At 71.4% G+C, this 52,140-nt stretch carries 47 protein-coding genes and 1 riboswitch (1 of these 48 only partly in view); of the genes, 17 read left to right on the top strand and 30 right to left on the bottom strand.

From position 1 onward, the window contains the following. The 3 genes from ACFYW9_RS23895 to ACFYW9_RS23905 form a co-directional block, all read right to left on the bottom strand. A protein-coding gene (locus ACFYW9_RS23895) for an RluA family pseudouridine synthase (protein ID WP_351867424.1) crosses the window boundary here: on the bottom strand, positions 1-129 show its start. 816 nt of this gene lie to the left of the window's left edge; the window shows 129 of its 945 coding nt (coding positions 1-129); its start codon is at positions 127-129; its stop codon lies beyond the left edge, outside the window. Between the two features lie 151 nt (positions 130-280). Next, the gene (gene lspA, locus ACFYW9_RS23900) at positions 281-904 is read right to left on the bottom strand and encodes a signal peptidase II (RefSeq protein ID WP_351867427.1); all 624 of its coding nucleotides are present in this window, start codon (positions 902-904) and stop codon (positions 281-283) included. 124 nt (positions 905-1,028) lie between these two features. Beyond that, positions 1,029-1,877 (bottom strand): TraR/DksA C4-type zinc finger protein, encoded by an 849-nt coding sequence (locus ACFYW9_RS23905; RefSeq protein ID WP_351867430.1) that lies wholly within the window; start codon positions 1,875-1,877, stop codon positions 1,029-1,031. 582 nt (positions 1,878-2,459) lie between these two features. On the opposite strand from ACFYW9_RS23905, the gene ileS reads away from it, so the two are divergent. Then, positions 2,460-5,603 carry an isoleucine--tRNA ligase gene (gene ileS / locus ACFYW9_RS23910; RefSeq protein WP_389153809.1) on the top strand — a complete coding sequence of 1,048 codons (3,144 nt, stop codon included), beginning with the start codon at positions 2,460-2,462 and terminating at the stop codon, positions 5,601-5,603. Positions 5,604-6,036: 433 nt separating this feature from the next. Here ileS and ACFYW9_RS23915 read toward each other — a convergent pair whose 3' ends face one another. The 16 genes from ACFYW9_RS23915 to rsmH all read right to left on the bottom strand — a co-directional run bounded on the left by ACFYW9_RS23915 (position 6,037) and on the right by rsmH (position 24,049). Further along, on the bottom strand, positions 6,037-7,341 hold the full coding sequence (locus tag ACFYW9_RS23915) for a DivIVA domain-containing protein (protein ID WP_389153812.1): 1,305 nt from the start codon (positions 7,339-7,341) through the stop codon (positions 6,037-6,039). Positions 7,342-7,396: 55 nt separating this feature from the next. Continuing rightward, a complete protein-coding gene (locus ACFYW9_RS23920; protein WP_351867439.1) occupies positions 7,397-7,684 on the bottom strand; it encodes a YggT family protein in 288 nt (95 codons plus the stop codon). Positions 7,685-7,737: 53 nt separating this feature from the next. After that, positions 7,738-8,379 (bottom strand): cell division protein SepF, encoded by a 642-nt coding sequence (gene sepF / locus ACFYW9_RS23925; RefSeq protein ID WP_328668586.1) that lies wholly within the window; start codon positions 8,377-8,379, stop codon positions 7,738-7,740. A gap of 129 nt (positions 8,380-8,508) precedes the next feature. Beyond that, positions 8,509-9,228, bottom strand: coding sequence for a YggS family pyridoxal phosphate-dependent enzyme (locus ACFYW9_RS23930; RefSeq protein WP_389153817.1), 720 nt, complete (start codon positions 9,226-9,228; stop codon positions 8,509-8,511). A gap of 6 nt (positions 9,229-9,234) precedes the next feature. Continuing rightward, positions 9,235-9,972, bottom strand: a complete 738-nt coding sequence (pgeF, locus tag ACFYW9_RS23935; protein WP_351867447.1) for a peptidoglycan editing factor PgeF — start codon at positions 9,970-9,972, stop codon at positions 9,235-9,237. Continuing rightward, positions 9,969-11,162, bottom strand: a complete 1,194-nt coding sequence (ftsZ, locus tag ACFYW9_RS23940) for a cell division protein FtsZ (RefSeq protein WP_389153821.1) — start codon at positions 11,160-11,162, stop codon at positions 9,969-9,971. The genes pgeF and ftsZ overlap by 4 nt, the downstream gene beginning before the upstream one ends. 275 nt (positions 11,163-11,437) lie before the next feature. Next, positions 11,438-12,223 carry a cell division protein FtsQ/DivIB gene (locus ACFYW9_RS23945; RefSeq protein ID WP_389153823.1) on the bottom strand — a complete coding sequence of 262 codons (786 nt, stop codon included), beginning with the start codon at positions 12,221-12,223 and terminating at the stop codon, positions 11,438-11,440. A 25-nt stretch (positions 12,224-12,248) separates the two neighbouring features. After that, positions 12,249-13,340: an undecaprenyldiphospho-muramoylpentapeptide beta-N-acetylglucosaminyltransferase gene (gene murG, locus ACFYW9_RS23950; protein ID WP_389153826.1), complete on the bottom strand. Its 1,092-nt coding sequence runs from the start codon at positions 13,338-13,340 to the stop codon at positions 12,249-12,251. 6 nt (positions 13,341-13,346) lie between these two features. Continuing rightward, on the bottom strand, positions 13,347-14,705 hold the full coding sequence (ftsW, locus tag ACFYW9_RS23955) for a putative lipid II flippase FtsW (protein ID WP_389153829.1): 1,359 nt from the start codon (positions 14,703-14,705) through the stop codon (positions 13,347-13,349). A 68-nt stretch (positions 14,706-14,773) separates the two neighbouring features. Further along, entirely contained in the window at positions 14,774-16,201 is a 1,428-nt protein-coding gene (gene murD, locus ACFYW9_RS23960) for a UDP-N-acetylmuramoyl-L-alanine--D-glutamate ligase (protein WP_389153832.1), read from the bottom strand. After that, the gene (mraY, locus tag ACFYW9_RS23965; RefSeq protein ID WP_389153914.1) at positions 16,183-17,253 is read right to left on the bottom strand and encodes a phospho-N-acetylmuramoyl-pentapeptide-transferase; all 1,071 of its coding nucleotides are present in this window, start codon (positions 17,251-17,253) and stop codon (positions 16,183-16,185) included. The genes murD and mraY overlap by 19 nt, the downstream gene beginning before the upstream one ends. Then, positions 17,253-18,659 (bottom strand): UDP-N-acetylmuramoyl-tripeptide--D-alanyl-D-alanine ligase, encoded by a 1,407-nt coding sequence (gene murF / locus ACFYW9_RS23970; RefSeq protein WP_351867465.1) that lies wholly within the window; start codon positions 18,657-18,659, stop codon positions 17,253-17,255. Before murF ends, mraY begins: the two co-directional genes overlap by 1 nt. A gap of 4 nt (positions 18,660-18,663) precedes the next feature. Further along, a complete protein-coding gene (locus tag ACFYW9_RS23975; RefSeq protein WP_389153836.1) occupies positions 18,664-20,184 on the bottom strand; it encodes a UDP-N-acetylmuramoyl-L-alanyl-D-glutamate--2,6-diaminopimelate ligase in 1,521 nt (506 codons plus the stop codon). Between the two features lie 204 nt (positions 20,185-20,388). Further along, positions 20,389-22,341: a peptidoglycan D,D-transpeptidase FtsI family protein gene (locus ACFYW9_RS23980; protein ID WP_389153839.1), complete on the bottom strand. Its 1,953-nt coding sequence runs from the start codon at positions 22,339-22,341 to the stop codon at positions 20,389-20,391. 5 nt (positions 22,342-22,346) lie between these two features. Continuing rightward, complete coding sequence (locus tag ACFYW9_RS23985) at positions 22,347-22,826, bottom strand: septum formation initiator family protein (protein ID WP_389153842.1); 480 nt, start codon at positions 22,824-22,826, stop codon at positions 22,347-22,349. Positions 22,827-23,041: 215 nt separating this feature from the next. Beyond that, the gene (rsmH, locus tag ACFYW9_RS23990; protein ID WP_326788296.1) at positions 23,042-24,049 is read right to left on the bottom strand and encodes a 16S rRNA (cytosine(1402)-N(4))-methyltransferase RsmH; all 1,008 of its coding nucleotides are present in this window, start codon (positions 24,047-24,049) and stop codon (positions 23,042-23,044) included. Between the two features lie 426 nt (positions 24,050-24,475). Between rsmH and ACFYW9_RS23995 the strand changes: the two genes are divergently transcribed. The 4 genes from ACFYW9_RS23995 (at position 24,476) to ACFYW9_RS24010 (ending at position 30,066) form a co-directional block, all read left to right on the top strand. Then, on the top strand, positions 24,476-25,024 hold the full coding sequence (locus ACFYW9_RS23995; protein WP_351867481.1) for a carbonic anhydrase: 549 nt from the start codon (positions 24,476-24,478) through the stop codon (positions 25,022-25,024). Positions 25,025-25,286: 262 nt separating this feature from the next. Further along, the gene (locus tag ACFYW9_RS24000; protein WP_351867483.1) at positions 25,287-26,321 is read left to right on the top strand and encodes a MoxR family ATPase; all 1,035 of its coding nucleotides are present in this window, start codon (positions 25,287-25,289) and stop codon (positions 26,319-26,321) included. Beyond that, positions 26,321-27,682: a DUF58 domain-containing protein gene (locus ACFYW9_RS24005; RefSeq protein WP_389153847.1), complete on the top strand. Its 1,362-nt coding sequence runs from the start codon at positions 26,321-26,323 to the stop codon at positions 27,680-27,682. Before ACFYW9_RS24000 ends, ACFYW9_RS24005 begins: the two co-directional genes overlap by 1 nt. After that, on the top strand, positions 27,679-30,066 hold the full coding sequence (locus ACFYW9_RS24010; RefSeq protein WP_389153850.1) for a transglutaminaseTgpA domain-containing protein: 2,388 nt from the start codon (positions 27,679-27,681) through the stop codon (positions 30,064-30,066). The genes ACFYW9_RS24005 and ACFYW9_RS24010 overlap by 4 nt, the downstream gene beginning before the upstream one ends. 320 nt (positions 30,067-30,386) lie before the next feature. Here ACFYW9_RS24010 and ACFYW9_RS24015 read toward each other — a convergent pair whose 3' ends face one another. The 3 genes from ACFYW9_RS24015 to ACFYW9_RS24025 form a co-directional block, all read right to left on the bottom strand. Continuing rightward, positions 30,387-30,785 (bottom strand): DUF3040 domain-containing protein, encoded by a 399-nt coding sequence (locus ACFYW9_RS24015; RefSeq protein ID WP_326788291.1) that lies wholly within the window; start codon positions 30,783-30,785, stop codon positions 30,387-30,389. A gap of 272 nt (positions 30,786-31,057) precedes the next feature. Continuing rightward, positions 31,058-31,828: a methyltransferase gene (locus ACFYW9_RS24020; protein WP_326788290.1), complete on the bottom strand. Its 771-nt coding sequence runs from the start codon at positions 31,826-31,828 to the stop codon at positions 31,058-31,060. Between the two features lie 187 nt (positions 31,829-32,015). Next, entirely contained in the window at positions 32,016-32,594 is a 579-nt protein-coding gene (locus ACFYW9_RS24025) for an SAV_6107 family HEPN domain-containing protein (RefSeq protein WP_389153855.1), read from the bottom strand. 175 nt (positions 32,595-32,769) lie between these two features. On the opposite strand from ACFYW9_RS24025, the gene ACFYW9_RS24030 reads away from it, so the two are divergent. The 5 genes from ACFYW9_RS24030 to ACFYW9_RS24050 all read left to right on the top strand — a co-directional run bounded on the left by ACFYW9_RS24030 (position 32,770) and on the right by ACFYW9_RS24050 (position 39,086). Next, positions 32,770-33,723: an ATP-binding cassette domain-containing protein gene (locus tag ACFYW9_RS24030; RefSeq protein ID WP_389153858.1), complete on the top strand. Its 954-nt coding sequence runs from the start codon at positions 32,770-32,772 to the stop codon at positions 33,721-33,723. Continuing rightward, on the top strand, positions 33,710-35,794 hold the full coding sequence (locus ACFYW9_RS24035) for a YhgE/Pip family protein (RefSeq protein WP_389153861.1): 2,085 nt from the start codon (positions 33,710-33,712) through the stop codon (positions 35,792-35,794). The genes ACFYW9_RS24030 and ACFYW9_RS24035 overlap by 14 nt, the downstream gene beginning before the upstream one ends. A gap of 35 nt (positions 35,795-35,829) precedes the next feature. Further along, on the top strand, positions 35,830-36,459 hold the full coding sequence (locus tag ACFYW9_RS24040) for a TetR/AcrR family transcriptional regulator (RefSeq protein WP_326788286.1): 630 nt from the start codon (positions 35,830-35,832) through the stop codon (positions 36,457-36,459). Between the two features lie 402 nt (positions 36,460-36,861). After that, positions 36,862-37,500 carry a DUF4126 domain-containing protein gene (locus tag ACFYW9_RS24045; RefSeq protein WP_389153865.1) on the top strand — a complete coding sequence of 213 codons (639 nt, stop codon included), beginning with the start codon at positions 36,862-36,864 and terminating at the stop codon, positions 37,498-37,500. A 35-nt stretch (positions 37,501-37,535) separates the two neighbouring features. Next, positions 37,536-39,086: a phytoene desaturase family protein gene (locus ACFYW9_RS24050; RefSeq protein WP_389153868.1), complete on the top strand. Its 1,551-nt coding sequence runs from the start codon at positions 37,536-37,538 to the stop codon at positions 39,084-39,086. Between the two features lie 48 nt (positions 39,087-39,134). Here the strand turns inward: ACFYW9_RS24050 and ACFYW9_RS24055 are convergent, their stop codons facing one another. From ACFYW9_RS24055 to ACFYW9_RS24080, 6 genes are all read right to left on the bottom strand, one after another. Then, positions 39,135-40,148 (bottom strand): hypothetical protein, encoded by a 1,014-nt coding sequence (locus ACFYW9_RS24055; protein WP_389153871.1) that lies wholly within the window; start codon positions 40,146-40,148, stop codon positions 39,135-39,137. Positions 40,149-40,204: 56 nt separating this feature from the next. Then, positions 40,205-41,128, bottom strand: a complete 924-nt coding sequence (gene metF / locus ACFYW9_RS24060; RefSeq protein WP_351867509.1) for a methylenetetrahydrofolate reductase [NAD(P)H] — start codon at positions 41,126-41,128, stop codon at positions 40,205-40,207. Positions 41,129-41,255: 127 nt separating this feature from the next. Then, positions 41,256-41,915: a thiamine phosphate synthase gene (gene thiE / locus ACFYW9_RS24065; protein WP_389153875.1), complete on the bottom strand. Its 660-nt coding sequence runs from the start codon at positions 41,913-41,915 to the stop codon at positions 41,256-41,258. 91 nt (positions 41,916-42,006) lie between these two features. Continuing rightward, entirely contained in the window at positions 42,007-42,378 is a 372-nt protein-coding gene (locus ACFYW9_RS24070) for an Rv2175c family DNA-binding protein (protein WP_261706908.1), read from the bottom strand. 64 nt (positions 42,379-42,442) lie between these two features. Next, a complete protein-coding gene (locus tag ACFYW9_RS24075) occupies positions 42,443-43,681 on the bottom strand; it encodes an NAD(P)/FAD-dependent oxidoreductase (protein WP_389153879.1) in 1,239 nt (412 codons plus the stop codon). Positions 43,682-43,713: 32 nt separating this feature from the next. Next, positions 43,714-44,091 (bottom strand): hypothetical protein, encoded by a 378-nt coding sequence (locus ACFYW9_RS24080; RefSeq protein ID WP_351867518.1) that lies wholly within the window; start codon positions 44,089-44,091, stop codon positions 43,714-43,716. 50 nt (positions 44,092-44,141) lie between these two features. Further along, positions 44,142-44,254, top strand: a riboswitch (TPP riboswitch). Between ACFYW9_RS24080 and thiO the strand changes: the two genes are divergently transcribed. From thiO to ACFYW9_RS24110, 6 genes are all read left to right on the top strand, one after another. Continuing rightward, entirely contained in the window at positions 44,252-45,418 is a 1,167-nt protein-coding gene (gene thiO / locus ACFYW9_RS24085; protein WP_389153884.1) for a glycine oxidase ThiO, read from the top strand. Its footprint overlaps the riboswitch before it by 3 nt. Continuing rightward, the gene (thiS, locus tag ACFYW9_RS24090) at positions 45,415-45,615 is read left to right on the top strand and encodes a sulfur carrier protein ThiS (RefSeq protein WP_328668614.1); all 201 of its coding nucleotides are present in this window, start codon (positions 45,415-45,417) and stop codon (positions 45,613-45,615) included. The genes thiO and thiS overlap by 4 nt, the downstream gene beginning before the upstream one ends. A 3-nt stretch (positions 45,616-45,618) precedes the next feature. Then, the gene (locus tag ACFYW9_RS24095; RefSeq protein WP_326788276.1) at positions 45,619-46,413 is read left to right on the top strand and encodes a thiazole synthase; all 795 of its coding nucleotides are present in this window, start codon (positions 45,619-45,621) and stop codon (positions 46,411-46,413) included. A gap of 254 nt (positions 46,414-46,667) precedes the next feature. Continuing rightward, entirely contained in the window at positions 46,668-48,614 is a 1,947-nt protein-coding gene (gene pknB, locus ACFYW9_RS24100; RefSeq protein WP_389153889.1) for a Stk1 family PASTA domain-containing Ser/Thr kinase, read from the top strand. Positions 48,615-48,779: 165 nt separating this feature from the next. Further along, positions 48,780-49,649 carry a deoxyribonuclease IV gene (locus tag ACFYW9_RS24105; RefSeq protein WP_328668616.1) on the top strand — a complete coding sequence of 290 codons (870 nt, stop codon included), beginning with the start codon at positions 48,780-48,782 and terminating at the stop codon, positions 49,647-49,649. A 116-nt stretch (positions 49,650-49,765) separates the two neighbouring features. Further along, positions 49,766-50,299: a DUF4396 domain-containing protein gene (locus ACFYW9_RS24110; protein WP_389153893.1), complete on the top strand. Its 534-nt coding sequence runs from the start codon at positions 49,766-49,768 to the stop codon at positions 50,297-50,299. A gap of 51 nt (positions 50,300-50,350) precedes the next feature. On the opposite strand, the gene ACFYW9_RS24115 is transcribed toward ACFYW9_RS24110, so the two are convergent. Beyond that, positions 50,351-50,983 (bottom strand): sulfite oxidase-like oxidoreductase, encoded by a 633-nt coding sequence (locus ACFYW9_RS24115; protein WP_326788273.1) that lies wholly within the window; start codon positions 50,981-50,983, stop codon positions 50,351-50,353. Positions 50,984-51,138: 155 nt separating this feature from the next. Here ACFYW9_RS24115 and bfr point away from each other — a divergent pair, with 155 nt between their 5' ends. Further along, a complete protein-coding gene (gene bfr / locus ACFYW9_RS24120) occupies positions 51,139-51,618 on the top strand; it encodes a bacterioferritin (protein WP_351867538.1) in 480 nt (159 codons plus the stop codon). A 44-nt stretch (positions 51,619-51,662) separates the two neighbouring features. Here bfr and ACFYW9_RS24125 read toward each other — a convergent pair whose 3' ends face one another. Next, a complete protein-coding gene (locus ACFYW9_RS24125) occupies positions 51,663-51,950 on the bottom strand; it encodes a (2Fe-2S)-binding protein (protein ID WP_351867681.1) in 288 nt (95 codons plus the stop codon). Positions 51,951-52,140 lie beyond the last annotated feature (190 nt).

Below are 52,140 nucleotides of genomic sequence, written 5' to 3' on the forward strand. Positions count from 1 at the left end.
CCCCGCCGCGGCGAGTTCTGCGGCCTTGGTACGGGAGAAGCCCAGCATGCGGGAGATGGCGGCGTCGACGCGCTCGCCCTCAAGGCCGTCGGGCACGGGCAGGGTGCGGATCTCGGGAACGGTGCTCACCCGTCGAGTATGCCGGACGGCTCGGACACCGCCGGACCACCGCCCGAACGCCAGTGCCCGGCCGGGACCGTCCTAGGGGCGTCGTACGGGCCGTGAGACGGTCCGTACGACGGGCCGTGAGACGGTCCGTACGACGGGCCCGGGACGGGTCTCAGTCCTTGTGGACCGTGCCGTCCGGGTCCAGGCCCCGGAAGGACAGCAGCACGATCAGGATGCCGCCGCAGACGATCGCCGAGTCGGCGAGGTTGAAGACGGCGAAGTGCTTGGGTGCGATGAAGTCCACGACCGCGCCCTGGAAGACGCCGGGCGAGCGGAAGATCCGGTCGGTCAGGTTGCCGAGCGCGCCGCCCAGCAGCAGGCCGAGCGCGATGGCCCACGGCACGCTGTAGAGCTTGCGGGCGAGCCGCGCGATGACGACGATCACCGCCGCCGCGATCACCGTGAAGATGATCGTGAAGGCCTGGCCGAAGCCGAAGGCGGCGCCCGCGTTGCGGATCGCCTCGAACTTCAGCCAGTCCCCGAGGACGTCGATCGAGTCGTGGTGCTCCAGCTTCGCCACCACGATCATCTTGCTGACGAGATCGAGGGCGTACGCCAGTACGGCCACCGTGAAGAGCACGGCGATCCTGCGCTTGCCCCTGGGCCGCTCGGCCGGGGCCGGCGCGTCGGCGCCGGCCCGGTCGCCGGACGCCGCGTTCCCGCCGGACTGTTCCGGTTCGGCCCCCGCCGCCCCCGGAATGTCCGGCGTACCGATGATGCGCTCCGCCTCTGCCACGTGAGTGAGTCCCTCGACCTAGGTTCCTGACTGAGGACGAGAGTACGTCACACGCTCGCGGGCCCAGGTGCTCAGGATCACTCCCGGCCGCGAGGCGGTCGCGCTCCCGTGCGGCGCCCGGGACTCAGTGCCTGCGTTCCTGCTTCTGCTTGCACTCGACGCACAGGGTGGCGCGCGGAAAGGCCTGCATACGTGCCTTCCCGATGGGGTTGCCGCAGTTCTCGCAGAGCCCGTAGGTGCCCGCGTCGAGGCGGTCCAGGGCGTGCTCGGTCTGTTCCAGCGTTTCGCGCGCGTTCGAGTTGAGCGCCATCTCGTGCTCGCGTGTGATGTTCTTCGTGCCGGTGTCCGCCTGGTCGTCGCCCGCGCCGTCGCCGGAGTCCCGCATCAGGCCCGCGAGGGCCTCCTCGGACGAAGAGATCTCGGTACGCAGCCGCAGCGCCTCCGACTGGAGCTCCGCGCGGGCCGCCCCGACCTCCTCCGGTGTCCAGGGGTCCTCTCCGGGCCGCACCGCGAGCTCTCCGGGCTCCACCGCGGCGATCCTCGCCTTCGGTACCGCGGTGGCCTTCTTCGCGGCCGTGGCCGCGCCACGGGTCTTCTTCGCAACCACCGTCGTGGCTCCCGTCGTCTTCGCGGCCTCGGCCGCGCCCTGGGCCGCCGAAGCGGCGGTCTTCCTGGCCGTACCGGTGCTCTTCCTCGCCGTGCCCGTGCTCTTCCTCGCCGCGGAGGTTGCGGAGGCCGCCGATCTCCCGGACGCGGACTTCCCCGCCGTCGCCGCCTTCCTCGCCGTGGTCTTCCCTCCGGCCGTCTTCTTGGCCGCGGCCCCGGCGGACGCGGTCCCCGAGGAGGCCGCCTTCGTCCCGGCCGTCTTCGCGGAGGCCGCCCGCGCGTTCTTCTTCCCGCCCGGGTCCTTGGCCGCCGCACTCGTGGATCTGCCCGACGCCGACTGCTGTACGGCGGTCTTCTTCGCCACCATGGCCGCGGCCCCTTCACATATTGTGATCTTGCTCGCGAATCGTGCTGGGACGATAAATCGACTTCCGGCCCGCGGCAACGGGGCCTGCCCACGATTCGCCCGCCACGCGAGCCCCGCGCGGCGAGTCTGCCTGCGTTGTGCCCAGCTCCCCGCCGGGTAATCCGCCGGGACCCGCGCCACGGGATCCGGACGCGCGCACCTCGCCATTCGGGTCACCGCGCGGGCCGCGGCGGTGACCGGGAAAACCGGTCGGCCGCCGTCCCCGGGGCGCCGTACACTGGGCGCAGCGAGAAGCGTGGATGGGGACGAGTAGCGGCGTACGCGGCCAGGAGCGACCCGGGGACGGTGGAAGCCCGGGGGCGAGCGCGACGCGAAGATCACCCCGGAGCCGCCGGAAGAACACCCCTGAGGGGCCAGTAGACCCGGCATCGCGACCCCAATGAGGGGGCTCACCGACACGAACGGCGCGTCGGAGGGCCAAGGAGGGTGGTACCGCGGGAGCGCGCCGCACACGGCGTCCGTAGCAACACGGCTCTCGTCCCTCCGACGGAAGGCAGAAAGTCCGTTGGAGGAAGCTCGCCGATGACAGCGCCGACGTACCGCCAGGTGCCCGCCCAGGTCGACCTGCCCGCCCTCGAGCACGCCGTGCTCGACTTCTGGCGTGAGCAGAAGATCTTCGCCAAGAGCCTCGAGCAGTCCGAGGGCCGGCCGGAGTGGGTGTTCTACGAGGGTCCGCCCACCGCCAATGGCATGCCGGGCGCCCACCACATCGAAGCGCGCGTCTTCAAGGACGTCTTCCCGCGCTTCCGCACCATGCGCGGCTACCACGTGGCCCGCAAGGCCGGCTGGGACTGCCACGGCCTGCCGGTCGAGCTGGCGGTCGAGAAGGAGCTCGGCTTCACCGGCAAGCAGGACATCGAGGCGTTCGGCATCGCCGAGTTCAACGACCGGTGCCGCGAGTCCGTGACCCGTCACACCGACGCGTTCACCGAGCTGACGAACCGCATGGGCTACTGGGTCGACCTCGACGACGCCTACCGGACCATGGACCCCGAGTACATCGAGTCCGTGTGGTGGTCGCTCAAGCAGATCTTCGACAAGGGCCTGCTGGTCCAGGACTACCGCGTGGCGCCCTGGTGCCCGCGCGACGAGACGGGCCTGTCGGACCACGAGCTGGCCCAGGGCTACGAGACGATCGTCGACCCCTCCGTGTACGTCCGTTTCCCGCTCACCTCCGGTCCGCTGGCCGGCCGTGCCGCGCTCCTGGTGTGGACGACCACGCCGTGGACGCTGGTGTCCAACACCGCGGTCGCCGCCCACCCGGGTGTCACCTATGCCGTCGTGACGAACGGCGAGGAGCAGCTCGTCGTCGCGCAGCCGCTCGTGGAGAAGGCGCTCGGCGAGGGCTGGGAGGCCACGGGCGAGTCCTTCACGGGTGCCGAGATGGAGCGCTGGACGTATCAACGTCCGTTCGAGCTCGTCGAGTTCCCCGAGCCCGCCCACTTCGTCGTCAACGCCGAGTACGTGACGACCGAGGACGGTACGGGTCTGGTCCACCAGTCGCCCGCCTTCGGTGAGGACGACCTCAAGGTCTGCCGCTCGTACGGCCTCCCGGTCGTGAACCCGATCCGCCCGAACGGCACCTTCGAGGAGAGCGTCCCCCTCGTGGGCGGCGTCTTCTTCAAGAAGGCGGACGAAAAGCTCACCGAGGACCTCCAGAACCGCGGCCTGCTCTTCAAGCACGTGCCGTACGAGCACAGTTACCCGCACTGCTGGCGCTGCCACACCGCGCTCCTGTACTACGCGCAGCCCTCCTGGTACATCCGCACCACCGCGGTCAAGGACCGTCTCCTGGAGGAGAACGAGGGGACCAACTGGTTCCCGGAGTCCGTCAAGCACGGCCGCTTCGGCGACTGGCTGAACAACAACATCGACTGGGCGCTCTCGCGCAGCCGTTACTGGGGCACCCCGCTGCCGCTGTGGACCTGCGAGGAGGGCCACCTCACCTGTGTCGGCTCGCGCGCGGAGCTGTCCGGGCTGACCGGCACCGACCAGTCGGAACTCGACCCGCACCGCCCGTACATCGACGCGGTGACCTTCCCGTGCCCGCAGGGCGGCTGCGGCCTGACGGCGACCCGCGTCCCCGAGGTCATCGACGCCTGGTACGACTCGGGTTCGATGCCGTTCGCGCAGTGGGGCTACCCGTACAAGAACAAGGAGATCTTCGAGAGCCGCTACCCGGCGCAGTTCATCTCCGAGGCCATCGACCAGACGCGCGGCTGGTTCTACACGCTGATGGCCGTCGGCACCCTGGTGTTCGACAAGTCCTCGTACGAGAACGTCGTGTGCCTCGGCCACATCCTCGCCGAGGACGGCCGCAAGATGTCCAAGCACCTGGGCAACATCCTCCAGCCGATCCCGCTGATGGACCAGCACGGCGCCGACGCGGTGCGCTGGTTCATGGCGGCCGGCGGCTCCCCGTGGGCGGCGCGGCGCGTGGGCCACGGCACGATCCAGGAGGTCGTCCGCAAGACGCTCCTCACGTACTGGAACACCGTCGCCTTCCAGGCGCTGTACGCCCGCACCGGCGACTGGGCGCCCAGCGCGGCCGATCCGGCCCCGGCGGACCGTCCGGTCCTGGACCGCTGGCTGCTCTCCGAACTCCACGCGCTCACCGACCAGGTGACGCAGGCTCTGGAGGCGTACGACACCCAGCGCGCCGGAAAGCTCCTCTCGGCGTTCGTCGACGACCTCTCGAACTGGTACGTGCGCCGCTCCCGTCGCCGCTTCTGGCAGGGCGACAAGGCCGCGCTGCGCACGCTGCACGAGGTCGTGGAGACCGTCACGCGGCTGATGGCCCCGCTGACCCCGTTCATCACCGAGCGGGTCTGGCAGGACCTGGTCGTCCCGGTCTCCCCGGACGCCCCCGAGTCCGTGCACCTGTCGACCTGGCCCGAGGCGGACCTGTCCGCCATCGACCCGGAGCTCTCGCGCCAGATGGTGCTGGTGCGCCGTCTCGTCGAGCTCGGCCGGGCCACGCGCGCGGAGTCGGGCGTCAAGACCCGTCAGCCGCTGTCCCGCGCGCTGATCGCCGCGACCGGCTTCGGGACCCTCGACCCCGAACTGCACGCGCAGATCACCGAGGAGCTGAATGTGAGTTCGCTCGCATCGCTCTCCGAGGTCGGCGGCTCACTGGTCGACACCACGGCGAAGGCGAACTTCCGCGCGCTGGGCAAGCGCTTCGGCAAGGGCGTCCAGGATGTGGCGAAGGCCATTGCCGGGACCGATGCCGCCGCCCTGTCCCTCGCCCTGCGCGAGGGCAACGCGTCGGTCGAGGTCGGCGGCGAGACCGTGACGCTGGCCCCGGACGAGGTCATCATCACAGAGACCCCGCGCGAGGGCTGGTCCGTCGCCTCGGACTCCGGCGCGACCGTCGCGCTCGACCTGGAGATCACCGAGGAGCTGCGGCGGGCGGGCCTCGCCCGTGACGCGATCCGGCTGATCCAGGAGGCCCGCAAGAACAGCGGCCTCGACGTCGCCGACCGCATCGCGCTCCGCTGGACCTCCACGGACCCGGCGGTCGTCGCGGCGCTCGGCGAGCACGCCGGTCTCATCGCCGACGAGGTCCTCGCCACGGACTTCGCGCAGGGAGAGGCCGACGGCACCTACGGGGAGCCGTTCACCGACGAGGGCCTGTCCCTGGTGTTCCGCCTCCGCAAGGCGTGACGAGGACGCCACACCCGTAGTGAAGGCCCGGGGCCGCCAGGATGTCCTGGCGGCCCCGGGCCTTCGGCGTAACGCGTACCTTCCCGCGCCCCGGGCCCTCGGCATCACAGCCGGCCTCCCCGCGCCCCTGCCCCCGGGCCGTCGGCGTCACGGCCGACTCCTCACGCCCTGCCCCCCGGCCGTCGGCGCAACGGCCCGCCTCCCCGCGCCCCGGCCCCGGCCCCTCGGCGCGACGCGCCGCCGCACCGGGCGCCGTGAGCGGCCCGTACAGGGCGTCGGAGCCCCGCGGGCCTCCGATGGACCCGCGCACCCGTACCAGCGCCTCCTGACCCCCGCGCAAGCCTTTGACGGGCACGCAAAAGGGCGGGGCCCCCGGATCTCTCCGGGGGCCCCGCCCTGAATGCTGCCGACGCCTATGGCGTTCCGGTGGCCGTCAGTTGTCGTCCTCGTCGATGAGGAACCCGCGCATCGGCGAGGGCGCCTGCTGCATCGGCGACGGGCCCTGGGGCCGCACCGGAGCCATCGGCTGGGTCATCGCGGGCGACATCTGCTGCTGCCCGCCGTAGGACGGTCCTCCCTGCGACGGCCCGCCCATGCCCGGGTTGCCGCCGTAGGACGGCGCACCGGCGCCCGCGGGAGCCATCGACGGCGCGGAGGCCGCGGGCAGGGACGCGGCGGCCGGGGTGCGCGGCGGAGCGAGCGAGTCGTCCGCCTGCGTCTCCAGCTGGCGCAGCTGCGACTCCAGGTAGGACTTCAGACGCGTGCGGTACTCGCGCTCGAAGCCGCGCAGGTCCTCGACCTTGCGCTCCAGCGTGGCGCGGGCGGACTCCAGGGAGCCCATCGCGACGCGGTGCTTCTCCTGCGCGTCCCGCTCCAGGGCGTCGGCCTTGGCACGGGCGTCGCGCTCCAGACCCTCGGCGCGGCTACGGGCCTCACCGACGATCTTGTTGGCCTCGGAGCGCGCCTCGGCGATCGCCTGGTCGGCGGTCTGCTGAGCCAGCGAGAGGACACGCGCGGCGCTGTCGCCACCGGGGCCCTGCTGCTGCATCTGCTGACCGGGGCCGCCCATGGGGCCACCCATCGGACCGCCCATGGGACCGCCCATCGGGCCGCCCATCTGCTGCATCTGGCCGGGACCCTGGCCCATCGGGCCACCCATCTGCTGCATCTGGCCGGGACCCTGGCCCATCGGGCCACCCATCTGCTGCATCTGGCCGGGACCCTGGCCCATGGGGCCCTGGCCCATCGGACCCTGGCCCATGGGGCCCTGGCCCATCGGACCCTGACCCATCGGACCCTGGCCCATGGGGCCCTGGCCCATCGGACCCTGACCCATCGGACCCTGACCCTGCGGGCCGCCCTGGCCACTGGGGCCCGCGGGCAGCGCGGGAGCACCGCTCGGCAGCTGAGGCGGACCACCCATGGGGCCGCCCATGCCCTGCGGCGGACCTGATATCCCGGCGGGCACAGGAGCGCCGGGCCCTCGCATACCCTGCGGCGGGCCCTGCTGGTCCTGCTGCTCGGGCGGTTTGCGCATACCCTGCTGCTGCTGGTTCTGCGCGGCCGCGCGCGTGGCGGCGGCCAGCTTGGCGCGCAGGTCCTCGTTCTCGCGGAGCAGGCGAGTCAGTTCGGCTTCGACCTCGTCGAGGAAGGCATCGACCTCGTCCTCGTCATAGCCTTCTCGGAGGCGGACGGTCGTGAACTGCTTGTTCCGCACGTCCTCGGGGGTCAACGGCATCTCTTCACCTCAACGTAGTCGTCGGCATTCGGCAAGACCGTATCGTTCACATCGCTCACATCATGTTCTGCGTAAGTCTGATCAAGATGAAGACGATGATCATCAGCACGAAGAAGGACAGGTCAAGCGCCACGCCCCCGAGACGCAGCGGCGGAATGAACCGCCGCAGAAGCTTGAGCGGTGGATCGGTGACAGTGTAGGTGGCCTCCAGAACGACCACCATCGCCTTGCCGGGTTGCCATGAGCGGGCGAACTGGAAGACGTAGTCCATGACCAACCGGAAAATCAACACGATGAGGAAGCACGTCAGCGCGATGTAGAAGACCTGCCCGACCACGCTCATGATCCGTGCTTCCCTCTCCCCTGTTTTCCATACGGTGTTCCCGGTCCTGCGTCTCAGCTCTGGTTGAAGAACCCGCCCTCTGCGATGCGGGCCTTGTCCTCCGCCGTGACATCGACGTTAGCAGGCGACAACAGGAACACCTTCTGCGTCACCCGCTCGATGCTGCCGTGGAGACCGAACACCAAACCGGCGGCGAAGTCGACAAGTCGCTTCGCGTCGGTGTCGTCCATCTCCGTCAGGTTCATGATCACCGGGGTGCCCTCGCGGAAGTGTTCCCCGATGGTACGGGCCTCGTTGTAGGTCCGGGGGTGCAGCGTGGTGATCCGGTACGGCTCTCGTTCCGACACGACCTTGGGCATGATCACCGGGGCGTTCTTCTCCAGGCTCTGACGTTCTTGTGTGATGGACGCCACGGGGGCGATGCGCGCCGGACGCCCGGACTCCGAGGCGAGCGAGGCGGAATGCGGCACCGGGTCACGCGGCGCCGGAGGCTGCACCACTCGTACCGGTTCGTCCCTTTGGGACAAGTGCGCCTGATGTGACTGGTGCGGCGGCTCATGCCGTCGCCGGTCCCGCTCGGGCTCCGGGTCGAGTTCGGGCTCGAAGTCGTCGTCGGGGTCGAATCCTCTGCCGTCGTACCCATCGTCCTCCACGAGGCCGAGGTAGACCGCCATCTTGCGCATCGCGCCGGCCATGCTCTGAGTCCTCCGCTCTGTGGTGGATCGGCTGACGAATTGCCAAGTGCCCGCGATCCACGAGGTCGTTATGCCCGCATTTGGCGGTAATGACCATATTTTCTGCTGTGGTCCGACTTCTTGGCGACGTTACCGGAGGCCGGGTCGGACTCCGAGTACCGCAGTACCGACGCGTACATGTGTCGCTCCGGCCGCCACGGCCTGTTCGAGATCCGAGCTCATCCCTGCCGAGACCATGTTCGCAGCCGGATGGGTCCGGCGCAGGACAGTCGACAAATCCATCAGCCGCTCGAACGCCTGTTGTTGACGTCCCTCGTACGCGCCGGCGAGCGGAGCGACGGTCATCAGCCCGTCGAACCGGAGCCCCGGGGACTGCGCGACGAGGTCGGCCAACTCCTCCACCCCGCCGACACCCACGCCTCCCCGCTCGCCCCGGCCGCTCTCCTGCGCGTCCAGCGCGACCTGGACCAGGCACCCCACTTCGCGTTCCGCCAGCACCGCTTCCTTCGAGAGGGCCGTGACAAGCCGGGAACGGTCGACGGACTGCACGAAATCCGCGTAACCGACCACAGAACGCACCTTGTTGGTCTGCAACTGACCGACAAAATGCCACAACAGGGGCAGGTCCGAGCACTCCGCCTTCTTGGGCGCAGCGTCCTGGTCCCGGTTCTCGGCCACGTGACGCACACCGAGTTCCGACAGGATCCGCACATCACCGGCGGGATAGGTCTTGGTGACCACGATCAGGGTCACCTCTTCGCGCTCGCGCCCGGCGGCCGTGCACGCCGCCGTGATGCGCTCTTCCACTTTCGCCAGATTCGCGGCGAGTTGAGCCTTACGGTCCGTCATGCCCCATCAGTCCAACCAGACGTAACCGGCGAGCCGCCCGGTCGTTCGGTCCCGTCGGTACGAGAAGTGGTCCCCCGATTCGATCGTGCACACCGGCGACTGCTCCCGGTCGCGCACTCCGAGCCGTTCGAGCTGAGCGTGCACCCCGGCGGTCACGTCGACCGCGGGCGTCCCCCACCGGGTCTCGGCGTAGGCCGCGGGTTCCACGGCGGCGACCTCCGCGCGCATCGCGTCCGGCACCTCGTAGCACCGCCCGCAGACGGCGGGGCCGGTGCGGGCGACGATCCTGGCCGGGTCGGCGCCGAGTTCCACCATGGCCCGTACGGCCGCGGGAACCACGCCGGCGACCATGCCGGGCCGTCCCGCGTGCGCTGCGGCCGCCACCCCGGCGACGGGGTCGGCCAGCAGGACGGGCGTGCAGTCGGCGGTGAGGACGGCGAGCGCGAGCCCCCGCCGCGCCGTGACGATCGCGTCGACGGCGGGGATCTCCGAGGCGCCCCAGGGCTCCTCGACGACCGCCACGTCCGGCCCGTGCACCTGGTTCATCCAGACGACCCGGGCCGCGTCGAGCCCGAGCGCCTTGGCGGCCAGTTCCCGGTTGGCGCGTACGGCGCCGGGGTCGTCGCCGACCGCCCCGCCGAGGTTGAGCTCCTCGTACGGAACGGCGCTCACCCCGCCCCACCTGTCGGTGAAGGCGAAGTGGGCGCCGCTCACGGTGCTCGCAGCGGAGCGCTGTCCTATCACTTCAGGAAGTCCGGCACGTCCAGTTCCTCGGCCGCGCTGTCCGAGTAGGAGCGGGACGGCGGGACCGGCGGGGACACCGGCAGCTCGCTGACCGGCTCCGGGGCGGGCTCCGGAGCGGGCTCCTTGGGGGTGACGCTGCCGAGCGACCCGAAGGACGGGCGGCTCTCGGCGGGACGCGACGGGACCGGGTCGTCGCGTCGGGCCGCGGCCGAGCCGAGGACGTTCTCCCGCTTGGCCGGCGGCTGCCCGCCGTCGAAGCCGGCGGCGATGACGGTGACCCGCACCTCGTCGCCGAGGGCGTCGTCGATGACCGCGCCGAAGATGATGTTGGCCTCGGGGTGCGCCGCCTCGCTGACCAGCTGGGCCGCTTCGTTGATCTCGAACAGGCCGAGGTCGGAGCCGCCGGAGATGGACAGCAGGACGCCGCGGGCGCCGTCGATGGAGGCTTCGAGGAGCGGCGAGGAGATGGCCATCTCGGCCGCCGCCACCGCGCGGTCGTCGCCGCGGGCGGAGCCGATGCCCATGAGGGCCGAACCGGCTTCGGACATCACGGACTTGACGTCGGCGAAGTCGAGGTTGATCAGACCGGGCGTGGTGATCAGGTCGGTGATGCCCTGGACGCCGGAGAGCAGGACCTGGTCCGCCGACTTGAAGGCGTCGAGGACGGAGACCTGGCGGTCCGAGATGGACAGCAGCCGGTCGTTCGGGATGACGATGAGGGTGTCGACCTCTTCGCGGAGTTCCGCGATGCCGTCCTCGGCCTGGTTGGCGCGGCGCCGGCCCTCGAAGGTGAACGGGCGGGTGACCACGCCGATGGTGAGGGCGCCCAGCGAGCGGGCGATGTTGGCCACGACGGGCGCGCCGCCGGTACCGGTGCCGCCGCCCTCTCCGGCCGTCACGAAGACCATGTCGGCCCCCTTGAGGACCTCCTCGATCTCCTCGCGGTGATCCTCGGCGGCCTTGCGGCCGACTGCCGGGTTGGCTCCGGCCCCGAGGCCGCGCGTGAGTTCCCGGCCGACGTCGAGCTTGACGTCGGCGTCGCTCATCAACAGCGCCTGCGCGTCGGTGTTGATGGCGATGAACTCGACGCCCTTGAGACCGACCTCGATCATCCGGTTGATGGCATTGACACCACCGCCGCCGACACCGATGACTTTGATGACTGCGAGGTAGTTCTGCGGTGCTGCCACGTCGAAGGCCTCTCGCCTCGAGTTACGTGTCGTCGCCTCGCACGATCGCGATCCGACGACTGATGCCGAATGGGACGGTCCGAACGCCGACCCGAACCCTAACGCTGAAGTTTAGGGTTACCAGTGTGTCTGTTCCTTGGACTCTTCCGAACAGGACACTAAGTCGACAAGTGGCGCGCGTTCAACGAACACGCCGAACCTCCCGTTTTTCTTTTCACCCTATGTGATCAGGCTCGACACTGCCCAACCAGGGTGCTGGCCTGCATCGATGCGAGTCAACTGCCCGACGATGCGGGGGCTGTGGGGGCACTTACGTCGAAGTGCCGGGCCCCGGAATCGGCTTTCATGAGAGCAAGGAGCGTCCTGGCCTTCGCCCGGCCCTTCTCGGCGCTGCCCCACTCGACGGTCCGGCCGCCGCCCAACTCCAGCGAAACGGCGTCGTAGGAACGGACCTTGACGATACGGGTGTCACGGGCGATTTCGTCGGGGATGTCCCCCGCGATCCGCACCGCCTCGCGCACGAGCCGGTCGGTGGGGAAGCGGCGCGCCGCGGCGCGCTTCGACACCGTCAACTCCAGGACGGGCACACCCTTCAGGGCGGCGGAAACGGTGGCGAACCGGACACCCTTGGCGTCCACTTCGACGAATTTCGCGCCTTTTCTGACCATCAGGACCGGAGTCCGTTCGGTCACGCGCAGACCGATTCCGTGCGGCCAGGACCGGACGACCTCGACCGAGTCGATCCGGGGCAATTCCCTCAGCAGCCGCGCCTCGATCGCGTCCGTGTCGACGGAGACCAGCGGGGATCCGACCGGTACACCGGCCGCCTCCCGCACCTGCGCGACGGTCAGCACCCGCGTCCCGGAGACGGACACCCGCTCCGTGCGCAGCCAGGCGGAACCGTAGAGGACCCACACCGCGGCGGCCCCGGCCAACACCACGGCGAGCAAAAGGACGATGAGCCTACGAAGGCGACGGAGCCGCCCGGCGAGGGGCGGCCGGGGCGGGCCGGACTCCAGCTTCTGCCGTTCACCGCGCTCGGCGGTCGTCGGTCCGGCCACGCTCCCTGCCTTCCCTCGTGCGGTCCTAGCGGTGACGCGAGGCGATCGCCTCGTACACCATGCCGACGAGCAGGTCGTCGGCGTCGCGGCGGCCGAACTCGCTGGCGGCGACGGACATCTCGTACAGCTTGTGCGGGTCCGCGAGCACGGGCAGCACGTTCTGCTGCACCCACTGCGGGGTCAGCTCCGCGTCGTCGACCAGCAGTCCGCCGCCGGCCTTGACCACCGGCTGGGCGTTCAGCCGCTGTTCGCCGTTGCCGATGGGCAGCGGGACGTAGGCGGCGGGCAGTCCGACGGCGGAGAGCTCGGCGACGGTCATCGCGCCCGAACGGCAGAGCATCATGTCGGCCGCGGCGTACGCGAGATCCATCCGGTCCACGTACGATACCGGGACATACGGGGGCATTCCCGGCATCTGGTGCACCTGTGGCAGTTCGTTCTTCGGACCCACCACGTGCAGGATCTGGATCCCGGCCTGCTGGAGGTACGGAGCCGCCTGCTGGACCACCTCGTTGAGGCGGCGGGCACCCTGCGAGCCGCCCGACACGAGCAGCGTCGGCAGGTTCGGGTCGAGCCCGAACGCGGCGCGCGCCTCGGGCCGTACGGCGGCCCGGTCGAGGGTGGCGATGGAGCGGCGCAGCGGGATGCCGATGTAACGCGCCCCGCGGAGCTTGCTGTCGGGCGTGGAGACGGCCACCTGGGCCGCGTACCGCGATCCGATCTTGTTGGCGAGGCCGGGGCGGGCGTTGGCCTCGTGGATGATGATCGGCACGCCGAGGCGCTTGGCCGCCAGGTAGCCGGGCAGGGCCACGTAACCGCCGAAGCCGACGACCGCGTCCGCCTTGGTCCGCTCCATGATCTGCTCGACGGCCTTGATCGTGCCGCGCAACCGTCCCGGGACGGTGATCAGTTCGGGGGTGGGCTTGCGCGGCAGCGGTACGGCCGGGATCAGCGCGAGTTCGTAGCCGCGCTCGGGTACGAGCCGGGTCTCCAGTCCGCGTTCCGTGCCCAGGGCCGTGATTCCCACGGTCGGGTCCTGCCTGCGCAGGGCATCCGCGAGGGCGAGCGCGGGCTCGATGTGGCCGGCGGTCCCCCCGCCGGCGAGTACGACATGCACCGAAATTCACCGCTCTCCGGACGAACGCGCCGCAGAGGCACGCCGTCGCATCGTGTTCCATCTCCGGGGCCCCGCGGCCCTTGCGGACTCTCTCACCGCACCCCGCTTTCTGCCAAAGCGGGGTTGCCGCATCGCGAGAGCCGCCCGCGCAGCGGGGTCCTCACGCGCGAAGGCGATCAGCAACCCGATGGCGAACATGGTCGGCAGCAGGGCGGAACCCCCGTAGGAGAACAGCGGGAGCGGGACACCGGCGATCGGCAGCAGACCGAGCACCGCACCGATGTTGATCACGGCCTGCGCCGTGATCCAGGTGGTCACGCCTCCCGCGGCATACCTCACGAAGGGGTCCTCCGTGCGTCCGGCCACGCGGATACCCGCATAGCCTAGAGCCGCGAACAGGGCGAGCACCGACAGCGTCCCCGCGAGGCCCAGTTCCTCCCCAGTGATGGCGAAGATGAAGTCGGTGTGCGCTTCGGGCAGTTGGCCCCATTTCTCCACACTGGCCCCGAGGCCGGAGCCGAAGAGCCCGCCGGAGGCGAGGGCGTAGATGCCGTGCACGGCCTGCCAGCACGTGTCGTTCGGCCCCGGCTCGGTGGCGCCGATGCAGGCCAGCCTGGACATGCGGTTGGGGCTCGTCCTGATGAGGAGGAAGCCGATCGCCAGCGCGACGGAGAGCACGCCCACGAACAGCCGGGTGGGCGCCCCGGCCAGCCACAGCAGCCCGAACAGGATGGCCGTGAGGATGATCGCCGTGCCCATGTCGCCGCCCAGCATGATCAGGCCGAGCAGCATGAAGGCGGCGGGCACGAGCGGCACCAGCATGTGCTTCCACTGGGTCAGCAGCCGCTTGTCCTGTTTGCGGGCGAGCAGATCGGCACCCCACAGCACGAGCGCGAGCTTGCCGAACTCGCTGGGCTGGATCTGGAACGAGCCGCCCAGCGGGATCCAGTTCTGGTTGCCGTTGACCGAGAGACCTATCCCGGGCACCTGCACCAGAATCATCATGAAGACGGCGCCGGCCAGGATCGGGTAGGCCAGCGCCCGGTGCAGTTTCACCGGCATCCGGGAGGCGGCGAACAGCAGCGCACCGCCGATCAGGGCGGCCAGGAACTGCTTGCGGAAGAAGTACGACCCGGGCAGCGAGAGCTGGAGCGCCGTGATCTGCGAGGCCGAGTAGACCATCACGAGCCCCAGCACGGTGATCAGCAGGCTGCCGCCGAGGATCAGGTAGTACGCCGTCAGCGGGCGGTCCCAGGCCTTGCGGGCACGCAGGTGGAAACGGCGTACGGGGTTGTCGCGCGGCACCCCGGCGGCGGGACGGCCGGCCCGCCGCACGGGAGGACGGCCGGTGCGGCTAGTCGGCATCGGAGTCTTCGGTCCACAGCGATGTCACGCGTGCGTCCCTCCCTGGTCCGCCCGGCCAGGCAACCGGGTCAGGCGCCGAGTTCGCGGACCGCCTCCGCGAACGCGTCACCGCGCTTGTTGTAGTTGGCGAACATGTCCATCGAAGCGCAGGCCGGGGCCAGCAGCACGGTGTCCCCGGGCCCGGCGAGCCTCCTGGCCTCCTGGACAGCCGCGAGCATCGCCCCAGTGTCGGTCCGGTCGAGGTCGACGACCGGTACCTCGGGGGCGTGTCGCGCCAGGGCTTCACGGATCAGCGCGCGGTCCGCGCCGATCAGGACGACGCCCCGCAGCCGCTTCGCCGACCGGGCGACGAGCTCGTCGAAGGTCGCGCCCTTGGCGAGCCCTCCGGCGATCCACACGATCGACTCGTAGGCCGCCAAGGAGGCTTCCGCGGCATGCGTGTTGGTGGCCTTGGAGTCGTCGACGTAGGCGACCTCGTCCAGGTCGGCCACGTGAGCGATGCGGTGGGCGTCCGGGGTGAAGGCCCGCAGTCCGTCCCGTACGGCCTTGGGAGGCACCCCGAAGGCACGCGCGAGGGCCGCCGCGGCAAGGGCGTTGGCGACGTTGTGCGGGGCGGGCGGAGTGACGTCGGAGACCTCCGCCAGCTCCTGGGCGTTCTTCTGCCGGTTCTCGACGAAGGCGCGGTCGACCAGGATGCCGTCCACGACGCCGAGTTGGGAGGGCCCTGGGGCGCCGAGGGTGAAGCCGACGGCGCGGCACCCCTCCTCGACGTCCGCGGCGCGCACCAGGTCCTCGGTGGCCTTGTCGGCCACGTTGTAGACGCACGCGACCCGATTGCCCTCGTAGATACGGCCCTTGTCGGCGGCGTACGCCTCCATGGAGCCGTGCCAGTCGAGATGGTCGGGCGCGAGGTTCAGCACGGCCCCGGAGTGGGCGCGCAGCGAGGGCGCCCAGTGGAGCTGGTAGCTGGAGAGCTCGACCGCGAGGACGTCGTACTCCTGCTCGCCGAGGACGGCGTCGAGGAGGGAGACGCCGATGTTTCCGACCGCCGCCGTGCGCAGGCCCGCCGCCTTCAGGATGGAGGCGAGCATCTGGACGGTCGTGGTCTTGCCGTTGGTGCCGGTGACCGCGAGCCAGGGGGCCGGCTCCCTGCCGTCCAGTCCCCGCAGCCGCCAGGCGAGTTCGACGTCGCCCCAGACCGGGACGCCCGCCTCGGCGGCCGCGGCGAACAGCGGCTTGTCCGGCTGCCAGCCGGGCGCGGTCACGATGAGCTCGGTGCCCTCGGGCAGGGTCGCGCCGTCACCGAGGCGCACGGTGACGCCGAGCGCCTCCAGTTCCGCGGCCTGCGCACGGGCCCGGTCGTCGTCGCCGTCGTTGACGACCGTGACGAGCGCTCCGAGGCCGTGCAGGACCTTGGCCGCCGGGATTCCCGAGACGCCGAGACCGGCGACGGTGACGCGCTTCCCCTGCCAGTTGGTCACTTCTTGGCTGCCCATCCTGCGTAGAAGAGGCCGAGTCCGACGATCACGCAAATACCCTGGATGATCCAGAATCGGACCACCACAAGGACCTCGGACCAGCCCTTGAGTTCGAAGTGGTGCTGGAGCGGTGCCATGCGGAAGACGCGCTTGCCGGTGAGCCGGAACGAGCCGACCTGGATGACGACCGACATGGTGATGAGGACGAACAGGCCGCCCATGATGGCCACCAGCAGCTCCGTGCGGGAGAGGATGGCCAGGCCGGTGAGGACACCGCCGAGGGCGAGCGAACCGGTGTCGCCCATGAAGATCTTCGCGGGTGAGGTGTTCCACCACAGGAAGCCCAGGCAGGCACCCATCAGCGCGGAGGCGACCACGGCCAGGTCGAGCGGGTCGCGCACCTCGTAGCAGGCGCCCGGGTTGGTCAGGGTCGTCGCGTTGGCGCAGGACTCCTGGAACTGCCAGACGCCGATGAACGTGTAGGCGCCGAAGACGAGGACGGAGGCGCCGGTGGCGAGACCGTCGAGGCCGTCGGTGAGGTTCACGCCGTTCGACATCGCGAGGATCATGAACAGCGCCCAGAGCACGAACAGCACCGGGCCGATCGTCCAGCCGAAGTCGGTGATGAACGACAGCTTGGTGGAGGCCGGGGTGTTGCCCCGGTTGTCGGGGAACATCAGGGCCAGCACCGCGAAACCGATGCCGACGATGAGCTGCCCGGCCATCTTCGCCTTGGCCCGCAGGCCGAGCGAACGCCGCTTGACGATCTTGATGTAGTCGTCGAGGAAGCCGACCACGCCCATGCCGAACATCAGGCCGAGGACCAGCAGACCCGAGTAGGTCGGCGCGTAGCCGGTGATGAGCTTGCTCAGGAAGTAGGCGGCGATCGTCGCCAGGATGAAGGCGATACCACCCATGGTCGGCGTGCCGCGCTTGCTGGCGTGCTCGCGCGGGCCGTCGTCGCGGATGTACTGGCCGTAGCCCTTCTTGGCCAGCAGCTTGATCAGCAGCGGAGTGCCGGCCAGGGTCAGGAACAGACCGAGGACTCCCGCGAACAGGATCTGCTTCATCATCGGGCGGAAACCTCACCCTCGGTACCGTCGGCGAGCAGCGCGAGCGCCACCCGTTCCAGCCCGACGGACCTGGACGCCTTCACGAGCACGACGTCCCCTGGGCGCAGCTCGCTGCGCAACAGGTCGACAGCCGCCTGTGCGTCGGACACGTGCACCGACTCCTCACCCCACGAACCCTCGTTATATGCGCCCAGTTGCAGCCAGGACGCTTCCCTGCCCCCGACCGCGACGAGCTTGCCGACATTGAGCCGGACGGCAAGCCGTCCGACCGCGTCGTGCTCGGCGAGCGCCTCGTCCCCGAGCTCGGCCATCTGACCGAGCACCGCCCACGTACGACGTCCCTTGCCCATTGCCGCGAGCGCGCGCAGGGCGGCCCGCATGGACTCGGGGTTCGCGTTGTAGGCGTCGTTGACGACCGTCACGCCGTCCGGGCGCTCGGTGACCTCCATCCGCCAGCGGGAGAGGGAGCCCGCATCGGAGAGCGCGCGGGCGATCTCGTCTGCGGACATGCCCAGCTCATGGGCGACGGCGGCCGCGGCGAGCGCGTTCGACACGTGGTGCTCACCGTACAGGCGCATGGTCACATCACTGCACCCGGAGGGTGTGCGAAGACTGAAGGAAGGCTGTCCGCTCTCCGTGAGTCGGACGTTCTCGGCCCGTACGTCCGCTTCGTCGGACTCTCCGAAGAGGATCACGCGCGCCTTCGTGCGCGACGCCATGGCGCGGACGAGGGGATCGTCGGCGTTCAGGATCGCGGCGCCGTCCTCGGGGAGGCTCTCGACGAGCTCGCCCTTTGCTTGCGCGATCTGTTCGCGGCCGCCGAACTCGCCGATGTGGGCGGTGCCGACGTTGAGGACGAGACCGATCCTCGGCGGGGTGAGCTCCGTCAGATAACGGATGTGGCCGACGCCGCGGGCGCCCATCTCCAGCACGAGGAACTTCGTCTCCTCGGTGGCGCTGAGCGCGGTGAGCGGCAGTCCGATCTCGTTGTTGAGGGAACCGGGGGTGAAGACGGTCGGCGCCTTGCTCCGCAGCACCTGGGCGATCAGGTCCTTGGTGCTGGTCTTGCCCGCGGAGCCGGTGAGGGCCACGAGGGTCGCGCCGAGCCGTTCGACGACATGGCGGGCGAGGGCGCCGAGGGCCGTCTGCACGTCGTCGACGACGATGGCGGGCACGCCGACGGGGCGGGACGCCAGGACGGCGGCCGCGCCGGCCGCGATCACCGCCCCGGCGTAGTCGTGCCCGTCCACGCGTTCGCCGGCGAAGGCGACGAAGAGGCTGCCGGACTCCACCTCACGGGAGTCCCTGACGACCGGTCCGGTGACCTGTAGGGCCGGATCCGGTATGTCGTACGTCTGCCCGCCGACGACTGCTGCGATCTCGGCGAGAGAAAGGGCGATCACAAGTTCATCCCTGGGTCTGCTGGATAGCTTCGCGAAGCACCTGGCGGTCGTCGAAGGGACGCACCACCCCGGCGATGTCCTGGCCCTGCTCGTGGCCCTTGCCCGCGACCAGCACGGTGTCTCCCGGCTTTGCGCGCGCGACGACCGCGGCGATGGCGGCGGCCCGGTCCTCGAAGACCTGGACCTCGCCCCGCTCGTGGGCCGGTACCTCGGCGGCTCCCGCGAGCATCGTGGCGAGGATCGCGAGCGGATCCTCGGAACGGGGGTTGTCGGAGGTGAGGACGGCGGTGTCGGCGAGCCGGGCCACGGCCGCGCCCATCGGCTTCCTCTTGGTCCTGTCACGGTCGCCGCCGCAGCCGAGCACCACGTGCAGTCTGCCCTCGGTCACCTTGCGCAGGGCGCGCAGGACGGATTCGACGGCGTCCGTCTTGTGGGCGTAGTCGACGACGGCGAGGTAGGGCTGGCCCTCGTCCACGCGCTCCAGCCGGCCCGGGACCCCGGGGACGGCGGCGATGCCGTCGGCCGCGGTCTGCGGGTCGATCCCGGCGGCGGCGAGGGCGACGATCGCGGCGAGCGTGTTCGCCACGTTGAAGGGGCCGGCGAGCGGCGAGCGGGCGGTGATCCGCTCGCCCTTGGGGCCGACCGCGGTGAACGTCGAGTCCATCGGGCCGACCTCGACCTCCTCGGCGCGCCAGTCGGCGTCCGGGTGGCCCTCGGCGGAGAAGGTGACGACGGGGACGGTGGCCTCCCCGGCGAGCCTGCGGCCGTACTCGTCGTCGAGGTTCACGACGCCGAGCCGGCTGCGCCTGGCCGTGAACAGCTGGGCCTTGGCCTGGAAGTAGTCCTCCATGCCCGTGTGGAACTCCATGTGTTCCGGGCTGAGGTTGTTGAAGACGGCGACGTCGAAGACGCAGCCGTCGACGCGGCCGAGGACCAGCGCGTGGCTGGAGACCTCCATCGCGACGGAGTCGACCCCGCGCTCGCGCATGACGGCGAACAGGGCCTGGAGGTCGGTGGCCTCGGGTGTGGTGCGCTCGGACTTGATGCGCTCGTCGCCGATGCGCATCTCGACGGTGCCGATCAGGCCGGTGGAGCGGACCGTCTTGAGGCCGCCCTCGACGAGGTAGGCCGTCGTGGTCTTGCCGGAGGTGCCCGTGATGCCGATCTGGAGGAGATCGCGCCCCGGGTGGCCGTAGATGGTGGCCGCCAGCTCTCCCATCGATCCGCGCGGGTTCTCGACGACGAGGACCGGCAGACCGGTGGCCGCGGCGCGGTCGGCGCCGGTCGGGTCGGTGAGCACGGCGACGGCGCCGAGGCCGGCCGCCTGGGTCACGAAGTCGGCTCCGTGCAGACGGGCGCCGGGCAGGGCGGCGTACACGTCGCCGGGCCGCACCGCCCGGGAGTCATGGGTGATGCCCGTGACCCCGGCGCCGCTCGCCGGCTTCTCGGCGCCCAGCTGATCGGCCAGCTCCGCGACGGGGATGGCGGAGACGTGAACCGGACGCGGCGGCCCCGGATATGTCACAGGGACGCCCTTCTGGGTGGTTTGGGACTGATCAGCTTGTGGCACGGCGGTGAGCGTACCGGGCTCACCCCCGCCGGGGCGAAGCGAGGGCGCGGACGGGGTGTGAGGGGTGGGCTGGTTCCCGGGGTCCGGGGTGATCGTTGTCACGAGTGGTTCCTGGTCCGTTGTGCGTGAGGGCTGATCAGGGCGTGCGGTCGGGGGCGGTCACGGCTTGAACTCCACGGGCAGACGGGCGGCGGGCGCGCCGGTGGGCGGGACCTGAAGGGTCTTGAGGGCGAACTCCATCACCTGCTTGAAGACGGGTCCGCAGATCTGGCCGCCGAAGTAGCTGCCCTTCGTGGCGTTCTGGATCGCGCAGTAGACGGTGATCCGGGGCTTGTCGGCGGGGGCGAAGCCGGCGAAGGAGGAGGTGTAGCCGTGGTACTTCCCGGTGGCCGGATCCACGCGGTTGGCCGTACCGGTCTTGCCCGCGACCCGGTACCCGGGGATGCGCGCCCTGATGCCGGTGCCCTGCTTGTCGTCCACCACGGACTCCAGCATCTGGGCGAGTGTCTTCGCCGTCTTCTCGCTCACGACCCGGGTCTTCCTCGGCTCGGCGGCGGGTGTGAAGCGGCCGTCGGGCCCCTTCGTGCCGCGCACCAGGGTCGGTTCGACGCGGACGCCGCCGTTGGCGATCGTCGAGTAGACGGAGGCCGCCTGCATCGCGTTGATCGACACGCCCTGGCCGAAAGGGATCGTGTACTGCTGCGAGGTCGACCACTTGTCGGCGGGAGCGAGGATGCCCGCCGTCTCGCCGGGGAAACCGAGCCCGGTGTGGCTGCCGATGCCGAACTTGCGCAGATACGAGTAGAGGACCTGGTTGGCCTGTTTCTGGGTCTTCCCGAGCTGGCCGGTCGCCAGGATGGTGCCGATGTTGCTGGACATGGCGAGCACGCCGTTGAGCGTGAGGTTCCAGGTCTTGTGGTCGACGTCGTCCTGGAAGAGCCGGTCGCCGCGGTGCAGCCGGTTGGGCACGACGACATGGGTCGCGGGCGTCGCGGCGTTCTCCTGGAGGACGGCGGCCATCGACATCAGCTTGGCGGTGGAGCCGGGCTCGTACGCGTCCTGGAGCGCCGCGTTGCCCATGGCCGCCGCGTCGGCCTGGGTGAGGTCGTTGGGGTCGAAGCCGGGAGCGTTGGCCATGGCGAGGATCTGGCCGGTCCTGGTGTCCTGCACTATCACGTAGCCGCGGTCCGCCCTGGACTTCTTCACCTGCTCGGTGATGGCGTCCTGCGCGGCCCACTGGATGTCCCGGTCGATGGTGAGCTCGACGTCGGACCCGGCCACGGCCGGGGTCTCGGTGGAGCCCACGGTCGGCACCTGACGGCCCCCGGACTGGGCGTAGCGGATCTTGCCGTCCTTGCCGGTGAGCTCCTTGTCCAGCTGCTGCTCGATGCCGCCGCCGCCCTTGCCCTCGGCGTTGACCCAGCCCAGTATCCCGGCGGCGAGGTCGCCGTTCGGGTACACCCGCTTGCTGGCCGGTACCGCGAGGACGCCCGCGAGGACGTTGACCGTGCTCCGGTCGGTCTCGGCCTTGGTCCCGAGGGTGCCCTTCAGGTCCTTGATCTGCTGCCAGACCTGGGGGGTGCGGCGGTGCGCGAGGAGGACGTAGCGGGTGTTCTCCGTCCGCAGCTTCCTGGCGACGGTGTCGACGTCCTGGCCGATGATCGGGCCGAGGAGCGCGGCGGCCTGTTCGGGCGCGTCCCCCACCTCGGTGGCCTCGCGGGTGAACATCGTCGGGTCCGCGGTGATGTCGTAGGCGTCCACGCTCGTCGCCAGTTCGACGCCGTCCCGGTCGGTGATCCCGCCGCGCTCGGCGGCCAGGGTGCGCCCGACGTAGCGGTTCTGCTCGGCCTTGGCGGCGTAGGTGCCCGCGTCCACGGCCTGCACCTGGAGGAGCCGTACGACGAACGCGATCATCACCAGCGTCAGGGCGAGGCTGACCATGCGCAGACGGGGGCGCGGGCTGCCGAGCCGGATGAGACGCGGGCCGTCGGAGCGGTTCGCGGCCGGGCGGCGTACCGGGCGGGCACCCGGCCCCGGACGGTTCCGGCCGGGGCGGCGCGCGGGCCCGGCGGGGCCGGGCGGCCGGCGGCGCGGCGGTTCCCTGTCGGACACTTCCGTCACCTGCCAGGGGTCGTGGGGGGCTGTGTGGACGCTCCCGCGGCCCGGCTCGGGGTGCGGGCCGGGGAGGGGGCGAGGACCTCGGGCGGGGGAACCATCGGGGCGCGCGCGGCGGATCCGGCGGCTCCGGGAACGCCCCTGACCTTGCCGTCGGGGCCGAGGAAGGCCGGATCGCCGCCGGGGACCATGCCGAGTTCGCGGGCGCGGCGCTGGAGGGCGTCGGGGGCCGAGTAGGCGTCCACGTCCCGCTGGAGGGCCTGTTCCTCGTCGGTCAGGCTCTTGGTCTCCTTCTGGAGGTCGTCGAGCCGGAACGCGCCTTCGCTGAGCGCCGAGTTCAGCACGAGGAGCCCGATGAGGCCGCCGCCGAGGAGAAGGACGACCAGGAGGACGAAGGGGGTGCGGGCCGCCTGCCCGGCCCCGGACGGGAGGAGCCGCGCGAGCCGGGCGGCCCGTCCCCTGAGTTCGGGTCTGCCGCTCACGCGCCCTCCCTGTGGCTCTGGTGCGCCGCCTTCACGGCCGCTCCATGGGTCCGGTTCCCCTATTCACGAACCCGTCGTGCGTCCGGTTCCCGGTCCCGGGGAACCGGCGCGGGTCCGGATGCCCGGTCCCCGCCGTCCGGCGGGTCCGGGAATCGGGCCCACGGCGTCGCGCGAGCCCGGGTTTCCGCCTCACGGCCCCTCCTTCTCCCCGCGCCTCACTCGGCGGACTCCTCGCGGATGCGCTCCGCTCCCCGCAGCCGGGCGGGAGCGGCCCGCCGGTTCTCGGCGACCTCTTCCTCGGTGGGAAGTTCGGCACCGCGGGTGAGGAGCTTGAGCCGGGGCTGGTAGCGCTCGGGGACCACCGGCAGTCCGGGCGGCGCGGTGTTGGCGGCGCCGGCCGCGAACACCTGCTTGACCAGCCGGTCCTCCAGCGAGTGGTACGACAGCACGGCGATGCGGCCGCCGACGGCGAGGGCCTTCACGGCCGCGGGAATCGCCCTCTCCAGGACACTCAGTTCGCCGTTGACCTCGATGCGCAGCGCCTGGAAGGTGCGCTTGGCGGGGTTGCCGCCGGTGCGCTTGGCCGCCTGGGGCAGCGCGTCACGGATCAGCTCGACGAGCCGCGCGCTGTTGGTGAAGGGGTCCTTCTCGCGCTCGCGCACGACCGCGGAGACGATCCGCTTGGCCTGCTTCTCCTCGCCGTACGCCCGCAGGATCCGCACCAGTTCGCCCGGCGGGTAGGTGTTGAGCACCTCGGCGGCGCTCATGCCCGTCGTCTGGTCCATGCGCATGTCGAGCGGGGCGTCCTGCGCGTACGCGAACCCCCGGTCGGCCTCGTCGAGTTGCATGGACGAGACACCGAGGTCGAACAGGATGCCCTGGACGCGCGGGATGTCCAGGCGGTCGAGCACGTCGGGCAGTTCGTCGTAGACGGCGTGCACCAGCGCGGCGCGGTCACCGTAGGGGGCGAGCCGCTCTCCGGAGAGGCGCAGCGCCTCCTTGTCACGGTCCAGGGCGACGAGCCGCACTCCGGGGAACCGGGTGAGCAGTGCCTCGCTGTGACCGCCGAGCCCGAGCGTGCAGTCGACGACCACGGCTCCCGGCTCGGCGAGGGCCGGGGCCAGCATGTCCAGGCACCGCCGGAGCATGACCGGGACGTGTCGGCTCTGTCCCTCCGGTCGCCCGCTGTCACCCTCGTCGGGAAGCGCTTCGCGCCCTTTCATTCCGGGCCCTCTCAGGTCCGGCGCGGCCGTACGCACCGCCGGGTCCCCACCCGCTCGGGAAGGGGAGGCCTGCCGGCGCCGGATGAAGGGCGTCGGCCGACCGGGAGCAGGAGGAGGCCGAGCCGTACGTACGCGCCGCGCACGCGGGGAAACTCCGGAAAGTCGCCGGGTCTCCTGGGGAAAACAGTCCAACGGGGAGAGCCTCGCCTCCCGCTTCGCGTCACTTTAGTCCACGGTGTCGCGCGGTCAACCAACCGGCTTGCGCGTCGCGGACGGCGCTCGGACCGAAGCCGCGGATCCGGAAGAATCACCCGAACGGGCACGTCGTCACCGCCCGTGTGGATTACCTCACAACAAGCCGCGATGACATTCTTTGTCCCCTCTCACAACAGGACCGGCCCAGGCGTGACCAGTAACGTCACAGGTATGTCGACTTCCGCATCTGTTCCCACCGAACCCGAAGACGCCATAGACGAGGGACGCACGGTCACCGACCGACTCGTCGACGCGAACGGGAAATACGCCGCCGCCTTCTCCGACCCGGGAATGGACGCCCGCCCCGTGCTGCGGGTCGCCGTGGTCGCGTGCATGGACGCCCGTCTCGACCTGCACGCCGCGCTCGGCCTGCAGCTCGGCGACTGCCACACCATCCGCAACGCGGGCGGCGTGGTCACCGACGACGTGATCCGCTCCCTCACCATCAGCCAGCGCGCCCTCGGCACCCGCAGCGTGGCCCTCATCCACCACACCGGCTGTGGCCTGGAATCCCTCACGGAGGAGTTCCGGCACGACCTGGAGATGGAGGTCGGCCAGCGCCCCGCCTGGGCGGTCGAGGCCTTCCGGGACGTCGAACAGGACGTACGGCAGTCGATGCAGCGCGTGCGCACCTCCCCTTTTCTGGTGCACACCGACGACGTACGGGGCTTCGTCTTCGATGTCACGACGGGCCTGCTGCGGGAGATCGACCCCTCCTGACGGGCCCCGCGGGAGCCCCCGGTCGCCGGTCCTCCGCAGCTCGTGGGACCCTCTCTGCACCAAAACCCCGGCTGTCCGGTGCCCAAAGAGCCGTAAGAACTGACATATCGCGGCCACTTGTCCACAGGCGGATGACACGAACCGGTAACGGCAACAAGAATGCGGGTGTGGCGTCACGCGGAACCTTTCGCGCGTGGTGCCCGTGTTTCGGGGTGGGCCGGTCCGCACAGGGCGTCGGCCCGAACGGGCCTAGGAGGGCCGGGTGACGACCTATGACGATCGAGCGAGCCTCACAGATCTGACCGCCACTGCGGAGCGTGTCCGCGGTTCGGTGGAAGGAGTGATCGAAGGCAAGCCTGAGGTCGTACGGCTTTCGCTGACCGTGCTGCTCGCCGAGGGACATCTTCTGATCGAGGATGTCCCCGGCGTCGGCAAGACCATGCTGGCCAAGGCGCTGGCGCGTTCCATCGACTGCTCGGTACGGCGCATCCAGTTCACGCCCGACCTGCTGCCCTCGGACATCACGGGTGTGTCGATCTGGGACCAGCAGCGCCGGGACTTCGAGTTCAAGCCGGGCGCGATCTTCGCGCAGATCGTGATCGGCGACGAGATCAACCGCGCCTCGCCCAAGACGCAGTCCGCGCTCCTGGAGTCGATGGAGGAGCGCCAGGTCACCATCGACGGGCAGACCTACGAACTGCCCAGCCCGTTCATGGTGGTGGCCACCCAGAACCCGGTCGAGATGGAGGGCACCTACCCTCTGCCGGAGGCCCAGCGCGACCGCTTCATGGCCCGTGTCTCCATCGGCTACCCCAGCGCGGAAGCCGAACTGCAGATGCTGGACGTCCACGGCGGCGTGAGCCCGCTGGACGACCTCCAGCCGGTCGCCCACGCGCACGACATCGTGAAACTGATCGACGCGGTCCGCACCGTCCATGTCGCCGACCCGGTGCGCCGCTACGCGGTGGACCTCGTGGCCGCCACGCGCACCCACCCCGACCTGAGACTCGGTGCCTCACCGCGTGCCACGCTGCATCTGCTGCGCGCGGCGAAGGCGTCCGCCGCTCTCAGCGGCCGGGACTTCGCCCTGCCGGACGATGTGCAGGCGCTCGCCTCCGCGGTCCTGGCCCACCGCCTGCTGCCCACGGCCCAGGCGCAGTTGAACCGCCGCACGTCCGAGCAGGTCGTGCAGGAGATCCTCCAGCGCACCCAGGTGCCCGCCGCTCCCCAGCAGTCCGGCCTCTCGATGGGCCGGGGCGCGCCCACGTTCGGTCAGCAGCCGCCCCGGAGGCTGTGATGAAACAGGCGAGCACGGAGCACACCGCCGAGGGGGACAAGGGCGGGCTGCGCACCGCGCTCGCCGGGCTCACCACACGCGGTCGCTCGTTCCTGGCCGCCGGTGTGGCCGCGATCATCTGCGCGTACGTGCTGGGGCAGAACGATCTGCGCCGGGTCGGCCTGCTCCTCGCGATCGTGCCGCTGCTCTGCGCGGCCGTGCTGTACCGCACCCGCTACCGGGTCGCGGGCAGCCGCAGGCTCTCCCCCGGGCGCGTGCCCGCGGGCTCCGAGGCCCGCGTGCATCTGCGCATGGACAACATCTCGCGGCTGCCCACCGGCCTGCTGATGCTCCAGGACAAGGTTCCGTACGTCCTCGGTCCACGCCCGCGCTTCGTGCTGGACCGGGTGGAGGCGGGCGGCCGCCGCGAGGTGTCCTACCGGGTCCGCTCGGACCTGCGCGGCCGCTATCCGCTGGGCCCGCTGCAACTTCGGCTGACCGACGCGTTCGGCATGTGCGAGCTGACCCGCGACTTCTCGGCGTACGACACCCTGACCGTCATACCGCGCGTGGAGACGCTGCCACCGGTGCGGCTGACCGGCGACGCGAAGGGGTACGGCGACGGACGGCAGAGCTCGCTCACCCTGGCCGGCGAGGACGACATCATTCCGCGCGGGTACCGCTACGGCGACGACCTGCGCCGTGTGCACTGGCGGCTGACCGCCCGCTACGGCGAGCTGATGGTCCGCCGCGAGGAACAGCCCCAGCGCTCCCGCTGCACCGTGCTGCTGGACACCCGGGGCATCGCCTTCCAGGGCGTGGGACCCGACTCGGCCTTCGAATGGGCGGTCTCGGGAACGGCGTCCACGCTGCTGCACATGCTCGAACGGAGCTTCTCGGTACGCCTTCTGACGGACACCGGCAGTTCGGTGCCCGGCGAGGGCTCCGACGGGTTCGCGGGCACGAGCCAGGAGTCGGCGGACGCGGCGGGGATGATGATGGACACGCTCGCCGTCGTCGACCACTCGGACGGCACGGGCCTGTCCCGGGCGTACGAAGTGCTGCGCGGCGGCGACGAAGGACTGCTGATCGCCTTCCTCGGCGATCTCGACGAGGAGCAGGCGGACGTGCTCGGCAAGATGCGCCAGCGCAGCGGCGGGGCCATCGCGTTTCTGCTGGACAGTGAGTCCTGGGTGCGGGAGCCGGCCGAGGCGCCCGGCCCGTCGGAGGGCACGGACCCGGTGCGCATGCTGCGCGAGGCGGGCTGGACCGCCGTGAGGGTGCCGCGGGGGGCGTCGCTCGCCGGGCTGTGGCGCGAGGCGGACCGTCAGCGCACGCATGTGGCGTCGACGGGTACTACCGCGGGGGATGGTGGCGTATGAGCGGGCGGGCCCGATTGGCGCTGTGGGCGGCGGCGGCCACGGTGATGACGTCGACCGCTCTGCTGCCGCTGGTGAGTCCGGAGACGTGGATCTTCCAGGCGGCGTTCCTGCTGGCCGTGCAGACCGGGGTCGGGGCGCTGACCCGGAGGGTCCCGCTGGCCCGGCCTCTGACCGTGGCGGCCCAGGCGCTGGCGACGCTGATGCTGCTGACGCTGATCTTCGCCCGGCAACAGGCCCTCGCCGGGATCGTCCCCGGGCCCGAGGCCTTCCAGCACTTCTCGGCACTGCTCCAGGCGGGCGCCGACGACATCGGCAGGTACTCGATCCCGGCTCCGCTGTCGGACGGGATCCGGCTGATGATGATCGGCGGCGTCCTGGTGATCGGGCTCCTGGTGGACACCCTCGCGGTGACCTACCGCAGCGCCGCGCCCGCCGGCCTTCCGCTGCTCGCCCTGTACTCGGTCGCCGCGGGCCTCAACGGCGGCGCGGGCTGGCTGTGCTTCCTGCTCGCGGCGACCGGCTATCTGATGCTGCTGCTGACCGAGAGCCGGGACCGGCTCTCGCAGTGGGGCCGCGTCTTCGGCGGAGCGGCCCGGGCACCCGGCCAGGAGTCCGCGAGCGGTGTCGTCGCGCCCGTCCGCTTCGGGCGGCGGATCGGGGCGGTCGCCGTGGTCGTCGCCCTGTTCGTGCCGTTCGCGCTGCCCGGGCTCGACGGCGGTCTGCTGGACGGCGCGGGCCGGGGCATCGGCAACGGCACCGGGGGCGGCGGCACGATCGCCGCGGTGAACCCGTTGGTCTCGCTCCGCGACAGTCTGAACGTGGACGAGGACCGCACGGTCTTGACGTACCGCACGGACACCGCGGACACACAGAACCTGTATCTGCGGATCGTCTCGCTGGACGACTTCGACGGCACGGCGTGGAAGCCGGCGCAGCGCCACATCGTGGACGTGCCGAAGACGTTCCCGGCGCCGGTCGGTCTGGACGGCCAGGTCAAGCGGGCGGCGATCCGGACCCGGATCGCGGCGGCCGACTGGTACGCGCAGGACTGGCTGCCGATGCCGTATCCGGCCAGCAAGGTGGACATCAAGGGCAGCTGGCGTTACGAACCGGTGGGGCGCACCCTCGTCGGCGACCACGGGCAGAACACCCGTGGCGTGCGGTACGAGGTCACGAGCCTGATGGTGGTACCGACGGCGCAGCAGCTGGCGGGCGCCCCGGAGGCCTCGCCCGCGATGAGGCGCGAGTACACCCAGGTTCCGAGGTCGCTGCCCGCGGTGGTGGCGAAAACGGCCCGCAAGGTCACCGCGGGCTCGGCCAACCACTACGAGCAGGCGGTCAAGCTCCAGGACTACTTCGCCGTCAGCGGCGACTTCCGGTACAACACCCAGGTGCAGGCCGGCAGCGGCTCCGCCGCGATCGCGAACTTCCTGAAGAAGAAGGAGGGCTTCTGCGTCCACTTCTCCTTCGCGATGGCCTCGATGGCGCGCACCCTCGGGATTCCGGCCCGCGTGGCGGTCGGCTTCACGGCGGGGACCCCGCAGGCGGACGGTTCGATGGCGGTGGGGCTGCGGGACGCGCACGCCTGGCCCGAGCTGTACTTCGAGGGCGTGGGCTGGACCCGTTTCGAGCCGACCCCGAGCCGGGGGTCGGTGCCGTCGTACACCCAGACGAACACACCGGGCGAGGCCGAGTCCGCGGCCCCGAAGCCGACGCTCTCGACGTCCGCGGCGCCCTCGGCCGAACCGTCGGCGAGCGAGAGCTGCTCGCCCCAGCTGCGGAAGCTGGCGGCCTGCCCGGAGCAGTCCGAGGCGGCGGCGCTCGGCCCCGCGGACGACGACGGGCCCTGGACGGCGATCCTCCTGCTGACGCTGGCCGGGCTCCTGGTCCTGGGAGTGCTGCTGCTGCCCATGCTGTGGCGGCTGCGGGTACGGGCGGTCCGGCTCGGCGGCCACGGCCGCACCGAGGCGGACGTGGCGGCGTACACGCTGGGGGCCTGGTCGGAGGTGACCGATACGGCGTGGGACTACGGGATCGGGCCGACGGAGTCGCAGACACCGAGGAAGACGGCCGAGCGGATCGTCGGGCTCGGGGAACTGGATCCGGAGGCCGCGGCGGCGGTGTACCGGCTGGCCGTGGCCGTGGAGCTGGTTCTCTACGCTCCGCACCCCCGGCCGATGGCGGGCCTCGCGAACGACGCGCGCCGGGTCGGGGAGTCCTTCAGGACGTCCGCGAGCGGTCCCGCGCGCCTGCGTGCTCTCTTCCTCCCCCGTTCGGCCGTCCGGGTGATCTGGATGGCCTCTGCCGCCTGGACAGCTCTGGCAACCCGGCTGTCCGCCCGTCGGCAGGCCCTGTTCCACCGTCCGTCGCGCCAGAACGGCTGACGCGGACCGCCCCAGGTCCCTCCCCCTCCGCCAGGCTTGAGCAGTTCCCCGGCCTGGCGGGGGCCCGCCTGGCGGGGGCCGACGGGGAACGGCATAACGGACCCGGCACCACGAGGCGGGCACTTCGGGCTTGGCGCGTCGGGCTTGGCGCGTCGGGCTTGGCGCGTCGGGCTTGGCGCGTCGGGCTTGGCGCGTCGGTCCTGGTACTTCAAGGGCCAGCGTTTCCGGGGCTTCGGCAGCGCATACGCGTGAAGGGTCGTCCACCCGGATGTGGGTGGACGACCCTTCACACGTATGTCGGCTGCGGCGAAGCCGGAGGCTCAGTTGCCGCCCTGCTCGTCGCGACGACGCTGCCAGCGCTGTTCGATGCGGTCCATCATGGAGCGGCGTTGTCGGCTCTGCCGACGAGCTGCGGGCGAGCCCGGCACGGTCGGCTGCTCACCCGGCTTGGGAGCTTTGCGCCAACCGGTGACGGCGAGCACCGCACAGCCCAGCATGACGAGGAAGCCCACCACGCTCAGCCAGATCTGAACCGCGACCATTCCAGCCATGAGGAGCGCAATACCAACCAGGAAGCCGACGACCGCCTGGTAGACCCGTCGCCGGGTGTACGTACGCAGCCCGCTTCCCTCAAGCGCTGTCGCGAACTTGGGATCTTCGGCGTACAGCGCTCGCTCCATCTGCTCGAGCATTCGCTGCTCGTGCTCCGAGAGCGGCACGGAGTCCTCCTCATCGTGCAGTCGCCGGGGCGACCGGGGGTCCCCTTCAGGATAGGCAGGGAATCGGCCCCGTGAAACCCGCCCTCTACGCCAATTCGCCGCCCGGAACCCTTCGCGGCGTCCCGATGCGCTGAGGCGTGCATTCCCCAGCGAACGGTCCGTCATGCCGGACGGTCTCCCCCGATCATACGGCGCCGAGCACTCGATCGGGTGGTCTGTGGTGTACTCCGTCTGCCGCCAAGCCCCTGATCAGCGCCGCACCACGGGTCCGCTCAGTCCTCCGTGGCCCCTCGGGCCTCACCGAGCACATGGAGCTGCGTGGCCACGGAGTGGAACGCGGTGAGCTCGGCCGCCGCCGCCTCCAGCTTCAGCAGGGCCTCCAGCGCACCCGGCTCGGTGTCCACCAGGACCCCCGGCACCAGGTCCGCGAAGACCCGTACGCCGTGCACGGCGGCGACGTGCAGGCCGGCGCCCGCGACCAGGGAAGTGAGCTGGTCGGCGGTGAACCGGTGCGGAACGGGATCACTCTCGCCCCAGCGTCCGTCCGGGTCGTCGAGCGCGTGCCGGGCCTCCTTGAAGTGCCCGGCGAGGGCGCGGGCCAGCACGGCACCGCCCAGGCCCGCGGCGAGGAGGCTGAGCACGCCCTCGGGGCGCAGCGCGTCCACGACGTTGCGGACGCCCTCGGCCGGGTCGTCCACGTATTCGAGGACGCCGTGGCACAGCACGGCGTCGTAGCGGCCCCGCTCGACCACGTCGAAGAGGCCGTGGGCGTCGCCCTGGACACCCTGCACGCGGTCGGCGACGCCGGCCTCGGCGGCACGTCGCTCCAGCGCGAACAGCGCGTTCGGGCTGGGGTCGACGACGGTGACCCGGTGGCCGAGGCGGGCCACGGGCACGGCGAAGTTGCCACTGCCGCCGCCCGTGTCGAGTACGTCGAGCGACTCCCGCCCGGCGGCCTTGACCTGACGGTCCAGGGCGTCCTTCAGGACCTCCCAGACCACGGCGGTACGGAGAGAAGCGCGGGGGCGCATCGGGTCCGACACGGCAGTTGACTCCTCGGCGCGGCACCGCCTGTCGAACGGCGGAGCGATCTTCGGGCCTCCCGGCGGGGAGGCAGCAGGCGCCTCCACCCTATTGCCTCCGCCACCGTGACCGGCCCCCTGTCTCACGCGCGCCGGATCACACCAGGCGCGCGCGCCGGATCGCCCGCCCGTCCGGGGTTCCCTCCCGTCAACCCGCGTCCGGAACCTCCCTGTCCGTGCCGTCCACCCGGTCCCGGCTCCGGTCCCGGTCTCCGTCCTGGCGCGGCTGGGGCAGCACGGGCTGCAACGCCAGCATCCGCTCGACCAGGCGCAGGAACATGGCGACGTCGCGTATCAGGTCGTCGGCGTCACGGGTCGTGGCCGCTCCCTGGATGCCGGCCTCCGCGCGGGCACGGCGGGTGGCCCCGGAGGCGAACAGCGCGCTCCACTCGGTCAGTTCGGGAGCGATCTCCGGGAGGACTTCCCAGGCGCTGCGGATTCGGGCCCTGCGCCGCGACGCGGGCTCCGGGCGGGCACGCGCGGCGAGGACGGCGGCGGCGGTGCGCAGCGCGGCCAAGTGGGCCGTCGCGTAACGCTCGTTGGAGGTCTCCAGTGCCGTCGCCTCGTCAAGTCCGGCGCGGGCCTGGGAGAGCAGGTCGAGGGCGGCGGGCGGGGCCGTGGCCCGGCGGAGCACGGGGTGGACGTCGCCCGCCGGTCCGGTGGTCAGTGAGGGGGCAGGGCCGGTGGCGCGGCGCCGACGGGCGGCGGCTGCGGAAGTGTTGGCCATGACGAACCTCCTGTCGTCGTGTGACGGCACTGTGGCCGTATGTGCCCATCGTGCGGTATGCCACTGACAATCCGTTCTGACCTGCGCTTTTGCTTCGATCGAAAGTTCGGGTTAGTTTTTGCACTGACCAGTCAGTTCAAAAGTAGTTCGATGTGTTCCAGAGGATGGGGGAGCTGTGGACGGTCCGCACGGACTGCGTGTCACGGCAGAGGACTTCGGACTCGAAGGACCCCGCGGGTGGGCTTTCCGCGGGGTCCGTCTCGACGCGGAACCCGGATCGCTCGTCGCGATCGAGGGGCCGTCGGGATCCGGCCGCACCTGCCTGCTGCTCGCCCTCACGGGCCGGATGAAGGCCACCGAGGGGACGGCGGCCGTGGGTTCGGCGAGGCTGCCGAAGCAACTGGCCGCGGTGCGCCGGACCAGCGCGCTCGCGCACGTGCCCGGCGTCACGGACCTCGACCCCGCGCTGACCGTCGGGGAGCACCTGCGGGAACGGGCCCTGCTCCAGCGGCGGTTCGGGGGTTCGCTGCGCGCCCTGCTGCGGCCTCGCGGCGAGCGGGCGGCAGAGGCCTCGTCGCGGATCGGCGCCGCGCTGGCCGCCGCCGGGCTCGACCCGGACACCCTGCCCAAGGGACCGAGGACCGCGGTACGCGATCTGGAACGGGTCGAGACGCTGCGGCTGTCCATCGCGCTGGCCCTGATCGGCCGCCCGGGGCTGCTCGGCGTCGACGACACCGACCTCAAGCTCTCGGACGCCGAACGGTCCGAGGTCTGGGCCCTGTTGACGTCTCTCACCGAGTCCGGAACGACGGTCGTGGCGGTGTGCAGCGAGGCTCCCGAGGGCGCCGTCGCCGTCTCCACCGCACCGGCCGCCACACCCACCGAGCCGTCCGAGCCGTCCGAGGACGGTGCCGACACCGCCGACACGACCGCCGACGCGGACGTAGACGCGGACGTAGACGCGGACGCGGACGTAGACGCGGACGCGGACGTAGACACGGACGCGGACGTAGACACGGACGCGGTCGCAACCAAAGACGCAGACACCGCCACCACCCCCGCCGCCGACAGCGACAGCGACAGCGACAGCGGGAACAGCGACAGGAAGACGGCCGATGCGCTCGCCTGAACTGGCCTTTCTCGAACTCCGCCGCTTCGGCCGGGGCAAACTCCCGCGCGCCGCCCTGGTCGCGCTCCTGCTGCTGCCCCTGCTCTACGGCGCCCTCTATCTGTGGTCGTTCTGGGACCCGTACGGCCGTCTCGACCGCATCCCCGTGGCACTGGTGAACGCCGACGAGGGAGCGACGGCCGACGGCCGCAGGGTCACCGTCGGGGACACCATCACCAAGGGGCTGCGCGACAGCGACACCTTCGAGTGGCACGAGGTGAGCCCGGCCGAGGCCCGCCGGGGCGTGGAGGACGGCACGTACTACCTGTCGCTGACCATGCCGGGCGACTTCAGCAGGAGGATCGCGTCCAGCTCCGGGACCTCTCCCGAGACGAGCGCTCTCCAGGTGCGGACCAACGACGCGAACAACTACATCGTCGGACAGATCTCCCGCACGGTGTTCAGCGAGGTACGGACGGCCGCCTCCACGAAGGCCTCGCGTTCGTTCCTCGACAAGATCTTCATCTCGTTCTCGGACATCCACGGGAAGACCGTGCAGGCGGCCGACGGCGCCGACCGGCTCAGCAGTGGCATCGGCAGGGCCAAGAAGGGCTCCAAGGATCTCGCCGACGGTCTGCAGGAGGCCAAGAAGGGCAGTGGAAAGCTCTCCGGAGGCCTCAGGAAGCTCACCACGGGCGCGGGCGACCTGGAGGACGGTTCGCAGCAGGTCGCGGACGGCACCCGGGCGCTGGCCGACAAGGTCGACGGGGTCGCGGACAAGGTGGGCCCCTTCCTGGAGGACAACGAGAAGTCGATCGGCGACACCGCCCGGCTGGTCGCCGACTCCGCCGCGGGGATCCGCCACAACCTCGGCACCCTGGTGAAGACCGCTCCGGCCGCGGCCAAGGGCGCGCGCACCGCTTCCGACGCGCTGAACGCCGTCCACCGCTCGCGGTGCGAGACCCTGCCGGTCCCCGACCCTGCGTGTCCCGAGCTGACGAAGGCGGCGGAGGCCGCCTCGGACGTCGTCAAGGTCGCCGACGACGTGAACGCCCTGATCGGCGACCAGGACGGCGACCTCGTCGAACTGGACAAGAACCTGGCGACGCTGGAGAAGCAGGCGCGCGCCCTCGCCGATCGCTCGCCGCATCTCTCCGAGGACCTCGACGACGCCGTCTCCAGGATCGACAAGCTGAACGAGGGCGCCTCCGCGGTCGCCCGGGGCGCGAAGCGTCTGCACTCCGGGCTCGGCACCGCGAAGACCGGCGCGGCGACCCTCGACAAGGGCGTCGGCCGGCTGAAGACCGGCGCGGGCGACCTCGACGGCGGCCTGTACAAGCTCGTCGGCGGCTCCGGGAAGCTGGCGGGCGGCCTGCACGACGGCGCCGAGCGGATCCCCGACTACGACAAGCCCGACCGCGACCTGCGGACCGAGGTCATGGCCGACCCGGTGCGCATGGCCTCCAGGGACCTGCACAAGGCGCCCAACTACGGCACCGGTTTCGCCCCCTACTTCATCCCGCTGTCCCTGTGGGTCGGCGCGATGGTGGCGTACATGCTGATCCAGCCGCTGAACCGGCGCGCGCTCGCGGCGGGCGCCTCGGCGTGGCGCATCGCGCTGGCGGGCTGGCTGCCGGTCGTCGTCGTCGGCATCCTTCAGACGGCCGCCCTGATGGCGGTGCTGCACTGGGCGATCGGGCTCCAGATGGTCCGTACGGCGGGAACGGTCGGCTTCCTGTTCCTGGTGACGGCCTGCTTCGCGGCGATCGTGCAGTGGCTGAACGCCCGCTTCGGAGCCGCGGGCCGGATCCTCGTCCTGGCCTTCCTGATGCTCCAGCTGACGTCGGCGGGCGGCACGTACCCCGTCCAGACCAGTCCGGGCTTCTTCAACGCGATCCACCCCTTCCTGCCGATGAGTTACATCGTCGAGGCCCTCCGCAGGCTCATCACCGGCGGCGGACTGGAGCCCGTACGGACCGCGTGCCTGGTGCTGACCGCCTTCACGGTGGGCGCGCTCGCCCTGACCGCCCTGACGGCCCGCCGCAAACAGGTGTGGACCCTCGACCGGCTGCACCCGGAGCTGAGCCTGTGACCACGCGCGCGGGTGCTCCTGTGACAATCGGAGCCATGGAAAGCAGCAGCACCACGGCGGGCGGCGGCAGCCGTCGCGAGGCGACCCGGCAGAAGCTCTACGAGGCGGCCGTCACCCTGATCGCCGAACAGGGCTTCTCCGCCACCACGGTGGACGAGATCGCCGAGCGGGCCGGGGTCGCGAAAGGCACGGTCTACTACAACTTCGCGAGCAAATCGGTCCTCTTCGAAGAGCTGCTGCGCCATGGCGTCGGGCTCCTCACCGCCTCGCTGCGGGAGGCGGCGGAGAAGACCGACCGGGACGGCGGCAGCAAGGTCGACGCACTGGACGCGATGATCCGGGCCGGGCTCGAATTCATCAACCGCTATCCGGCGTTCACCCAGCTCTACGTGGCGGAGCTCTGGCGTACCAACCGGGCCTGGCAGTCCACCCTGATGGTGGTGCGGCAGCAGGCGGTGGCGGTCGTCGAGGGCGTTCTGCGCGACGCGGTGGCGGGCGGGGAACTCAGCGACGAGATCGACATTCCGCTGACCGCGGCGGCGCTGGTCGGGATGGTCCTCGTGGCCGCCCTGGACTGGCAGGCCTTCCAGCCGGAGCGCTCCCTGGACGACGTGCACGCGGCGCTGTCCCGGCTGCTCCAGGGGCGGGTGAGCGGCCACCGCTGACACCGGGCGCGCCTTTCCGCCGCGCCGCTTCACACCGTGCGCGCGAAAGCGCCGGTCCGGTCGGCCGCTTCCCCCGCGGGCCGTCCGTACCGGCGCTTTCGTCGTGCTCCCCCGTGTCCCCCGTGCCCCCCGTTGGGCCCCCGTTCGGTCGTCCCCCGGGTTCCCCCGTGTCTCGCTCCCGCCGAGCGGGCCGGCGGAAGGAGCGGACAAGGGCGCGAGGTCCGTTCCGCCGCCCCGTGTCGGCGGTGCCGGAGCCGCGCCCCCTTCCGTGTCTCCACTCTCCCGTTCGCGCAGGTCGGACCCATCCGTGCGCCTACTCATCTCACCCAGTAGGTACGGATACTCAGACATACGTGCTCAACCCCAGGACGCCCCCGCCGCCCCCTGGTTACGATCCCCTCCGTGTCCGTACTCCCCCTGGTCCTCACCAGCGGCTGGGCCAGCGGCGTCAACGCGTACGCGGTGGTGCTGCTCCTCGGCATATTCGGCGCCACCGGGCTGAGCGACGACGTCCCGGAGGCCCTGCAACGCCCTGAGATCCTGGTCACAGTCGGCGTTCTCTTCCTCTGCGAGGCGGTCGCCGACAAGATCCCGTACGTCGACTCGGTGTGGGACTCCGTGCACACCGTGATCCGGCCGGCGGTGGGTGCCTGGGTCGGGGCGCTGCTCGCCGGTCAGAGCGGCTCGCTCTCGGATCTGACGGCGGCCCTGCTCGGCGGTTCCACGGCGCTGGCGAGCCACACGGTCAAGGCCGGGACGCGGATGGCGGTCAACACCTCGCCGGAGCCCTTCAGCAACATCGCCGTGAGCACCGTCGAGGATCTCGGGGTCGCGGGTGTCGTCACGCTGGCGGTCTTCCACCCCTGGGCCGCGGCGGTCGTAGCCGGTGCCCTGCTCTTCACCGGGCTCGCGGTGCTCTGCTTCCTTCTCTCGCGCGTCAGACTGTTCCTGCGCCGCCGGGCGCGGCGCCGGGAGGAGCGCCGGACGGCCGCGGCGGTGGAGCGGCCGCCCGGCGGGACGCCGTACGCGGACCGGGACTGACGGGACTGTCGGTGGCGGCGGATAAAGTCGCCGCCATGGGACGGATTGCGGTGATCGGCGCCGGGATGGGCGCGATGGCGGCCGCCGCCCGGCTGGCCGTCGCGGGCCACCGGGTGGTGGTGTACGAGCGGACGGAGACGTACGGCGGTGCGGTGCGCCGCTTCGAGCGGGACGGGTTCGTGTTCGACACGGGCCCGGGGCTGCTGCCGGTGCCCGCGGTCTACCGCGACCTGTTCGTCAAGACCGGGAAGCGGCCGCTGGAGGAGTGCGTCGAGCTGGTGCAGGTCGACCCGTCGGCCGGCCATGTCTTCGCCGACGGCACCCGGGTGTCCCTGCCGAACGCCTCGCGCGCGGGTGTGCTCACCGCGCTGGACGAAGCGCTCGGCGACGGTGCGGGCGCGCGGTGGGGCGAGTTCCTGGTGCGGGCCCGGGAGGCGTGGGACCGCTCGCGCCGGCCGCTCCTGGAGGAGCCGCTGTGGCCCAACTGGACGGTGCTGGCCGAACGCGAGCCCTATCCCTCGGTGCCGCACAAGAAGCTGCTGCGCACCCGCCGGGCCGGGACCCTCGCCGAGGTCGCCGCCTGGGAGCTGCGCGACCCGCGCCTGACGGCCCTCCTGGAGAGCCACGCCCTGGTGTACGGGCTGGACCCGCGCGCCACCCCGGCGAGCGCCGCCGTGCTGCCGTACATGGACCACGCCTTCGGCAGCTGGTACGTACGCGGTGGCATCCGGGAGCTGGCGCGCGCCGTGTACGAGCGGTGCCTCGAGCGCAGGGTCGAGTTCCGTTTCGGGATCCCCGTCGGACGGATCGTCGAGAAGGACGGCCGGGTCGTCGGTGTGGAGCTCTCCCGGGACGGCTCCGCCGCTTCCGGTGCCGGGAGCGGCCCGGACTCCTCCGGATCCGGGGAGGACACGTTCGAGCGGGCCGACTTCGTGGTCGCGGGCGTGGCGCCCGGCGCCCTGGACGGCCTCGTCGCCGGGGCGGCGCTCCGCGTCGGTGACGAGGTGCCGCCGCGGGCCGGCACGTCCAGCAGACTGACGCTGCTGCTCGCGCTGCGTGGCGGACGGCCCGCCGGGACGGCGCACCGGACGGTGGTCCACTCGGCCGACCGCGAGGGTGAGCTGGACCGGCTCTTCGGGGAGCGTCCAGGCGTGCCCGCGGCGCCGACCGTCGTGGTGGTACGTCCTGACGACCCGGCGCTCGTCCCGGACGCGGCGCACGAGGCCGTCACGCTGACCGTCACGGTCCCGTCCGGCGCTCAGGTGTCCGGGCAGGACGTGGAGCGGGTTCTCGACGCCGCCGAGCGGGCCCTGCCCGGTCTGCGGGACCGGCTCCTGTGGCACGAGGTCCGCACCCCGGCCGACGTCGCGGAGGCGACCGGCGTGGAGGGCGGCGCGGTTCCCGCCCCGGCGCTCGCCGCGGCGGGCGGCCGGCTGCTGCACCCGTCGAACACCACGCGGATACCGGGGCTGTTCGCGGCCGGGGGCTGGGCACACCCCGGCGGCGGTCTGCCGCACGCCGGCATGTCGGGCGCTCTGGTGGCCGGACTGATCGTGGAGGGGCCGGAGTTCCAGGGCTCGCAGTGAACGTGCCGGCGGGCAGCGGTGCGGGAGGCCGTCGCCTCGGCCTGCCGGTCAGTAGCGGTACTGCTCGTCGTACCCGGCGCTGCCGTTGCCCTGGTACGGGTACTGCTGCTGCTCGGGCGGGACTTCGGCGCCGTACTCGTCGGTGCGCTGCTGCGGCACCCAGACGCCCTCGGCCGGGGTCTCGCCGCCGTACGTGCCGGTGGCGTACTGGTCCTGGCCGTAGTTCTGCTGCTGTGCGTACTGCTGGTCGCCGCCGTTGTAGGCGGTCTGGTCGTACGTGGCGCCCGTGTACGTCTGCTGGCCGGTGTACGGGTCCGTGTAGGTGGTGTACTGCTGCTGGCCGTTGCCGTAGCCGTACTGCTGCTGCTGGTCGTAGCCCGTGTAGCCGTCGTACGCGTAGGCCTGCTGGTTCTGGCCCGTGGCGTAGGCCTGCTGGTTCTGACCTGTCGAGTAGGCCTGCTGGTCCTGGGACTGGGACGCGCCGGCGTAGGACTGGTCGGTGGCGGCGGCGTACGCGCCGGAGTCGTAGACACCGTAGGAGCCGGTGTCCTCGGGCAGCGGCTGCGGCTCGTAGACCGAGGTCGACCCGGTGGCCGCGGGATCGGCCTGCTCCGGGGGCGCGAACCGGTCGGACGGGGCGGGCGTGAAGACGTCGTCCTCGTCGGCGTACTGGTCCTCGCGACGGTAGGCGGCCACCTCGACCTCTTCGAGGTCGGAGTTCTCCTCCGACGACTCCGCCGCCTCGTCCGGCTCACCGCGGCGGCGCTTGCTGAGCTTGCCGAGCTTGCCGGGCTTGTCCTCCATGGCGGGGCCCTTGATGGCCCAGCCCTGCGCGAAGCCCTGGCGGAACGACAGCGTCACATAGGTCTGGCCGACCGTGAAGGCGGCCGCGCCCAGGCCGATGACCACGACCGAGTGCATGAGCACGCCGAGGACCACACCGAGGAAGCCGACGAAGGCGAGCAGCCGGAAGCGCAGCCGCGCCTTGTACTGCAGCAGCACCTCGCCGAGCAGCCACAGCGCGACAATGCCGAATGCCAGATAGAGGACCGTCAAGCCCATGTACGCCCCTCTCCCAGTGGCCGCTACGCAGTGTGTCGTACGCGGGTGCGACCGGTCTAGGCCTGCTGCGGGTGGTGCAGGCCCAGGTTCTCGTAGATTTCCAGCGTCGCCGTGGAGTTGTTGAGCGTGATGAAGTGCAGCCCGGGGACTCCCTCGGTCAGCAGCCTCGCACAGAACTCCGTCGCGAACTCGATCCCAATGGAGCGTACAGCCGCCGGATCGTCTTTGACTGTGAGGATCCGCTCTTTCAGGGCGTCCGGGAACGAAGCGTTCGAGAGTTTGGGCAGCCGTTCCAACATCTTCACACTTGTCACGGGCATGACTTCGGGGATGACCGGCGTCGCGCAACCCGCCGCGTCCACGCGGTCACGCAGACGGAGGTAGGACTCCGGCTGGAAGAACATCTGCGTGATCGCGTAGTCGGCGCCGGCGCGGCACTTGTCGACGAAGTGGGAGACGTCCAGGTCCCAGTCCGTGGACCGGGGGTGCATCTCGGGGAAGGCCGCGACCCCGACGCAGAAGTCGCCGGATTCCTTGATGAGGCGCACCAGTTCGGCCGCGTAGGCCAGACCCTTGGGGTGGGGCACCCACTCGCCCATGGGGTCGCCGGGCGGGTCGCCGCGCACGGCGAGCATGTTGCGGATACCCGCGTCCGCGTACTGCCCGATGATGTTGCGCAGTTCCGCGACGGAGTGATCGACCGCGGTGAGGTGCGCGACCGGGGTGAGGGTCGTGTCGAGGACGATCTGCTCGGTCTCCTTGACCGTGCCGGCCCGCGTGGAGCCGCCCGCCCCGTAGGTCACGGAGACGAAGTCGGGAGCCACGGCCTCGACCCGCCGCAGGGCGTTCCACAGGTTCCGCTCGCCCTTGGGAGTCTTCGGCGCCGAGAACTCGAAGGAAAAGGTCTGTTTGCCGGTCGCGAGCATGTCGCGCACGGTGCGTGCGCGATCAGTCCTGGTGGAAGCAGATCCGAGGGCCATACCCGCAGGTTAGCCAGAGGGCGTCGGTCACCCAACCGAACCGCTGCCTTTTGTCCGGTCTGTCGAGTTCTTGTCCACCCCTCGGACAGCGGCCCCGCCGGGACTCTCCACGCGGGCGGCCGGCGGCCTACGCCGTGCGCAGCCGCTTCGCGAATTCCGCCGCCGCCGCGCCCGGGTCGTCCGCCTCGGTGATCGCCCGTACGACGACGACGCGGCGGGCGCCCGCTTCGAGCACCTCGTCCAGCCGGCCGAGGTCGATGCCGCCGATCGCGAACCAGGGACGGCCGGTGCCGAGGGCCGCCGTGCCGCGGACCAGGTCGAGGCCGGGTGCGTGGCGGCCGGGCTTGGTGGGGGTGGGCCAGCAGGGGCCGGTGCAGAAGTAGTCCACGCCCTCCTGGACGGCGGCGGCGCCGGCCTCGGAGGCGGAGTGCGTGGAACGGCCGACGATCACCTCGTCGCCGAGGATCGCGCGGGCCGCGGGAACCGGGAGGTCCCCCTGGCCCAGGTGCAGGACGTCGGCGCGGGCGGCGTGGGCCACGTCCGCCCGGTCGTTGACCGCGAGGAGCTTGCCGTGCCGGGCGCAGGCGTCCGCGAAGACCTGGAGGTGCTCCAGTTCCTCCCCCGCCTCCATGCCCTTGTCGCGCAGCTGCACGATGTCGACGCCGCCCGCCAGGACCGCGTCGAGGAACTCGGCGAGGTCGCCCTGACGTCTGCGGGCGTCCGTGCACAGATAGACGCGGGCGTCGGCGAGCAGGCCCCGTGGGGTCGTGGCGGCGTTCTCGGGCATGCGTGGGTCCCCCGTTGGTCGGTGCGCGGGGAGTGCGGCGGCCGGGATGGTCCCGCCGCCGCACTCCCCGTGCCGGACGGTCGCGTTCAGGTCAGACGGCGAGCGCCTGGGCGCGGCGCTTCACCTCCGTGCCGCGATTCTCGCTCAGAGCCTGTGCGGGGGTGCCGGGCAGGCTCGGGTCGGGGGTGAAGAGCCACTCGAGGGCCTCTTCGTCGGAGAAGCCGTCGTCCCTCAGGAGCGTCAGGGTGCCGGCCAGGCCCTTGACGACCTTCTGTTCGTCCGCGTCGATGAAATCGGCGGGGACGTGCAGCGCGCGGTTCTCACCACGGCGTACGGCGATCAGCTGGCCGTCCTTGACCAGCTGCCGGACGCGCGTCACCTCGACGCCGAACTGTTCGGCGATGTCGGGGAGGGTGAGCCAGGCGGGGACGAGAGCATCGATCTTTGCGTCAATCTCGGTCACGGGACAAGCGTGCCATCCCGGACCGACAGTCGGAAGCCGAGGGCGTCCGGCCTGGGGTGACGGATCAGACCGTGGCGCCCTTCAGCGGCCTCGACGCGTCCGTGAGCAGCTCCGGATCCATGGCGGCGCCCGCCTCGATCAGCCTGCGGCCCTGGGCGAGATCCCTCGGGCGGCCCACCGCCAGAAGGGCGACGAGCCGTGTCTCGCGCAGCCAGCACACCGACCAGGAGGCTCCCGAGGGGTCACCGCGCCAGACCAGGGTGTCGGCGGGCGTGTGGTGGCCGGCGTACTGGACGAAGCGGCCGAACTGCTCGGACCAGAAGTACGGCACGGGGTCGTAGGCGGCGGGCGTCTGTCCGACGATGTTCAGGGCGACCGTGCGCGGGCCCTGGAGGGCGTTGTCCCAGTGGTGGACGAGGAGGCGTTCCTCGTAGCGTCCGGACGGGAAGGAGGCGCAGTCGCCGACCGCGTAGACGTCCGGCAGGGAGCTGCGCAGGTGGTCGTCGGCGACGATCTCGCGGTGGGCGCCGAGTTCGATGCCCGAGCCGGCGATCCAGGCCGTGGCGGGCCGCGCGCCGATCCCGACCACGACGGCGTCCGCGGGCACCCGGGAGCCGTCGTCCAGGACGACCGCCCCGGGCTCGACGCGCTCCACGCGCGCGCCGGTGCGCAGCGAGGTCCCGCTGTCCGCGTACCAGGCGGTCATCGGGGCGGCCACCTCGGCGGGCAGCGCCTCGGCGAGCGGCCGGTCGGCGGCCTCGACGACCGTGACCGCGCAGCCCGCCTCGCGCGCCGCGGTGGCGAACTCGGCGCCGATCCAGCCCGCTCCGACCACCACGATGTCGTGCTGCCGGGTGAGAACGGGACGCAGCCGGTCGGCGTCGTCCAGGGTGCGCAGCAGATGCACGCCCGGCACGCCTTCGGCGCCGGGGAGCCGGATCGGTTCGGCGCCGGTGGCGACGACCAGGACGTCGTACGGGACGGGCCCCGCGTCCGTGTCCAGTTCGTGGTCGCCGGGGCGCACACCGAGCGCCTCGCTGCCCAGTCTGAGGTCGATGTCCAGGGCCTCGAAGTCGATGTCGAAGGCGGAGCCCTCGGCCTTGCCGAGCAGGACGGCCTTGGACAGCGGCGGCCGGTCGTAGGGCTGATGCGGCTCCGCGCCGATCAGCGTGACGGTGCCCGTGAAGCCCTGTTCGCGCAGGGCGACCGCGGTCTGCACCCCGGCCATGCCCGCGCCCGCCACGACGACCCGTCGGACCGCGGGCCTCTGCGACGGGGACTGTGCCTGCGTCTGATCGCTCACCTGATCACCATAGACACGTGACGATCCGTCAGTCAGCGGACGTGCTCGGTGACCTGTTCCACACGGCCGGTCGCGCGCGGTTCCTCCACCACGCTCGTCCCGGCGCCCGGCTGCGACTCCCACGTCCAGCTCTCCTCCAGCCGCAGGCGCCCGTCGGGCAGTTCCACGACGAGCGACACGCAGTGGCCGGACGCGGTGGTCCCGTCGCGCCTGAGCTGTACGTACCGGAAGTCGAGGCGGTCGCCCTCGCGGGTGCCGACGAGATGTCCGCGGACGACGTCGCCGCCCGCGTAGTCGGCCCAGACCACGCCGTCCCGCTCGTGGTACGTGAACCGGGTGCCGGTGCCCACCTGGCCCGGGGCCTGGTCGGCGACGGGGGCGAGCACGAGGCCGTCGAGCGGTCGCGCCATGGCGGAGGCTCCCTTACTGAGACGGAGGGGGCGGGCTAGGGTGGCCAACGTAAAGCACTCGCGGGAGCCCGGACGCACCGGGCTGAGAGGGAGGCTGGGCGGCCTCCGACCGTACGAACCTGATCCGGGTCATGCCGGCGAAGGGAGGGGCTGGACGCCCATGCCGTCTGCACGTTCGTCGGACGTCCTCGTCGTCGGGGGCGGAATCATCGGTCTGGTGACGGCCTGGCGGGCCGCGCAGCGCGGGTTCACGACCGCGCTCGTGGACCCCGAGCCGGGCGGCGGGGCCGCGCAGGTCGCGGCCGGGATGCTGGCCGCCGTCACCGAGCTGCACTTCGGCGAGGAGACCCTGCTGGGCCTCAACCTCGCCTCGGCGCGCCGCTATCCGGACTTCGCCGCCGAGCTCACCGAGGCCACCGGACAGGACCTCGGCTACCGCCGCAGCGGCACGCTGGCCGTCGCGCTGGACGCCGACGACCGCGCCCATCTGCGGGAACTGCACGCGCTGCAGGTCCGGTCGGGGCTGGAGTCGGAGTGGCTGAGCGGCCGTGAGTGCCGCCGCCTGGAGCCGATGCTCGCGCCCGGCGTGCGCGGGGGCCTGCGGGTCGACGGCGACCACCAGATCGACCCGCGGCGCCTCGCGGCGGCCCTGGTCACGGCCTGCGAGCGGGCCGGGGTGGTCATGCACCGGACCTGGGCGGAGCGTCTGAGCGTCGTACGGGAACGGGCCACCGGGGTCGTCACCGCGGACGGCACCGGGCTCGGCGCGGGTCAGGTGGTGCTCGCCGGGGGCAGTCTCAGCGGCCGCCTGGCGGGCGTCCCCGACGACGTCGTGCCGCCGGTGCGCCCCGTCAAGGGGCAGGTGCTGCGGCTGACCGTGCCGGGGCGGTACGCGCCCTTCCTCCATCGCACCGTGCGGGCCGTGGTGCGCGGCAGCCACGTCTACCTGGTGCCGCGCGAGAACGGCGAGCTCGTGGTGGGCGCGACCAGCGAGGAGCTGGGCTGGGACACCACCGTGACGGCGGGCGGCGTGTACGAGCTGCTGCGCGACGCCCACGAGCTGGTCCCCGGGATCACCGAGCTGCCGCTCACCGAGACCCGCGCGGGGCTGCGCCCCTGCTCGCCCGACAACGCGCCGCTGCTCGGCCCGAGCGCGCTGGACGGGCTGCTGCTGGCCACCGGGCACCACCGCAACGGCGTGCTCCTGACGCCCGTGACCGGAGACGTGCTGGCCCACGTCCTGACCACCGGCGAACTCCCCGCCGAAGCCCGCCCCTTCACCCCCCTGCGCTTCGGCGCCACGGCCCGCACGGAGCTGCACGTATGAACATCGTCGTCAACGGGGAGCGGCGGCTGATCGCCGCGGGAACCGCTCTCGACGCGCTCGTCGCGACCCTCACCCCGTCGTCGTCCGGGGTGGCCGCCGCCCTGAACGAGACCGTCGTCCCGCGTGCGCAGTGGCCCTCCACCCCGCTCGCCGAGGGCGACCGCGTCGAGGTCCTCACCGCCGTCCAAGGAGGCTGACCCATGGCAGACGACCCCTTCGTCCTCGGCGGTACGACCTACGCCTCCCGGCTGATCATGGGGACGGGCGGCGCGCCCAGCCTCGACGTGCTGGAGCGCTCCCTGGTGGCGTCCGGCACGGAGCTGACGACGGTCGCGATGCGGCGCGTGGACGCGTCGGTGCACGGCTCGGTCCTGTCGGTGCTCGGCCGGCTGAACATCCGTGTCCTGCCGAACACGGCCGGCTGCTACACCGCGGGCGAGGCCGTGCTGACGGCTCGTCTGGCGCGCGAGGCGCTGGGCACCGATCTGGTCAAGCTGGAGGTCATCGCCGACGAGCGGACCCTGCTGCCCGATCCGATCGAGCTGCTCGACGCGGCGGAGACGCTGGTCGACGACGGCTTCACCGTGCTGCCCTACACGAACGACGACCCGGTGCTGGCGCGGAAGCTGGAGGACGTCGGCTGTGCGGCGATCATGCCGCTCGGCTCGCCCATCGGGTCCGGGCTCGGGATCCGCAACCCGCACAACTTCGAGCTGATCGTCGAGCACGCGCGCGTGCCGGTGATCCTGGACGCGGGAGCGGGCACGGCGTCGGACGCCGCGCTCGCGATGGAGCTGGGGTGCGCGGGGGTGATGCTGGCCTCGGCGGTGACGCGGGCGCAGGAGCCCGTCCTGATGGCGGAGGCCATGCGGCACGCGGTGGAGGCGGGGCGTCTGGCGCGGCGGGCCGGACGCATCCCCCGGAGGCACTTCGCCACGGCGTCCTCTCCCGTGGAGGGCATGGCGGCACTGGACCCCGAGCGCCCGGCGTTCTGACCGAGGGCCGCCGGCCGTCGGTCTCCGCGCCGGTCTCCGCGCGGCTTCCGCATCGGCTTCCCTGTCGGTTTCCGGCCGGGCGGGCGTGCGGGTTGTCGCGTTGTGGCCTTGCGGTGACAGACGGGCCATGATCGGACATCTGCTCGACGAACAGACATTCGTACGTGCGATGCGCGTCACAGGTCGGCTGCAGTCGGGCCCCTGTATCGGCCGAACGTGACCTCGTGACAGTGGCGGCTCGTAGACTCACCTGCGTGGATACGACCCTTCAGGACCCGCTTGTCGGACACGTGCTCGACGGCCGCTATCGCGTCGACGCACGGATCGCGGTCGGCGGGATGGCCACGGTCTACAGGGCCTTGGACACCCGTCTGGACCGCGTGCTCGCGCTCAAGGTGATGCACCCGACGCTGGCCGCGGACGTCTCGTTCGTCGAGCGCTTCATCCGCGAGGCCAAGTCGGTGGCACGGCTGGCGCACCCCAATGTGGTGCAGGTCTTCGACCAGGGGGCGGACGGGTCGTACGTCTATCTGGCCATGGAGTACATCGCCGGGTGCACCCTGCGCGACGTGCTGCGCGAGCGCGGCGCCCTCCAGCCCCGGGCCGCGCTCGACATCCTGGAGCCGGTGCTCGCCGCGCTCGGCGCGGCCCACCGCGCCGGGTTCGTGCACCGCGACATGAAGCCGGAGAACGTCCTGATCGGGGACGACGGCCGGGTCAAGGTCGCGGACTTCGGTCTCGTCCGCGCCGTGGACACGGTGACCAGCACGACGGGCACCGTCCTCGGCACCGTGTCGTACCTCGCCCCCGAGCAGATCGAGCACGGCACCGCCGACACCCGGGTCGACGTCTACGCCTGCGGCGTCGTCCTCTACGAAATGCTCACCGGCGCCAAGCCGCACACCGCGAACTCCCCCGCGCAGGTGCTCTACCAGCACCTCCACGAGGACGTGCCGCCCCCGTCGGCAGTCGTGCCGGGCCTCGCGTACCCGCTCGACGAGCTGGTCACCGCGGCCACGGCCCGCAACCCCGAGCTCCGCCCGGCCGACGCGGTGGCCCTGCTCGGCCAGGTCCTCGAAGCCCGCGCCGGTCTCACCGCCGAGCAGCTCGACGCGGTCCCGCCGGGCGCGCTGTCCGTGGGCCACGACAACGCCGACGACCGTACGAGCGTGATCCCGCGCTCGCTGTCCGTCCCCCGGCTGCTGCCCGTGAACGAGGACGACAGCGCCCTCGACCGGACCAGCCGGTTCGAGCAGAGCAGCCCGTTCACCACCGCACCGGTCGGGCCGCCGCGGGTTCCGGGGACGCGTCCGCGGCCGCGGCGCGGGGTGATGCTGGTCGTCGCCGCGATCGTGCTGGTGCTCGGCCTCGGCGCCGGTGTCTGGTACATCAACTCGGGCCAGTTCACCAAGGTCCCGCCCGTCCTGGCGAAGACGGAGCAGCAGGCCAGGACCCAGCTCCAGGGTGCCGGTCTGGACGTCAAGCGGGTCAAGCACGCCTACAGCGACACCGTGAAGCGGGGCACGGTCATCAGCACCGACCCCGGTGTCGGCGAGCGGATCCGCGACAACGACTCCGTGACCCTGACCGTCTCCGACGGCCCCCAGACGGTGAAGGTGCCGGACCTCAAGGGCCTCGCCCTGTTCAAGGCGAGAGAGGTGCTCAAGGGCGACGGGCTCGCCGCGGGCATGGTCACGCGCGAGTTCAGCCAGGACGTGACGAAGGGCTTCGTGATCGGCACGGATCCGGCCGCGGGCACCGAGCGGCACTCGGGCTCGGCGATCGCGATCGTCGTGAGCAAGGGCGCCCCGGTGGAACTGCCCGACGTGACCGGCTCGTCGGTCGAGGACGCCACCGCGCAGCTCGAGGACGCGGGCCTGAAGGTGAAGATCGCCGCGGAGCGGGTCAACTCGGAGTTCGACAAGGACCAGGTCGCCCAGCAGACGCCGCGCGCGGGCCGCGAGGCCGCCACGGGGGACACGGTGACGCTGACCCTCTCCAAGGGCCCCGAGATGGTGGAGGTCCCGGACGTCGTGGGCGACAGCGTGGACGACGCCACGAAGGCTCTGGAGGACGCGGGGTTCCAGGTCCACAAGGACCGCGGGCTGCTCGGGCTCTTCGGCGACACGGTCAAGAAGCAGTCGGTGGACGGCGGCGACACGGCGCCCAAGGGCTCGACGATCACGATCCAGATCCGCTGAGCGGATCCGCCGCCGGGCCCCGGCGGCGTACGGCCTCCGACCGGGCAGCCGCTCGGAGGCCGCTCCCCCGCGAAGTCCGCGTACAGGTCCGCGTACAGGTCCGCTCACGGGTCCCCCACGGGTCCGCCCGCGGGGGACCCGACGGCACGTGACACCCTGGCGGGCGTGACCAGCAAGCAGCTCCGCAATCCCGTCGGCGGCCATGTCCCCGTGGCCGGCGGCCTCAACTCCGTCGGCCTGGCCTACGCCCGTGATCTCGCGGCCGAGACCGTCCAGGTCTTCGTCGCCAACCCGCGCGGCTGGGCGACGCCTGCCGGGAACCCGAAGCAGGACGAGGACTTCCGCGCCGCGTGCGCCGCCGGATCGATCCCCGCGTACGTCCACGCCCCGTACCTGATCAACTTCGGTTCGCACACCGAGGCGACGGTCGAGAAGTCGGTGGAGTCGCTGCGGCACTCGCTGCGGCGCGGACGGGAGATCGGCGCCCTGGGCGTGGTCGTGCACACCGGGAGCGCCACCGGCGGCCGGGAGCGGTCCGTCGCCCTGAAGCAGGTGCGCGACCGTCTGCTGCCGCTGCTGGACGAACTGACCCATGACGACGACCCGTTCCTGCTGCTGGAGTCGACCGCCGGGCAGGGTGCCTCCCTCTGCTCACGCACCTGGGACTTCGGCCCCTACTTCGAGGCCCTGGACGCCCACCCCAAGCTGGGCGTCTGCCTCGACACCTGCCACATCTTCGCGGCGGGCCACGATCTGACCGGGCCGAGCGGGATGCACCAGACCCTCGATCTGCTGGTCGACACCGTCGGCGAGGGGCGGCTGAAGCTGATCCACGCCAACGACTCCAAGGATGTGGTCGGCGCGCACAAGGACCGCCACGAGAACATCGGCTCCGGCCACATAGGCGAGGACCCGTTCCGCGCCCTCATGACGCATCCCGCCACGGAGGGCGTCCCGCTGATCATCGAGACCCCCGGCGGAAAGGAAGGGCACGCGGCCGATGTGGAGCGGCTGAAGAAACTCCGCGACGGATAGGGCCGCGTGGTCCCGCGACCGGTCCCGCAACCGGTCCCGCAATCTTCGGGAATACCCCAGGGGGGTATGTGGTTCCTCCTGTGCGAAGGAGCAGTGACTCGACACTGGGGGATCCCATGCGGCACGAGGCACACGCGGACAGGCCCGCGGACACGGACACGCACACGGACACGCACGAAGACCCGCACCACGCCCACCACCACGGGCCGGCCGCGGCCACCTGGTCCCTGGCCGCCCTGGCCACCCTGCACTGCCTCACCGGCTGTGCCATCGGCGAGGTGCTGGGCATGGTCGTGGGCACGGCGTTCGGGTGGGGAAACCTGCCGACGACGGTCCTGGCCGTCGTGCTGGCCTTCTTCTTCGGCTACGCGCTCACCCTGCGCGGAGTACTGAGGGCGGGCGTCGGCTTCCGCACCGCCTTCCGGGTGGCGCTGGCCGCGGACACGCTGTCCATCGCGGTGATGGAGCTGATCGACAACGGCGTCATCGCGCTGTGGCCGGACGCGATGGACGCGCAGCTGGACGACCTGCTGTTCTGGGGGTCGCTGCTGATCTCGCTCGTGGTGGCCTTCGTGGTCACGACCCCGGTCAACAAGTGGACGATCGGCCGGGGCAAGGGGCACGCCGTGGTGCACCGGTACCACCACTGACCTGCCGGGACACCGGCACCGGGGACGCGCGCCGGCACTCGGGCCGGCGGCTCAGAGCTCGGGGCCGTCCCCGGGTTCCTCCTGGTAGGAGTACCGCTGCTCGCGCCAGGGGTCACCGACGTTGTGGTAGCCGCGCTCCTCCCAGAAGCCGCGGCGGTCGGCGGTCATGTACTCGACGCCGCGCACCCACTTGGGCCCCTTCCACGCGTACAGATGCGGGACGACCAGGCGCAGCGGGAAGCCGTGCTCCGCCGTCAGCAGTTCGCCGTCCTTGTGGGTGGCGAAGATGGTGCGCTCGGACGCGAAGTCCGCGAGCCGCAGGTTCGAGCTGAACCCGTACTCGGCCCACACCATCACGTGGGTGACGGTGGGCGCGGGCGGGGCTATCTCCAGGATCGTACGGGCGGGAACACCCCCCCATTCGGCCCCCAGCATGCTGAACTTCGTGACGCAGTGCAGATCGGCCACGACGGAGGCGTACGGCAGGGCGGTGAACTCGTCGTGGGTCCAGCACTGCTTCCCGCCGTCGGCGGTGGCTCCGAAGACCCGGAACTCCCAGCGCTCGGGGCGGAACTTGGGTACGGGACCGTAGTGCGTGACCGGCCAGCCGCGCTGAAGTCGCTGTCCCGGCGGAAGCTCCGACTGTGCCGTTTCTCCAGATTCGCGCTCCACCGGCTGACCCATGACTCCATCCTGACAGACCCGGAACAGTGCCCATGACCAGCACGGCCAGGATCGGGGCAATTCGGAGTAAGCATGCACTTACTGGACGCTCCCGGACACCGGTGCAAAGATGCGGCGCAATCTGCCCAGTCCCCCGCACGGAAGGAGCCTCTGCGATGCAGGGCGACCCCGAGGTCATCGAGTTCCTCAACGAGCAGCTGACCGGTGAGCTGACCGCGATCAACCAGTACTTCCTGCACGCGAAGATGCAGGAGAACTTCGGCTGGACCAAGCTCGCGAAGTACACCCGGCACGAGTCGTTCGACGAGATGAAGCACGCGGAGGTCCTCACCGACCGCATTCTCTTCCTGGACGGACTGCCGAACTACCAGCGGCTCTTCCATGTCCGGGTGGGGCAGACCGTCACCGAGATGTTCCAGGCCGACCGGCAGGTGGAGGTCGAGGCGATCGACCGCCTCAAGCGCGGGATCGAGGTGATGCGCGCGAAGGGCGACATCACGTCCGCGAACATCTTCGAGTCGATCCTCGAGGACGAGGAGCACCACATCGACTACCTGGACACCCAGCTGGAACTGGTCGAGAAGCTCGGCGAGGCGCTCTACCTCGCGCAGCTCATCGAGCAGCCTGAGAGCTAGGCGGGTTCAGGGCCGGCCGGGTTCAGGGCCGGCCGGTTTCGGGGCTAGGCGGCCTCGCGCGCCGCGGTCTCGTACCCGACGGCCTCGCGCCGATCGGTCTCGGCCTCCGCGAGGACCTCGGAGAGCACCGGCATGCCCTGGTCGGCCAGCTCACGGCGCGGACACGAGCCCCTGCCCAGCAGCGCCTGGATCCGGCGTACGCACGAACCACAGTCCGTGCCCGCCTTGGAGGCCGAGGCTATCTGCCGAGGAGTGCACGCGCCGTCCGCCGCGTGCTTCTTCACCTGCTGTTCGGTGATCCCGAAGCAACTGCAGACGTACACCCGGTTCACCTCCCGCCGGAATCGTTGGGTCACGCCGTCCCGATGATCGGTGAGGCTAACCTAACCTTACCCGTCACACAGGAACCACAAAAGTGGCGTGGGGGGGGGGGGGGGGGGGGGGGGGGGGGCCGCCCCCCCCCCCCCCCCCCCCCCACCCCGCCCGGGGGGGCGGGGGCCCGGGGGGCGGCGACAGCGCCCG

This window comes from Streptomyces sp. NPDC002698 (assembly GCF_042888945.1).
Taxonomy (GTDB): Bacteria; Actinomycetota; Actinomycetes; order Streptomycetales; family Streptomycetaceae; genus Streptomyces.

Coding starts and splice junctions, on each gene's coding strand:
- ACFYW9_RS23905 (WP_351867430.1), bottom strand. CDS start 1,877: ATGGTGGCGAAGAAGACCGCCGTACAGCAGTCGGCGTCGGGCAGATCC.
- ileS (WP_389153809.1), top strand. CDS start 2,460: ATGACAGCGCCGACGTACCGCCAGGTGCCCGCCCAGGTCGACCTGCCC.
- ACFYW9_RS23915 (WP_389153812.1), bottom strand. CDS start 7,341: ATGCCGTTGACCCCCGAGGACGTGCGGAACAAGCAGTTCACGACCGTC.
- ACFYW9_RS23920 (WP_351867439.1), bottom strand. CDS start 7,684: ATGAGCGTGGTCGGGCAGGTCTTCTACATCGCGCTGACGTGCTTCCTC.
- sepF (WP_328668586.1), bottom strand. CDS start 8,379: ATGGCCGGCGCGATGCGCAAGATGGCGGTCTACCTCGGCCTCGTGGAG.
- ACFYW9_RS23930 (WP_389153817.1), bottom strand. CDS start 9,228: ATGACGGACCGTAAGGCTCAACTCGCCGCGAATCTGGCGAAAGTGGAA.
- ftsW (WP_389153829.1), bottom strand. CDS start 14,705: ATGCCGACTAGCCGCACCGGCCGTCCTCCCGTGCGGCGGGCCGGCCGT.
- murD (WP_389153832.1), bottom strand. CDS start 16,201: ATGGGCAGCCAAGAAGTGACCAACTGGCAGGGGAAGCGCGTCACCGTC.
- mraY (WP_389153914.1), bottom strand. CDS start 17,253: ATGAAGCAGATCCTGTTCGCGGGAGTCCTCGGTCTGTTCCTGACCCTG.
- rsmH (WP_326788296.1), bottom strand. CDS start 24,049: ATGAAAGGGCGCGAAGCGCTTCCCGACGAGGGTGACAGCGGGCGACCG.
- ACFYW9_RS23995 (WP_351867481.1), top strand. CDS start 24,476: ATGTCGACTTCCGCATCTGTTCCCACCGAACCCGAAGACGCCATAGAC.
- ACFYW9_RS24005 (WP_389153847.1), top strand. CDS start 26,321: ATGAAACAGGCGAGCACGGAGCACACCGCCGAGGGGGACAAGGGCGGG.
- ACFYW9_RS24010 (WP_389153850.1), top strand. CDS start 27,679: ATGAGCGGGCGGGCCCGATTGGCGCTGTGGGCGGCGGCGGCCACGGTG.
- ACFYW9_RS24025 (WP_389153855.1), bottom strand. CDS start 32,594: ATGGCCAACACTTCCGCAGCCGCCGCCCGTCGGCGCCGCGCCACCGGC.
- ACFYW9_RS24035 (WP_389153861.1), top strand. CDS start 33,710: ATGCGCTCGCCTGAACTGGCCTTTCTCGAACTCCGCCGCTTCGGCCGG.
- ACFYW9_RS24040 (WP_326788286.1), top strand. CDS start 35,830: ATGGAAAGCAGCAGCACCACGGCGGGCGGCGGCAGCCGTCGCGAGGCG.
- ACFYW9_RS24050 (WP_389153868.1), top strand. CDS start 37,536: ATGGGACGGATTGCGGTGATCGGCGCCGGGATGGGCGCGATGGCGGCC.
- ACFYW9_RS24055 (WP_389153871.1), bottom strand. CDS start 40,148: ATGGGCTTGACGGTCCTCTATCTGGCATTCGGCATTGTCGCGCTGTGG.
- metF (WP_351867509.1), bottom strand. CDS start 41,128: ATGGCCCTCGGATCTGCTTCCACCAGGACTGATCGCGCACGCACCGTG.
- thiE (WP_389153875.1), bottom strand. CDS start 41,915: ATGCCCGAGAACGCCGCCACGACCCCACGGGGCCTGCTCGCCGACGCC.
- ACFYW9_RS24080 (WP_351867518.1), bottom strand. CDS start 44,091: ATGGCGCGACCGCTCGACGGCCTCGTGCTCGCCCCCGTCGCCGACCAG.
- thiO (WP_389153884.1), top strand. CDS start 44,252: ATGCCGTCTGCACGTTCGTCGGACGTCCTCGTCGTCGGGGGCGGAATC.
- thiS (WP_328668614.1), top strand. CDS start 45,415: ATGAACATCGTCGTCAACGGGGAGCGGCGGCTGATCGCCGCGGGAACC.
- ACFYW9_RS24095 (WP_326788276.1), top strand. CDS start 45,619: ATGGCAGACGACCCCTTCGTCCTCGGCGGTACGACCTACGCCTCCCGG.
- ACFYW9_RS24110 (WP_389153893.1), top strand. CDS start 49,766: ATGCGGCACGAGGCACACGCGGACAGGCCCGCGGACACGGACACGCAC.
- ACFYW9_RS24115 (WP_326788273.1), bottom strand. CDS start 50,983: ATGGGTCAGCCGGTGGAGCGCGAATCTGGAGAAACGGCACAGTCGGAG.
- bfr (WP_351867538.1), top strand. CDS start 51,139: ATGCAGGGCGACCCCGAGGTCATCGAGTTCCTCAACGAGCAGCTGACC.